The sequence below is a fragment of the uncultured Nostoc sp. genome (genome assembly GCF_964247315.1).
Taxonomy (GTDB): Bacteria; Cyanobacteriota; Cyanobacteriia; order Cyanobacteriales; family Nostocaceae; genus Nostoc.
In genome coordinates, this window is record NZ_CAXTTT010000005.1 from 57,672 (window position 1) to 113,895 (window position 56,224).

General features: G+C 40.4%; 61 protein-coding genes and 4 pseudogenes (2 of these 65 only partly in view). 22 read left to right on the top strand and 43 right to left on the bottom strand.

The genetic code is table 11. The features are described 5' to 3' along the window. The 4 genes from ACFE93_RS02945 to ACFE93_RS02960 form a co-directional block, all read left to right on the top strand. Positions 1 to 156, top strand: partial view of an Rpn family recombination-promoting nuclease/putative transposase gene (locus ACFE93_RS02945; protein WP_375471946.1) — the 3' portion only. The gene continues 636 nt to the left of window position 1, outside the view; the window shows 156 of its 792 coding nt (coding positions 637-792); its start codon lies beyond the left edge, outside the window; the stop codon is at positions 154 to 156. 20 nt (positions 157 to 176) lie between these two features. Continuing rightward, the gene (locus ACFE93_RS02950) at positions 177 to 362 is read left to right on the top strand and encodes a hypothetical protein (protein ID WP_375471947.1); all 186 of its coding nucleotides are present in this window, start codon (positions 177 to 179) and stop codon (positions 360 to 362) included. Positions 363 to 1,117: 755 nt separating this feature from the next. Continuing rightward, positions 1,118 to 2,080 carry a hydrogenase gene (locus ACFE93_RS02955; RefSeq protein ID WP_375471948.1) on the top strand — a complete coding sequence of 321 codons (963 nt, stop codon included), beginning with the start codon at positions 1,118 to 1,120 and terminating at the stop codon, positions 2,078 to 2,080. 108 nt (positions 2,081 to 2,188) lie between these two features. Then, the gene (locus ACFE93_RS02960) at positions 2,189 to 3,784 is read left to right on the top strand and encodes a nickel-dependent hydrogenase large subunit (RefSeq protein WP_375471949.1); all 1,596 of its coding nucleotides are present in this window, start codon (positions 2,189 to 2,191) and stop codon (positions 3,782 to 3,784) included. 92 nt (positions 3,785 to 3,876) lie between these two features. On the opposite strand, the gene ACFE93_RS02965 is transcribed toward ACFE93_RS02960, so the two are convergent. The 4 genes from ACFE93_RS02965 to ACFE93_RS02980 all read right to left on the bottom strand — a co-directional run bounded on the left by ACFE93_RS02965 (position 3,877) and on the right by ACFE93_RS02980 (position 5,538). Next, positions 3,877 to 4,329: a hypothetical protein gene (locus tag ACFE93_RS02965; RefSeq protein WP_375471950.1), complete on the bottom strand. Its 453-nt coding sequence runs from the start codon at positions 4,327 to 4,329 to the stop codon at positions 3,877 to 3,879. A 9-nt stretch (positions 4,330 to 4,338) separates the two neighbouring features. Further along, positions 4,339 to 4,539 carry a type II toxin-antitoxin system HicA family toxin gene (locus tag ACFE93_RS02970; RefSeq protein WP_375471951.1) on the bottom strand — a complete coding sequence of 67 codons (201 nt, stop codon included), beginning with the start codon at positions 4,537 to 4,539 and terminating at the stop codon, positions 4,339 to 4,341. Between the two features lie 18 nt (positions 4,540 to 4,557). Further along, positions 4,558 to 4,752 (bottom strand): type II toxin-antitoxin system HicB family antitoxin, encoded by a 195-nt coding sequence (locus tag ACFE93_RS02975; RefSeq protein ID WP_375471952.1) that lies wholly within the window; start codon positions 4,750 to 4,752, stop codon positions 4,558 to 4,560. A gap of 114 nt (positions 4,753 to 4,866) precedes the next feature. Beyond that, positions 4,867 to 5,538 (bottom strand): DUF1294 domain-containing protein, encoded by a 672-nt coding sequence (locus ACFE93_RS02980; protein ID WP_375471953.1) that lies wholly within the window; start codon positions 5,536 to 5,538, stop codon positions 4,867 to 4,869. Positions 5,539 to 5,822: 284 nt separating this feature from the next. Between ACFE93_RS02980 and ACFE93_RS02985 the strand changes: the two genes are divergently transcribed. From ACFE93_RS02985 to ACFE93_RS03000, 4 genes are all read left to right on the top strand, one after another. Further along, positions 5,823 to 6,245 (top strand): hypothetical protein, encoded by a 423-nt coding sequence (locus ACFE93_RS02985; RefSeq protein WP_375471954.1) that lies wholly within the window; start codon positions 5,823 to 5,825, stop codon positions 6,243 to 6,245. A 75-nt stretch (positions 6,246 to 6,320) separates the two neighbouring features. After that, positions 6,321 to 6,455, top strand: coding sequence for an element excision factor XisH family protein (locus ACFE93_RS02990; RefSeq protein ID WP_375471955.1), 135 nt, complete (start codon positions 6,321 to 6,323; stop codon positions 6,453 to 6,455). Beyond that, entirely contained in the window at positions 6,443 to 6,784 is a 342-nt protein-coding gene (locus ACFE93_RS02995) for a XisI protein (protein WP_375471956.1), read from the top strand. Before ACFE93_RS02990 ends, ACFE93_RS02995 begins: the two co-directional genes overlap by 13 nt. Before the next feature lie 18 nt (positions 6,785 to 6,802). After that, the gene (locus tag ACFE93_RS03000) at positions 6,803 to 7,276 is read left to right on the top strand and encodes a hydrogenase maturation protease (protein WP_375471957.1); all 474 of its coding nucleotides are present in this window, start codon (positions 6,803 to 6,805) and stop codon (positions 7,274 to 7,276) included. Positions 7,277 to 7,302: 26 nt separating this feature from the next. On the opposite strand, the gene ACFE93_RS03005 is transcribed toward ACFE93_RS03000, so the two are convergent. From ACFE93_RS03005 to ACFE93_RS03025, 5 genes are all read right to left on the bottom strand, one after another. After that, a complete protein-coding gene (locus ACFE93_RS03005) occupies positions 7,303 to 7,677 on the bottom strand; it encodes a hypothetical protein (RefSeq protein WP_375471958.1) in 375 nt (124 codons plus the stop codon). Between the two features lie 18 nt (positions 7,678 to 7,695). Beyond that, positions 7,696 to 8,982 carry a nitroreductase family protein gene (locus ACFE93_RS03010; RefSeq protein ID WP_375471959.1) on the bottom strand — a complete coding sequence of 429 codons (1,287 nt, stop codon included), beginning with the start codon at positions 8,980 to 8,982 and terminating at the stop codon, positions 7,696 to 7,698. Beyond that, positions 8,945 to 9,433 carry an ankyrin repeat domain-containing protein gene (locus tag ACFE93_RS03015; RefSeq protein WP_375471960.1) on the bottom strand — a complete coding sequence of 163 codons (489 nt, stop codon included), beginning with the start codon at positions 9,431 to 9,433 and terminating at the stop codon, positions 8,945 to 8,947. Before ACFE93_RS03015 ends, ACFE93_RS03010 begins: the two co-directional genes overlap by 38 nt. 339 nt (positions 9,434 to 9,772) lie before the next feature. Further along, positions 9,773 to 10,912, bottom strand: a complete 1,140-nt coding sequence (locus ACFE93_RS03020) for a homocitrate synthase (protein ID WP_375471961.1) — start codon at positions 10,910 to 10,912, stop codon at positions 9,773 to 9,775. A gap of 36 nt (positions 10,913 to 10,948) precedes the next feature. Continuing rightward, on the bottom strand, positions 10,949 to 11,830 hold the full coding sequence (locus ACFE93_RS03025) for an AAA family ATPase (RefSeq protein ID WP_375471962.1): 882 nt from the start codon (positions 11,828 to 11,830) through the stop codon (positions 10,949 to 10,951). A 316-nt stretch (positions 11,831 to 12,146) separates the two neighbouring features. On the opposite strand from ACFE93_RS03025, the gene ACFE93_RS03030 reads away from it, so the two are divergent. Then, a complete protein-coding gene (locus ACFE93_RS03030) occupies positions 12,147 to 12,356 on the top strand; it encodes a molybdopterin-binding protein (protein ID WP_375471963.1) in 210 nt (69 codons plus the stop codon). 310 nt (positions 12,357 to 12,666) lie between these two features. Here the strand turns inward: ACFE93_RS03030 and ACFE93_RS03035 are convergent, their stop codons facing one another. The 14 genes and pseudogenes from ACFE93_RS03035 to ACFE93_RS03100 all read right to left on the bottom strand — a co-directional run. Next, complete coding sequence (locus ACFE93_RS03035; RefSeq protein WP_375472003.1) at positions 12,667 to 12,810, bottom strand: FeoA domain-containing protein; 144 nt, start codon at positions 12,808 to 12,810, stop codon at positions 12,667 to 12,669. 130 nt (positions 12,811 to 12,940) lie between these two features. Further along, positions 12,941 to 13,240: a 2Fe-2S iron-sulfur cluster-binding protein gene (locus tag ACFE93_RS03040; protein ID WP_292861538.1), complete on the bottom strand. Its 300-nt coding sequence runs from the start codon at positions 13,238 to 13,240 to the stop codon at positions 12,941 to 12,943. Positions 13,241 to 13,471: 231 nt separating this feature from the next. Continuing rightward, positions 13,472 to 13,846 (bottom strand): iron-sulfur cluster assembly accessory protein, encoded by a 375-nt coding sequence (locus tag ACFE93_RS03045; protein WP_375471964.1) that lies wholly within the window; start codon positions 13,844 to 13,846, stop codon positions 13,472 to 13,474. 107 nt (positions 13,847 to 13,953) lie between these two features. Further along, entirely contained in the window at positions 13,954 to 14,760 is an 807-nt protein-coding gene (locus ACFE93_RS03050; RefSeq protein WP_375471965.1) for a ThiF family adenylyltransferase, read from the bottom strand. A gap of 10 nt (positions 14,761 to 14,770) precedes the next feature. After that, positions 14,771 to 15,088 (bottom strand): nitrogenase-stabilizing/protective protein NifW, encoded by a 318-nt coding sequence (gene nifW, locus ACFE93_RS03055; protein WP_334909873.1) that lies wholly within the window; start codon positions 15,086 to 15,088, stop codon positions 14,771 to 14,773. Beyond that, positions 15,085 to 15,300: a CCE_0567 family metalloprotein gene (locus tag ACFE93_RS03060; protein ID WP_375471966.1), complete on the bottom strand. Its 216-nt coding sequence runs from the start codon at positions 15,298 to 15,300 to the stop codon at positions 15,085 to 15,087. The genes nifW and ACFE93_RS03060 overlap by 4 nt, the downstream gene beginning before the upstream one ends. Positions 15,301 to 15,414: 114 nt before the next feature. Beyond that, positions 15,415 to 15,891 carry a NifX-associated nitrogen fixation protein gene (locus ACFE93_RS03065; protein ID WP_375471967.1) on the bottom strand — a complete coding sequence of 159 codons (477 nt, stop codon included), beginning with the start codon at positions 15,889 to 15,891 and terminating at the stop codon, positions 15,415 to 15,417. After that, positions 15,888 to 16,301 (bottom strand): nitrogen fixation protein NifX, encoded by a 414-nt coding sequence (gene nifX, locus ACFE93_RS03070; RefSeq protein WP_375471968.1) that lies wholly within the window; start codon positions 16,299 to 16,301, stop codon positions 15,888 to 15,890. Before nifX ends, ACFE93_RS03065 begins: the two co-directional genes overlap by 4 nt. Before the next feature lie 42 nt (positions 16,302 to 16,343). Beyond that, complete coding sequence (gene nifN, locus ACFE93_RS03075; RefSeq protein WP_375471969.1) at positions 16,344 to 17,681, bottom strand: nitrogenase iron-molybdenum cofactor biosynthesis protein NifN; 1,338 nt, start codon at positions 17,679 to 17,681, stop codon at positions 16,344 to 16,346. Then, a complete protein-coding gene (locus tag ACFE93_RS03080; protein WP_375471970.1) occupies positions 17,681 to 17,839 on the bottom strand; it encodes a hypothetical protein in 159 nt (52 codons plus the stop codon). The genes nifN and ACFE93_RS03080 overlap by 1 nt, the downstream gene beginning before the upstream one ends. Then, positions 17,839 to 19,218: a nitrogenase iron-molybdenum cofactor biosynthesis protein NifE gene (gene nifE, locus ACFE93_RS03085; protein ID WP_375471971.1), complete on the bottom strand. Its 1,380-nt coding sequence runs from the start codon at positions 19,216 to 19,218 to the stop codon at positions 17,839 to 17,841. Before nifE ends, ACFE93_RS03080 begins: the two co-directional genes overlap by 1 nt. 91 nt (positions 19,219 to 19,309) lie before the next feature. Further along, the gene (locus ACFE93_RS03090) at positions 19,310 to 19,657 is read right to left on the bottom strand and encodes a Mo-dependent nitrogenase C-terminal domain-containing protein (protein WP_375471972.1); all 348 of its coding nucleotides are present in this window, start codon (positions 19,655 to 19,657) and stop codon (positions 19,310 to 19,312) included. Between the two features lie 132 nt (positions 19,658 to 19,789). Then, positions 19,790 to 21,325 carry a nitrogenase molybdenum-iron protein subunit beta gene (gene nifK, locus ACFE93_RS03095; RefSeq protein ID WP_375471973.1) on the bottom strand — a complete coding sequence of 512 codons (1,536 nt, stop codon included), beginning with the start codon at positions 21,323 to 21,325 and terminating at the stop codon, positions 19,790 to 19,792. Between the two features lie 226 nt (positions 21,326 to 21,551). Beyond that, positions 21,552 to 21,743: pseudogene (locus ACFE93_RS03100) on the bottom strand (hypothetical protein); the annotation flags it as partial. A gap of 178 nt (positions 21,744 to 21,921) precedes the next feature. Here ACFE93_RS03100 and ACFE93_RS03105 point away from each other — a divergent pair. Together ACFE93_RS03105 and ACFE93_RS03110 are read left to right on the top strand one after the other, a co-directional pair. Continuing rightward, a pseudogene (locus ACFE93_RS03105) lies at positions 21,922 to 23,274 on the top strand (site-specific integrase); the annotation flags it as partial. Positions 23,275 to 23,468: 194 nt separating this feature from the next. After that, complete coding sequence (locus tag ACFE93_RS03110; RefSeq protein WP_375471974.1) at positions 23,469 to 25,250, top strand: ATP-dependent endonuclease; 1,782 nt, start codon at positions 23,469 to 23,471, stop codon at positions 25,248 to 25,250. 33 nt (positions 25,251 to 25,283) lie between these two features. On the opposite strand, the gene ACFE93_RS03115 is transcribed toward ACFE93_RS03110, so the two are convergent. Together ACFE93_RS03115 and ACFE93_RS03120 are read right to left on the bottom strand one after the other, a co-directional pair. After that, positions 25,284 to 25,853, bottom strand: coding sequence for a Uma2 family endonuclease (locus ACFE93_RS03115; RefSeq protein ID WP_375472004.1), 570 nt, complete (start codon positions 25,851 to 25,853; stop codon positions 25,284 to 25,286). Between the two features lie 122 nt (positions 25,854 to 25,975). Further along, positions 25,976 to 26,578, bottom strand: a complete 603-nt coding sequence (locus tag ACFE93_RS03120) for a hypothetical protein (protein ID WP_375471975.1) — start codon at positions 26,576 to 26,578, stop codon at positions 25,976 to 25,978. Between the two features lie 30 nt (positions 26,579 to 26,608). On the opposite strand from ACFE93_RS03120, the gene ACFE93_RS03125 reads away from it, so the two are divergent. Then, on the top strand, positions 26,609 to 26,761 hold the full coding sequence (locus ACFE93_RS03125; protein WP_375471976.1) for a hypothetical protein: 153 nt from the start codon (positions 26,609 to 26,611) through the stop codon (positions 26,759 to 26,761). Here the strand turns inward: ACFE93_RS03125 and ACFE93_RS03130 are convergent, their stop codons facing one another. After that, positions 26,762 to 27,301 (bottom strand): DUF2267 domain-containing protein, encoded by a 540-nt coding sequence (locus tag ACFE93_RS03130; protein ID WP_375471977.1) that lies wholly within the window; start codon positions 27,299 to 27,301, stop codon positions 26,762 to 26,764. Positions 27,302 to 27,576: 275 nt separating this feature from the next. Between ACFE93_RS03130 and ACFE93_RS03135 the strand changes: the two are divergent. Further along, a pseudogene (locus ACFE93_RS03135) lies at positions 27,577 to 27,909 on the top strand (dienelactone hydrolase family protein); the annotation flags it as partial. A gap of 96 nt (positions 27,910 to 28,005) precedes the next feature. Here ACFE93_RS03135 and ACFE93_RS03140 read toward each other — a convergent pair. Further along, positions 28,006 to 29,901, bottom strand: a complete 1,896-nt coding sequence (locus ACFE93_RS03140) for an ATP-binding protein (RefSeq protein ID WP_375471978.1) — start codon at positions 29,899 to 29,901, stop codon at positions 28,006 to 28,008. Positions 29,902 to 29,983: 82 nt separating this feature from the next. Between ACFE93_RS03140 and ACFE93_RS03145 the strand changes: the two genes are divergently transcribed. After that, the gene (locus ACFE93_RS03145; protein ID WP_375471979.1) at positions 29,984 to 30,601 is read left to right on the top strand and encodes a glycoside hydrolase family 75 protein; all 618 of its coding nucleotides are present in this window, start codon (positions 29,984 to 29,986) and stop codon (positions 30,599 to 30,601) included. Positions 30,602 to 30,746: 145 nt separating this feature from the next. Here the strand turns inward: ACFE93_RS03145 and ACFE93_RS03150 are convergent, their stop codons facing one another. After that, the gene (locus ACFE93_RS03150; protein WP_375471980.1) at positions 30,747 to 31,172 is read right to left on the bottom strand and encodes a hypothetical protein; all 426 of its coding nucleotides are present in this window, start codon (positions 31,170 to 31,172) and stop codon (positions 30,747 to 30,749) included. Positions 31,173 to 31,694: 522 nt separating this feature from the next. On the opposite strand from ACFE93_RS03150, the gene ACFE93_RS03155 reads away from it, so the two are divergent. Together ACFE93_RS03155 and ACFE93_RS03160 are read left to right on the top strand one after the other, a co-directional pair. After that, positions 31,695 to 32,054, top strand: coding sequence for a hypothetical protein (locus ACFE93_RS03155; protein WP_375471981.1), 360 nt, complete (start codon positions 31,695 to 31,697; stop codon positions 32,052 to 32,054). A 186-nt stretch (positions 32,055 to 32,240) separates the two neighbouring features. Further along, positions 32,241 to 32,480, top strand: coding sequence for a hypothetical protein (locus ACFE93_RS03160; protein WP_375471982.1), 240 nt, complete (start codon positions 32,241 to 32,243; stop codon positions 32,478 to 32,480). Positions 32,481 to 32,717: 237 nt separating this feature from the next. On the opposite strand, the gene ACFE93_RS03165 is transcribed toward ACFE93_RS03160, so the two are convergent. Then, positions 32,718 to 33,677 (bottom strand): orange carotenoid protein N-terminal domain-containing protein, encoded by a 960-nt coding sequence (locus ACFE93_RS03165; RefSeq protein WP_104908619.1) that lies wholly within the window; start codon positions 33,675 to 33,677, stop codon positions 32,718 to 32,720. A 416-nt stretch (positions 33,678 to 34,093) separates the two neighbouring features. Here ACFE93_RS03165 and ACFE93_RS03170 point away from each other — a divergent pair, with 416 nt between their 5' ends. Beyond that, positions 34,094 to 34,303, top strand: coding sequence for a hypothetical protein (locus ACFE93_RS03170; protein ID WP_375471983.1), 210 nt, complete (start codon positions 34,094 to 34,096; stop codon positions 34,301 to 34,303). Positions 34,304 to 34,388: 85 nt separating this feature from the next. Here ACFE93_RS03170 and ACFE93_RS03175 read toward each other — a convergent pair whose 3' ends face one another. After that, entirely contained in the window at positions 34,389 to 35,030 is a 642-nt protein-coding gene (locus tag ACFE93_RS03175; RefSeq protein ID WP_375471984.1) for a TraX family protein, read from the bottom strand. Between the two features lie 166 nt (positions 35,031 to 35,196). Here ACFE93_RS03175 and ACFE93_RS03180 point away from each other — a divergent pair, with 166 nt between their 5' ends. Beyond that, positions 35,197 to 35,775 carry a hypothetical protein gene (locus ACFE93_RS03180; protein WP_375471985.1) on the top strand — a complete coding sequence of 193 codons (579 nt, stop codon included), beginning with the start codon at positions 35,197 to 35,199 and terminating at the stop codon, positions 35,773 to 35,775. A 78-nt stretch (positions 35,776 to 35,853) separates the two neighbouring features. Here ACFE93_RS03180 and ACFE93_RS03185 read toward each other — a convergent pair whose 3' ends face one another. After that, on the bottom strand, positions 35,854 to 36,018 hold the full coding sequence (locus ACFE93_RS03185) for a hypothetical protein (protein ID WP_375471986.1): 165 nt from the start codon (positions 36,016 to 36,018) through the stop codon (positions 35,854 to 35,856). Between the two features lie 381 nt (positions 36,019 to 36,399). On the opposite strand from ACFE93_RS03185, the gene ppk2 reads away from it, so the two are divergent. Next, on the top strand, positions 36,400 to 37,317 hold the full coding sequence (gene ppk2, locus ACFE93_RS03190) for a polyphosphate kinase 2 (protein WP_375471987.1): 918 nt from the start codon (positions 36,400 to 36,402) through the stop codon (positions 37,315 to 37,317). A 63-nt stretch (positions 37,318 to 37,380) separates the two neighbouring features. On the opposite strand, the gene ACFE93_RS03195 is transcribed toward ppk2, so the two are convergent. The 9 genes from ACFE93_RS03195 to nifB form a co-directional block, all read right to left on the bottom strand. Beyond that, on the bottom strand, positions 37,381 to 38,859 hold the full coding sequence (locus ACFE93_RS03195) for an SAM-dependent methyltransferase (protein WP_375471988.1): 1,479 nt from the start codon (positions 38,857 to 38,859) through the stop codon (positions 37,381 to 37,383). Next, positions 38,856 to 39,518, bottom strand: a complete 663-nt coding sequence (locus ACFE93_RS03200; RefSeq protein WP_375472005.1) for a restriction endonuclease — start codon at positions 39,516 to 39,518, stop codon at positions 38,856 to 38,858. The genes ACFE93_RS03195 and ACFE93_RS03200 overlap by 4 nt, the downstream gene beginning before the upstream one ends. 305 nt (positions 39,519 to 39,823) lie before the next feature. Then, a complete protein-coding gene (gene nifD / locus ACFE93_RS03205; protein ID WP_375471989.1) occupies positions 39,824 to 41,266 on the bottom strand; it encodes a nitrogenase molybdenum-iron protein alpha chain in 1,443 nt (480 codons plus the stop codon). Positions 41,267 to 41,430: 164 nt separating this feature from the next. Continuing rightward, positions 41,431 to 42,324, bottom strand: coding sequence for a nitrogenase iron protein (nifH, locus tag ACFE93_RS03210; RefSeq protein WP_375471990.1), 894 nt, complete (start codon positions 42,322 to 42,324; stop codon positions 41,431 to 41,433). 342 nt (positions 42,325 to 42,666) lie between these two features. Next, entirely contained in the window at positions 42,667 to 43,023 is a 357-nt protein-coding gene (locus ACFE93_RS03215; RefSeq protein ID WP_298921122.1) for a group 1 truncated hemoglobin, read from the bottom strand. Between the two features lie 317 nt (positions 43,024 to 43,340). Then, on the bottom strand, positions 43,341 to 44,240 hold the full coding sequence (gene nifU / locus ACFE93_RS03220; protein WP_375471991.1) for a Fe-S cluster assembly protein NifU: 900 nt from the start codon (positions 44,238 to 44,240) through the stop codon (positions 43,341 to 43,343). 93 nt (positions 44,241 to 44,333) lie between these two features. After that, on the bottom strand, positions 44,334 to 45,542 hold the full coding sequence (gene nifS, locus ACFE93_RS03225; protein ID WP_375471992.1) for a cysteine desulfurase NifS: 1,209 nt from the start codon (positions 45,540 to 45,542) through the stop codon (positions 44,334 to 44,336). A gap of 30 nt (positions 45,543 to 45,572) precedes the next feature. Beyond that, entirely contained in the window at positions 45,573 to 45,929 is a 357-nt protein-coding gene (locus tag ACFE93_RS03230; RefSeq protein WP_375471993.1) for a 4Fe-4S dicluster domain-containing protein, read from the bottom strand. A 112-nt stretch (positions 45,930 to 46,041) separates the two neighbouring features. Beyond that, positions 46,042 to 47,487: a nitrogenase cofactor biosynthesis protein NifB gene (gene nifB, locus ACFE93_RS03235; RefSeq protein ID WP_375471994.1), complete on the bottom strand. Its 1,446-nt coding sequence runs from the start codon at positions 47,485 to 47,487 to the stop codon at positions 46,042 to 46,044. Between the two features lie 1,139 nt (positions 47,488 to 48,626). Between nifB and ACFE93_RS03240 the strand changes: the two genes are divergently transcribed. Continuing rightward, on the top strand, positions 48,627 to 49,205 hold the full coding sequence (locus tag ACFE93_RS03240) for a Uma2 family endonuclease (RefSeq protein WP_375471995.1): 579 nt from the start codon (positions 48,627 to 48,629) through the stop codon (positions 49,203 to 49,205). 22 nt (positions 49,206 to 49,227) lie between these two features. On the opposite strand, the gene ACFE93_RS03245 is transcribed toward ACFE93_RS03240, so the two are convergent. Both ACFE93_RS03245 and ACFE93_RS03250 read right to left on the bottom strand, forming a co-directional pair. Further along, positions 49,228 to 49,569 carry a XisI protein gene (locus ACFE93_RS03245; protein WP_375471996.1) on the bottom strand — a complete coding sequence of 114 codons (342 nt, stop codon included), beginning with the start codon at positions 49,567 to 49,569 and terminating at the stop codon, positions 49,228 to 49,230. Then, a complete protein-coding gene (locus tag ACFE93_RS03250) occupies positions 49,551 to 49,973 on the bottom strand; it encodes an element excision factor XisH family protein (protein ID WP_375471997.1) in 423 nt (140 codons plus the stop codon). The genes ACFE93_RS03245 and ACFE93_RS03250 overlap by 19 nt, the downstream gene beginning before the upstream one ends. A gap of 165 nt (positions 49,974 to 50,138) precedes the next feature. Between ACFE93_RS03250 and ACFE93_RS03255 the strand changes: the two genes are divergently transcribed. Further along, complete coding sequence (locus ACFE93_RS03255; protein WP_375471998.1) at positions 50,139 to 51,104, top strand: NAD(P)-dependent alcohol dehydrogenase; 966 nt, start codon at positions 50,139 to 50,141, stop codon at positions 51,102 to 51,104. 588 nt (positions 51,105 to 51,692) lie between these two features. Here the strand turns inward: ACFE93_RS03255 and ACFE93_RS03260 are convergent. Further along, a complete protein-coding gene (locus tag ACFE93_RS03260; protein ID WP_375471999.1) occupies positions 51,693 to 53,036 on the bottom strand; it encodes a PQQ-dependent sugar dehydrogenase in 1,344 nt (447 codons plus the stop codon). 568 nt (positions 53,037 to 53,604) lie between these two features. Here ACFE93_RS03260 and ACFE93_RS03265 point away from each other — a divergent pair. Further along, positions 53,605 to 56,224 (top strand): annotated as a pseudogene (locus tag ACFE93_RS03265) (NACHT domain-containing protein) (it continues 176 nt past the right edge of the window).

Consider the following 56,224-nt stretch of genomic DNA (forward strand, 5'->3'; position numbering starts at 1 on the left):
GATGTTTTTGCAGAAGGTAGACAAGAAGGTAGACAAGAAGCTAAGTTAGAAGCCATACCCCAGTTATTAGGGTTGGGTTTAAGTATTCAGCAGATAGCTCAAGCGTTAGGTTTGGACGAACAAGTTGTTAGGCAAGCTGCACAACCGAAATCCTAAAACAGGAGGAGATCGGGAAAATGTTTGGATCAAATGAGTTAAAGCAAACTAGATTTTACCAAGATGTTTTTGCAGAAGGTAGACAAGAAGGTAAGTTAGAAACGATACCCCAGTTATTAGCGCTGGGGTTGAGTATTGAGCAGATAGCTCAAGCGTTAGGTTTGGACGAACAAGTTGTTAGGCAAGCTGTACAACCAAAATCCTAAAACAATAGGGTGCGCGAAGGCTTAACAGTGCGTTTAATAGAGACGATATTAATCTACAAGTTGCTGCAATTGAGCCAGAAGGAGATCGGAAAAATGTTTGAATTAAATGACTTGAGGCAAACTAGATTTTTCTAAGATGTTTTTGAAGAAGGTAAAAAAGAAGGTAAGCAAGAAGTTTTTGAAGAAGCTAAACAAGAAGCTAAGTTAGAAACGATACCCCACTTATTAGCGTTTGGTTTCAGTATTGAGCAGATAGCTCAAGCGTTAGGTTTGGACGAACAGCTTGTTAGGCAAGCTGCACAACCAAAATCTTAAAACAACTGATATATAGCTGACGGAGTGCAAAGTCTTGCACCCCAATATTTTGCTGAATTTTACTTGGTTATCACATTAAAATATGACTGCTTAAAATACTCATACTTTCGTAGAAATTAACAACTAGCAGTAATTATTACAGAGTTTTAACAGTAATGAATTCAGTAGACGAGATTATTTAACGTCAGTAACTAAAAAATAATAATTCTGTTTTTACTGTTTTTTATTTGTTAAATCTGTTACAAATATAACAAACATAATAATTTAAAACAATCTCGTAAAAACTTTAGCTATTGTTAATGATTAATTCTTTTTTAATGAAATAGAATTCAATAAAAAAATATCTTAGTATTGAAAAATAAATATTGATAAACAGGTGAGACTTTACAAGCATTATCACCTACATCATGCATGGGAAACAATAGAAAAACACATAGCCGATGACTAACGTACTATGGCTACAAGGTGGTGCTTGTTCGGGCAACACCATGTCATTTCTCAACGCTGAAGAACCGACAGTCTGCGATTTAATTGCCGACTTTGGCATCAAGGTACTTTGGCATCCATCTTTGGGAATGGAACTAGGCGAGAACTTGAAAACACTGCTGCAAGATTGCATTTCTGGCGCAATTCCCCTAGATATCTTGGTATTTGAAGGCAGTGTTGTTAACGCCCCCAATGGCACTGGCGAATGGAATCGGTTTGCCGATCGCGCCATGAAAAACTGGTTAGCAGACCTGGCGAAAGTTGCTCATTTTATCGTCGCTGTGGGAGACTGTGCTACATGGGGGGGAATTCCCGCCATGTCACCCAACCCCAGCGAGTCGGAAGGTTTGCAATTTCTCAAGCGTCAAGAAGGCGGCTTTTTAGGTAAAGACTTTCTATCACAAGCCGGATTACCTGTAATTAATATACCTGGATGTCCCGCCCATCCCGACTGGATTACGCAGATATTAGTTGCGATCGCTACTGGACGCATAGCAGACATTGCTTTCGATGAACTAAATCGTCCCCAAACTTTCTTCAACACCTATACCCAAACAGGTTGTACCCGCAACGTCCACTTTGCCTACAAAGCCTCAACCGCCGAATTTGGTCAGCGCAAAGGCTGCCTATTTTATGACTTGGGTTGTCGCGGCCCCATGACTCATTCCTCCTGTAACCGCATCTTATGGAACCGCGTCTCTTCCAAAACTCGTGCCGGAATGCCTTGTTTAGGTTGCACAGAACCAGAATTTCCCTTCTTTGACCTGAAACCAGGAACTGTATTCAAAACTCAAACAGTAATGGGAGTTCCCAAAGAATTACCGCCAGGGGTGAACAAAAAAGAATACGCCTTACTCACAATGGTCGCCAAAGACGCCGCACCACCTTGGGCAGAAGAAGACTTTTTTACAGTTTAGTCATTAGTCAGTCGTCCTTTGTCATTTGTAAAGAACCAATGACCAATGACCAATGACCAATGACCAAACACCAATGACCAATGACTAATGACTAAGGACAAATGACAAATGACAATTCAATCATTAGATATATCACCCGTCGGTAGAGTTGAAGGTGATTTAGATGTCCGAGTTGACATTGAAAATGGAAGAGTAGTCAACGCCTGGACACACGCCGAATTATTTCGCGGATTTGAAGTTATTCTACGCGGTAAAGACCCCCAAGCCGGATTAATTGTTACACCTCGCATTTGCGGTATTTGCGGCGGTTCTCACCTAACCTGTGCATCTTGGGCATTAGATACAGCTTGGGAAACAGAAGTTCCCCGCAATGCAATTTTGGCGAGAAATTTAGGACAAATTGTCGAGACAATTCAAAGCATCCCCCGCTATTTTTATGGACTGTTTGCTATTGATTTAACCAATAAAAAATACCGCAATAGTCGCTATTATGAGGAAGCTGTTAAACGCTTTGCTGCTTTCACAGGCAAATCTTACGAATTAGGCATAACAATTTCCGCCAAACCTGTAGAAATTTATGCACTATTAGGCGGACAATGGCCTCATTCCAGCTACATGGTTCCCGGTGGCGTGATGTGTGCCCCCACTTTAACAGACATTACCCGCGCTTGGGCGATTCTGGAATATTTCCGCACCAATTGGTTAGAACCAGTGTGGTTAGGTTGTTCATTAGAACGCTACGAACAAATCCAGACTTATGACGATTTCAGAGACTGGTTAGATGAAAACCGAAATCATCGAGATTCCGATTTAGGTTTTTATTGGCGGATGGGTTTAGACATCGGTTTAGATAGATATGGCGCTGGTGTTGGTAAATATGTTACTTGGGGATATTTAGCCCATGAAGATAAATACCAAAAGCCGACTATTGAAGGACGAAATGCGGCGATGATCATGAAAAGTGGAGTGTACGACAGTTTCACACACACTCACACCTTAATGGATCAGTCATTTACCCGCGAAAATACAACTCACTCTTGGTACGATGAAGGGACAGCAGACATTCACCCAAGCGATCGCAGCACTAAACCCACTGCAATTAATACAAAAGACTTCGATAACGCCTACTCTTGGTCGAGTGCAGTCCTGCACAAAGACTTTGGACGTTTAGAAACTGGCCCCTTAGCGCGTCAATTAGTAGCTGGTGGCAAACATGGCGAATCTTGGCAGCACTACGACGGCTTTATCCTCGATGTCTTCAAACGGATGGGTGGTGCTAGTATTCATGTCCGTCAGCTTGCACGACTTCACGAAATTGTCAAGTTATATCGCCAAGCAGAACACTGTTTACGCGAGTTCAAATTAAACGACCCTTGGTATATCAAACCCAAAGAAAAAGATGGCAAGGGTTGGGGTGCAACGGAAGCAGCACGCGGTTCCTTGAGTCACTGGGTAGAAGTAGAGGGCGGTAAAATTAAGAATTACCAGGTAATTGCCCCAGGTACTTGGAATATTGGCCCTCGTGACGGTGAAGGAATCCGCGGCCCCATTGAAGAAGCTTTAATTGGCACACCCATTTACGATTCTAGCGATCCGGTGGAAGTTGGTCATGTGGCGCGATCGTTTGATTCATGTTTGGTGTGTACAGTCCACGCTCACGATGCTAAGACTGGTGAAGAGTTGGCGCGTTTTCGGACTGCTTAAAGAATGTTAATTACTAAGTAAAAAATGGCTAATTGAATCACAATTAGCCATTTTATCTTGTGAATTTTTTGCCTTAAGGTTGAGCCATCGTCTCACAGTCGTATAAAGAAGCTCAACACAAACATAACTCCAAGACCAATTGCAACAATTAAAAATAGTTTGCTACTTAAGTCTAAGAATTGATTAAGAACCTCAACGTGTGGTCGCCCTGGTAGGCTGAGTTGTACACGTATGTAGTTGAGCCAACGAATTAAGTCTTGATTCTGACGGCCACCAAAAGAAAAAATTTGATAGAATCCAAAGCTTAAAATAGCAGGCAGAACAAGAGCATACCTAAGAGAAGAATTATTTTTTATATGATCAAAATAGTAGACAAGAATTGCTCCTGTAATTGCATAAAACCATGTAATTACTTGCCATGTAACATTGACATAAAACTTAAATAAATCGGTGTAAACGTTGTACTGTTTCCATAGTAAGTTGTTATCTTCTAAGTTTTCTGATTTAGTAGCCCAATGTTCTTCTGTATCCGGTGTATTAGTCATAATTCGTACCTAAATCTGTTTCTTAGCCTTCTCAACATTATCTTGACTATGTGGTTCAGATTTACGCTTCATTGATACATATTGTACGATCCCTCGTCCATCTTCGTGTCGAAACTGTTTGTGTGAGCCTTTCTGACGTATCTCCACAAATCCAAGGCTCTCCAATATTCTTACAACTTCTTGGGGTTTTAAAACAGGAACATTACTCATGTTCTACTGAACCACAATCTATTGTGTACCCACAAACTCCGTCTCAAACACCAAATTCTCATCCTCTAGAAGCATTTCAATTACTTCACGTAAATTTTCCTGCAACTCATTTAGGGTTTCGCCTTGAGAATGCGCTCCAGGAAAGCCAGGAACATAGCCGACATAGAACTTAGTATCAATATCTCTTTCAACGATCGCAGTAAAAGTTTTCATATCACAATCATCGATAACGCTCACTTACAGCTTACTAGATTAGTCATTTACCTGAGCGTAGGCGTAGCCCGTCGTAGACATCGCCTTTGTACCACTATGACAATCAAAGTAAACTTACTTACCCCTAGAAGCAATAGTAAAAAACAGATTTATCAACGCTTTACCAAAAAATAGCCAATCCAACCAAAATACAATGTGAAGAATTGCTATTACCCAAAATACAACTTGATAAGAAACTTTACTGCTTTTGTGACGTAGCCTCTGTTGAGCAACAAATGCACCTAACCAACCACCCATAAATTCGCACAGATGCAAAGTATTTTCTTGCCTTCTCCATCGTCCTTGTTGTGCACGAGATTTATCATCGGCATATAGCCTAAAGGTAATGAAACTCATGACAGGATAAAGAATTAACGGAATTGAGTTGCCAGTTGTTAATGCAAGATGGATTGAACCTAACCCAGGTAGCAAAGATAGAAGTAATGTCTTTAATACTAATGATGAAGATTTGTCTACATTTCTGGATATAGACTTCTTTGATGCAGTAGAAGATGAGACTTTTGATATAACTTCTTCGATAGAAGCATTACAAGCGCGTACTTTGCCATCTTTACTAGCTATTAGTTGATAACAAATAAAATCACCAACTTGGGGACGACGGTTAACGTTTTTCAATGCCGTAATGTGTAAAAAGACTTCTTGACTACCATCATGCGGTTGTATGAAACCAAACCCGCGATCGTCCTTCCATTTGATTAGTTGCCCTTTGTGTAAAGCAGGTTTCATAAACAAATTATATATTTATACCTGTCTTCTAGTGTGCCTTTGTCTACACAAATAGACAACACCAAAAATGCGTAGGCGTAGCCCGTCGGAGACATCGCGCCACCAACTATTTTAACCGGGGAGTGGAGAGTGGGTGAAATAAGGGAGAAATAACCTATGCCCAATACTATATTCCCAATGCCTTATATTTAAAACTCGTAGCGTAAAACACTAAAATTTATAGAAACAGTGCGTTAGGCTTGCCTTAATCACTTCAACAAAACAGAAATTTACAAGGTAAGCTTGTGTCTGATTTAGCGCTACATAATTATCTGCCTCGCGTTCCTGATGCAGCATTGCAAGAATATATAGAATGGTGTGTTTTAGAGCAGGCAAAAGCCGCAGAATGTAACTTTACTCCTGATAGAAGTAAGTTAGATAATTTGCCACCAGAAGACTACGTTCCTAAACTTGTCGAGCAGTTCATGAAAGTTAAACCAGACCCAATTAAAGCCGGTTTGGTAGCTGCGATCGCAGGTAAGGAAGCTGACAAACACGCTTTATCTGGTTTAGCGATCGCAGCAGATTTTGTGTCTCTTTATATTAAGTACTTAATTCCTAAAGAGGGAAGTACTAAAGAACAGGCTGAAGAGATATTAACTAAAGTATCACAAGATCAGTATGATAAACTTACTGAAATTGCCAAGAAACATGGTGTAGAGTTCTAGTTTCCTGCTGATAAATTATTTGTCAGAGGCTTTGTCTATATTATTAGTCAGAGCCTCTGTTTCAGTCACGATTGATTGTTAGCAATAAAGCAAAGCACTTATGAAAATTTTTTCCAGCTAAAAGCAATTACATTAGTAGTTCAACAGAATCAACTATTATTAATGGTTGTAGATGTCGAAACTGAGGTTATAGTTCAATGGATAAACTAACTAATTACAGAAACATCATTAAAAATATTCTCATAGAATATGACCGCCTCTGCAATAGCTCACCTGATGAGGATGTAGAGAGCCTTTTAGCACTCGATAATGAACGCGATCAATATCTATGGTTTCAGATTGGCTGGCAAAAAAATCGCCGAATTAAAGGTATTACTGTACATATTCGGATTAAAAATAACAAAATTTGGATCGAAGAAGATTGGACTGAAGAAGGGATTGCCACCGAATTATTAAACGCAGGGGTTCCCCAAAGTGATATTGTGTTAGCTTTTCATCCTCCAAGCGATCGCGCTTTAACTGAATTTGCAACTGCTTAAACAATTAAATCTCATCCTATGCTCACTATTATCGGTTGCGGCAATCTCAATCGCAATGACGATGCAGTAGGTGTAATCATTGCCCAACGCTTACAAAAATATCTAGCTGAAAATCCTCATCCTCATGTGCGAGTATATGACTGTGGCACCGCAGGGATGGAAGTAATGTTTCAAGCTAGAGGTAGTAAACAATTAGTAATTATTGATGCAAGTTCAACTGGTTCTGAACCTGGTGCTGTGTTTAAAGTTCCAGGAAAAGAACTGGAAGCTTTGCCAGAACCTAGTTATAACTTGCACGATTTTCGTTGGGATAATGCTTTAGCCGCTGGACGGAAAATCTTTCAAAATGATTTTCCCGAAGATGTGACAGTTTATTTAATTGAAGCGGCAAATCTTGGTTTGGGACTAGAGTTAAGTCCTGTTGTCAAACATTCTGCTGATTTGGTTTTTGAAGAGGTAGCTGCACTTATCAGCCAGAATATTAACTTTTAATTAACAATCCAAAATCAAAAATCGAATTACGCCCAATCTCGATAAACAGAAAGTTCATCTACCCTCATTTCAAAAGGTACTACTTGACTTTCTGGCGGACAAACACGGATTTTAGCACTGTTAACAATTCCATATAGCAATGTCCCCATTGGCACAATTTGTTGTAAAACACGCCAATTAGTAACTTGATCGGGACATTCAATTACCAATGTCAGAGCATTGGCATGAGTTGTGACATACCACCGACAATTAGATAGAAGATTTTGAATTGTGCGATCGCAAGCTTCATAAAAGTATCTGCTAATAGAATCCTCTAGTTGTTGCCGCAGTATAATATCCGCAGATGTCGGTTGTATAGGATGTGAGTCATCACCATTTAAGTAATACATCTTTCTAGCCATCTCTCTTTAGCTTCCTGCTTATATTCCAATCACCATTCCATAAAGTACATCTTTATTTGTTTCTAATAATTCTTGGGTTTCGTCATCATAATACGCACCAATTCCACTACAATGAATTGCCAAATAATTACTAGTTAAATAAAGTCTTTGTCCAAGAAAACCAGCTATTTGCATAGCAGTTTGATAATTTAAATAATCTGACACAAAAAATAAAGTTACAGCGCCATCTCTAGCAATAGCCTGATTAATACATAAGTAACCTGTCTTTTCACTAAAATTACCAGTTTTAACCAGATGTGTACCTCTATATAACCCAGGTGTCATTCCCTCTACTCGATGCACCACTGAGTAAATTTCTATTTCCTCATAATTTTCTGTCGGTATTGGCTGCTGAAGTTGTTGCACTACATATAAATAATCTTCTTGAGAAATAGCCTCTTTCCGGAAACGTCTAATAGAACGTCTATCCCAAACAGTTTGGTAAAATTTATCCCGATCAAAATCAAACTGAGGATACTCTAATTTTTGCTGGCAACTCTTTTGTAGAGCAGTTGCTTGATAGGCATCTTCAATAAATTGATTGGATTCAAAATAATCAGTACCACAGACAAAAGGAACTTTTAGCCTTAAGTGTCTGATTTTGTTGTCTTGTATTTCTCCTGACACTGCACAACCAGTAATAAACTCCTTATTCTCAAAACCCAAATCTGAATTGAGCGCAAGTTTATCAAAGTCAAAAACTAATTGTATATCTTTTTTGTGGAGATAAGCTGAAGCTGCGATCGCGCCTAAATGGTGTCCGCTATCTAAGAAGCAATATCTTATGCTTCTGTTTTGATATTTCCAGCTAGACCTATAATAAACACAACTAATTAAAAAGATGAATCCGTTGATACTTTTACCTGGTATAATATAACTCTCTAACCCATCATCAATTAATTCATAGATGAGAGTTAGACAATTATTCTCAACTTCTAGATGGTATATACCATCTACTATTCCCTCAATCCCGCGAACCTGTACGTAAACTTCTGTAGGATACAAAGCGCCTGCTGATGGATTCACTCGCAGTTTTAATGGGCCATCTTTATATACTTTTTCCAGTGTTATTGCACTAGTTAATGAGATAAAAGCATGAACAGGATTATTGAGATTTAATTTCACTCTCCGATAAAACTTGGGATAAACTTTAAATGAAGATGGCTGTGTTGAAGCATCTACATAATTTGGGTCAAGTTGTACCGATAAATAAGAATGCTTGGTAGCGTCATAATAGGCTTTCCCCGATATCTGACTTGATGGCATTTTTAATTATCCTTAAGACTTCTACGTTGCTAGCAAAATCTATCGCTTTATAATCGTCTAAGTTTTTTAAATATAAATTAGGCTGATGTTGTAAAAGTAACTTTACGACTTCTGTCTTTCCAGCTGATGCTGCGTACATTAAAACAGTTGCACCATTATCATTTTGGTTATCAATATTAATGTCGGCAGCCAAAAGTAAATTAATTAAATCGTAGTGATTACCAAAACAAGCAAACCATAAAGCATTGTTGCGATCGCTATTTCGAGCATTGATATCCGCACCAGCATCAATTAGTTCTTTAACGACTGTATAAACTCCCTCTCTTGTCGCTTTCATCAAAGCTGTGTCGCCATTTTCACCTGACTGATTTAAATTGCTAGGATTATAGCCTTTTGCTATTAGCCATTGGGTTGTTGCTTCACTCAAATTTTGACTGTTGGTTCGATTCATCAGTATTCCTTAGTTAACTTTATTTCTGCTAATTTACTATTATAAATTTGCTTGGCAAACAGAATGGTGAGCAATACCCACCATTATTTAAAAAATATTATCTAAATTATTTAAACTTACATATATGCTATCAGTTTTATAAGTTTAAATTATTAATCATTTATAAATATCGCCTGATATTTTTCTTAAAAAAGCTTGAAAAACAATAGAAAAGCAGTCATTTTTACAGTTTAGTTTGATAAAATAGATTAATGGCAGATGTGTCATAAAGGTGGATTTAAATCCTCGATTTCTTCAAAAAGTTGGAAATTTAAGCAGTAAGTGTGTAGATTTTTAAATTTACTGGCAATGATAAGAATATAAAATATTGTCTACATCTTCGATAGTAAGTCTTTGTTTATCAGCTAAAGTTTTCAATCTATGGGTAATATCTTTAAGCTGAGATAAATTAAATGAAAGTCCTAATTCATTAGCTCGGTGATTAACCGCCTGTTTTCCAGCCAATTTATGATTGATTAAAATTGAGCGCGTTACACCAAAACTTCGGGGATTAATAGCTTCATAAGTCTCAGAGTTATTGAGCATAGCTTTAGTATGAATCCCAGCTTTATGATTAAAAGCACTTTCCCCAAAAACACAGTGATTAAAAGGAATAGAAATTCCTACTTTTCTGGCAACTAATTCATGCAAATAACCAAGTCGATCTAAATTATATTTAGATTTAACCTGCTCTGGATTTGTAGCATATAATCTAGCGATGAATCCAGCTAGTGAGGTAATACCATTGCGTTCACCAATTCCCAGAACACAAGTGTCAATATGAGTTGCTCCCGCTTCCAGTGCTGTATAACTGTTAGCATTTGCACATTCTGTATCATTATGACCGTGAAACTCAATATCTAAATTGGTGAACTGGCGCAAAGTCTTCACTAATTCAAATACTTGCATCGGCGTAATAATTCCTACTGTATCAGCAATTCCTATGCGTTTGACAAATCCTAATTTATCAATTGCCAAGTAAATTGTAATTAAATCTTCTATGGAAGTGCGTGACGAATCCTCAGCCGAAAATCGTAACTCAATATCGGGAGCTTGCTGATGAATAAAAGTTAAAACTTCAGATGCTAAATCAATAATTTGATTAATATTTTTACCATGACTGAACTGACGCATTAAAGAAGAACTGCCGATAGTTAAATTAATCCCAGCGACGCCTGTCGCTAAGGCAACTTTAGCATCTTCTAAGTGACAGCGAATGTGAGTTAATATTTTGGATGGCAAGCCTAACCGAGCCAATCTTTCGCAGTCTCCTCTAGACTGAGGTGAAGCAATTGGTGATGTTAACTCTATATATTCCACTCCAAATGCAGCAAGAGCTTCAGCAATTTCGACTTTATCATCTGAAGAAAAATTGGCTTTGACAAATTGTTCGCCTTCACGGAGAGTGCTTTCTACAATTGCAAATTTAGATAGCGACATTAACAGTTCCTTTGTGCTAATTGTTACCAATTATGCTTACTTATTAGTTTTAATATCATTATATTTGCATAATTGACAAATAATTGCTTTAGCTGATTCTTGAGGACTGGCTATAGTATCAATTATAAGAGAGCGATCGCTCGTATCCATCGCCTCTAAAATCTGTTTCGTCGGAACCGAATCATAGTTCTGACTTTCTTCGACAAATATTTTTAGTTTGTCCCGCAATTCTACACATGTAACAACTCGTTTTTTTACAAGTTCTAAGATTTCTTGTTGTTCTTCAGGAGTAAAATAAGCAGAAGCCTCTGGTACGCCCAAACTAGCAAAATTAGTCAATACTTCTGGGATAATTTGCATCAGATCGTCTAACTCTTGATTAGCAATCCGATCAAAAGAATCATGACGTTTCAAAAGTCTTTCTAAACGCACTGTATTTGGTGCAGTTAACATTACAAATTTAGCATTTTTTAAAACCTTAGCTGCATAGCGAACTTCATTTTCACCACGCAAACTATCGAAAACTAACATAGAGGTGACTTGTTGCGGATTGATGTGTAGCGAAGCTAAAATATGACCCATTCCACCAGGGAAGTATTCTCGATAAAGGCGAGTATAAGTCAGGCGTTTAATCCGGCAATGGGGTTGCATAAGTTTCTCTTGCATTTTTAACATTGGCGCAATTATTACGCGTTCGGTTAAAATACGACGATTAGGTAAAAGTGTGAAATCCAAGCCTTCTTTAACCAATGCTTTTGTGATTGTGCTTTTTCCCACGCCAGCCATACCTACTATGATTAGTAAAGGAAAACTTGTTATTGGCAACCAGTCTTTAGGAACAGGAAATCCTACGCCTATACCTGGACTTAAGTGTTCAAAAAATAGATTTTGTCTTGTTGTATTAAGTCGATCCTGCACAATATGAACCTCTTTTTAGTCTAGATATTATAAATACATAATTTTTTTGATACCTCAGTGTTTATACATAAATAAATAGCTATATTAAATTGATGATAATATCCATCAATAGTTAGTTTTTTTTAATTTTTATCTTACTTTTTGTAGCAAATGACCACCCCACCCATTTGTGTAATGCTTGTCAAGTAGAGATACTACTGTTAAGTAAATGAGAATTATTTCAAAATTATTAAGATATCTTAAAAAAAGCAAGTTTTGATTTTAAAACTTGCTAACTTACTAAAGTATAAATAGTTCAATTTAGCGAATTAAAAACATGGAAATTAGCGCTCGTAATTCTCTTAAGGGTACTATCAAAAAAGTTATACATGGTTCAGTTAATACTGAGATAACTTTAGAACTAGGGCCAGGAGTAGAGCTAGTGTCAATCATCACAAAATCATCAGCAGAAAAGCTATCACTTGCAGAAGGTAAGCAGGCTTATGCTGTGATTAAATCATCAGATGTAATAGTTGCTGTTGATTAAAAAATAGAGTTGGCTTCTTTTACAAGCCACTCTATTTTTCTTATCAAATTGCATTTATATAATTTAGTGACTAAAAGATTGCAAAAGCGTAGTCAAGCGTAATTACAGTAATCATATTAAATTGTGGATTTTTAATAATTGAAAATTACAGATACCCGACTTATTTAAAAAGTCGGGTATCTGATTTTTGAGAAATAATTAAGTAAGGCTATACATAAAGGTTAATTAATGGAATTATTAATAATGCAAACACAAAAGGCTCGAACAATTTCTAAATTTAGTACAAAATCTATGTTCTCAATATTGATAATTAAAAAAGAAAGTGTTGTTTTAAAGTGATGTGAGTTCCTATTACTATTCCTATTGATAAACATTTTTTCAATATTGTTTTATCCTGAGTTTTACAGGAAGTTACGATTCCTCCTCTGCCGTTCTCAATAATTATAATGAACAGCCATTAACACTAAAGCGGGTAAACATTTTAATTATAAATTAGGAATTGTGAAAGGAAGAAGGAAGTATATTTTCATCCTTCATCCTTCATCTTTTATTTGGTTGCAAAAGGCAACAACCAAAGTAATAATTTAGACTAGATATGCTTCTTGATGTGTTTTAATTGTGCAATTAGAACGAGGATAAGTTACACAAAGTAGAGCGTATCCTTTAGAAACTTGATCGTCATCTAAAAAGTTTTGATCGTCTTGATTAACTTCACCTTCGACAACTTTACCAACACAGCTAGAGCAAGAGCCTGCATGACATGAAAAGGGCAACTCAATACCATTTTCTTCTGCTGCTTCTAAAATGGTGGTCTCTTCGTCAATTTCAATTGTGGTGTCGATGTCTTCTTTTTTGTTGATTAATCTAACTTGGTAGGAAGCCATTTTCTGATTCTCCTCAAACGTTATACAGTTGGTGTAATATCCGAAGTTTTTGAGCAACCTATCCTACTTTTTGCTTCCCTTCTACTTACGGAGATGCTACGCTTAGTCGGCTTCTCTATAGGAGTAAGGGATGCAACGCGAACTAGAAGCCACCTCAAGCATCTATGAAAAACTGTGCGGAGTGCATCTATGGGAAGCCTCTACAATTGACTTGGCGCTAACAGAATGATGTTACTTGCAAGGTACACCAGTAGCCTTACTGTCGCCTGCTTTGAGGGACTTTCCACAACCACCGCATTTATCAGTTGCATTGGGGTTGGTGAACTTAAAACCGCTTTCCATCACTCCCTCAACGAAGTCAACCACAATTCCTTCTAATAACGACGCACTTTTGGCATCAACGTAAACCAGCACTTTGCCTTGCTGGCTTACCAAATCATCTGGTTGGGGCTTGCTGGTAATATCCATTGCATATTCATGGCCACTGCAACCACCATCTTTTACTGAGATGCGAATACCTTTAGTTGCGCCATTAGCGTTGGGTGCGGAACCTCCAAGCAATGCCTGCAGATGAAATTCTGCTTTTTCTGATAAAGTAACGGTCATCAGGTCTCCTGATTTGTAGCGATTAGTTGTTCTGATTTCAGATGTGGATTGTCATTTGTCCTTTGTCTTTTGCTAGTGACCAATGACCAATGACTAATGACTAATGACTAATGACTATTTTGTGCAATCTCTGTGGCTTCTATCGAATTGGATTGAGCGTGTCTCCAAGGCGCACTATTACCGCATACTGGACAAGAGCGATCGCGATAAGAACGGCGTTTAGCAAATTCCATCCGATTTAAGTCGATTGTCAGCAATTGCGACAATAGAGGTTGACTAAACCCGGTGATCAGCTTGATAGCTTCCAAAGCTGTTAGACAAGCTAGTGTCCCAGAAACAGCGCCTAAAACTGAAAAGCCGCGCTGATCCCAATCAGGCTTTTCTGGAAACAGACAAGACAAGCAAGGAGTCACACCAGGAATAATCGTTGTTAGGTAAGCCTCCATCCCATTCATTGCGGCTTCTACCATTGGCTTACGCGATCGCACACAGGCTTCATTTAACAAATTGCGCTCTGTAAAATTGTGGGCGCAATCAAGAGCCATATCGGCAGATTGCACTAACGAATCTACATTTTCCGGGGTGATGTAATCATGAACAGCTTCCACTTGGACATCAGGATTAATCGCATCCAGAGTTTCTTTAGCTTTGAATACCCTTGGCTTACCTACCCAATCATCAGTCATCAGAACCTGACGATTCATATCATCTAGCCGCAAGTCACCACCCCGGACAAGGATTAGCCGCCCAACGCCTGCTACTGCTAAGTAAAGCGCCGCCGTACCGCCTAATCCTCCCACACCTGTAACCAGAACTGTCGCTGACTTTAGGCGCTTTTGTGCTGTTTCGCCAAAATTCGGAAGCATCATTTGGCGACGATAGCGTTCTAATTCGGTAGGCGTCAGGTTAACCAATTTATACCTCCTAATCAGAAGTGATTTCTGTCAGTGTGACTACATTTTTCGGCTTGTCGTTAAACACTTTGAACAGCTTTTGTTCGTGGGGTGTTGATTCGATAAATACCTGATAAGCTTTTTGCAAAGCCAAAGAATATTGATTTAATTTCTCTTCTTGACTCAAGTCAGGAGAATTATCATCAATTTCCTGGATGTATTGAGAAAATTTTTTCAGAATATGTAGACGATTTACATTCACAACTTCTAAATCGTAGGACATGTTAAAGAATTGAAAAAATTCTTCTGCATCTACGAGCTTCTTGAATTCATCAATAGTTCCAGTCATTTAGCATTCTCCAATTGTTTCAGATGTTGCTTAAGTTCATCTAACTGGCGATAGATTTCATAAGTTGCAGCCGCAACATCCATAAGTTGTTTGTAATCTGTTGGTAGACCTTCAGCTAAATCATGCAGATCCATTTTCATTTGACCTGCTTTGCTGTTAAGCCGTCTGATTTGTCCTTGTATTTCCTCAATACTCGTTTCTTCTGCTTGCACAATCAACCACTCCTTATCTCAAAGTTAGGAGTTAGAAGTTATAAGTTATAAATTAATAACTGTAAATTCTGAATTATCAGTTAAGAGTTAACTTAACTCCTCACTCCTAACTCCTTAAATTTTGCCAACTTCAGGAAAGCGCTTTGCCAAATCAATGCCTTTTTTGACGTAGTTTTCTCCCTCTTCGGCTAATTTATCCAGTGAGTCAAAGCCAAAGCGATGAGCATCTCGTAGGGTTTTCACAGTTAACAAAAGACGACCAGAAAAAACTAGCGCCCAGCCAAATCCTTCATGGCTCAAATCAACCACAACCTGAGATATCAAACCTGTTTCTTGTTCAATCCCAGCAGCTACAGCTCGAAAAAATGCCATAATCCGTGCTTGAGTTATCGGATCAACTTCACCCTCAATGGAGATTTCCCGTTTCTTTTGTTTGGTGACAAGAAAAGGTTTGAGAATCAATTCATCCGACCAACTACGATAAACTCCATAACTATCTTGACCACGGATTTGTTTAATTAATACCTTAAGGAAAGGTGAGTTCAAGACTTCAGTTGTAGCAGTTCCGTTAACACTATTATTTGTGGTCATACCGTTGCTTCATTTTCAACTTCATCGGCAAAGTTTGAGGGTTTTTGCTGTAAAGCTTTACGCAACCAAGGTGGAGGATTACCTTTGAGGGTTTTTACTAGCTTGTTTAGTACTTTGCTAATTTCGTCCTCTTCCGATCGCGCCTTCACTGGGGTGACACCTTTCTTAATTAACCGAGCAGCCGCGCTCCCACCAATTGCCAAAACATAAATAATTGTGCAGTCACCTAATGCTTCAATTTTTGGTGCGAGTTTACTCTCATTATTCTCTTCTTTGATTTCATAATTAAATTTGATAGCTTCTACAAATTGATATCCTTCATCGGAAATTTCATAAACATCAATTTGTTCTGAGCCTCCAAAGTGAGTATTAATATGAACTCCGTCACTTGTCGTAAAGGCAATCTTCATCGTAATTCTCCTCTCTAAAATTTTGAATTTTGAAGCGTTAATTCAAAACTCAGCGCCTACAATTCCTAACTCTTGGAACTGCTTAACTCTCGCTTCTTCTGCCTCTAAAAACAGGTTGCCGATGCCAAACACAAGTTCCATTGTGCCGCGATAGCCAACTTTGGTAAATTGACCATTACCTAAGCGGTCATAAATGGGCAATCCGAGACGATAAAGAGGAATTGACAGTCGTTTAGCGATCGCACCAACATTCGAGTTACCAATTAGCAAATCAGAGCCATCTGCTAAACTCTCAAAGTCTTCCAAATCGCCGATGGTGACGCTTTTAACCGAGAGTTTTTCTAGTAGTGGCGATCGCGTAGTTGTCACCGCCGCATGAATTTGCGCTCCCATCGATTGCAGGAAATGCACTGTTGACCACAGCAAATCTGGTTCCAGCGCCAGGGAAACTCGTTTTGCACCGAAGTAAAAGTGGGTGTCCAGCATCGCATCTTGCAACTGACGACGTTGGCGGCGGTATTTTTCGGGTACGCTATTACCGCTCAGAATCGCCAATGCTTGGATAAATTCATCTACTGGTTCTAATCCTGTCAGTTCGCTAAACACCTCATAAGGTGTGTCAAAGCGTTCTTCGAGAATCTTGGCAGCCTCCCGCATACTTTCACCTAATGCGATGGTGAAAGCAGAACTACCTACTTCTCGTAGCTGTTTTAAGGTAGTGCCACTGACTGTAACCGCACTATAACCATCCTCTAAATGACCATCTAGGGAAGCGCCAAGGTCAGGTACAAAGATCGGCACTAATCCAAAGGATGTAATTATCTCTTTGATTTCCTGTACATCCCCAGGTGTGAAAGCAGAACCCGCCAAAATCGTCACTTGTTCAGTTCTGATTTCACCTGCGCGAGGAATTTCCTGAACGATGCTTTCGACAGCAGCAGTAAAGCCGTCTTGCAACGCACCTTTAAAATCTGGGGTAGGTGCAAAAACGATCGTCAAATCATTCAATTCGGGGTGGCGAGCACGGATTTCTTTTAGAAAACCCTCGATGTCATCACCTCTAGTTTCAGTCAACCCAGTACTACATAAACCAATAATTTCTGGGTTAGCTTTTTCCACCAGAGTCAGAATTGCTTGCTCCACATTCTCTTCACCACCCAAGATTGTAGTAACTTCCGTCATCGCTGTGGTAGCTAGGGGAATCGCTTCCCGGAAATGCCGCACCAGCACAACTTTGGCGAAAGCAGTACAACCTTGAGAACCGTGAAATAAGGGCATTATCCCTTTCAATCCCAAAAAGGCTAAGGTTGCACCCAAAGCTTGACTTTGCTTGAGGGGATTAACTGTCAGTGCTTTGTTAGAAGTGGTAACGATCGCCATTAAACTATCTCCTGATCCCACAGCGCGGATTTTCTCGTTCCCTGGCTCCGCCGGGGAGTTCTGACAGTGAGGCTCTGCCTCATTTGCTCTAAAAAGAAGGTAGAGCCTTCAGGAATGCGTTCCCAGCCTGAGTCTGGGAACGAGGATACAGCCGCCATTAAACTTCCTCCTCGTCCCAAGGAGCGGGTTTGCGTATTTGTTCCCAAATCGGGCTATACAGAGCTTCGTACAATTCCCGCGCCATTTCAATCATCCCCACATAACCTGCATAAGGATGATGGCGTTCTTGGTTGATATCAAGGAAAGGAATCCGAGCTTTCAAAGCGGTGTATTGGTTACGTCCACCAGCAATCAGCATATCTGCTTTGGTGTCTTTAACCACTTGTAGCAATTCCTTAGCGTTGCCCTTCTCCAACATAATGCCATCGTTGCCGAGCAAGTTCTTGATTTTGGCTTTATCTTCTTCAGTACTTTTACGAGTACTGGTAGCAACAACTTCAATGCCCAAGTCCCTAGCCGCTGAAATAATCGACCAACTCTTGACACCGCCTGTATATAAAACAACCCGCTTACCTTTGAGTCGAGCGCGATAGGGAGCTAGTGCCAAATCTAAAGCAGCCGTTTCTTCTGCAATTAGCTTTTCTGTCCGCTCCTGTAAATCGGGATTGCCTAATTTAGCAGCAATGTTTCGCAGACAGCGATTCATATCATCGATGCCGTAGAAAGACTCTTCAATGTATGGGATGTTGTAACGCTCCTCCATCTTTCTCGCCATATTGAGCAACGCTCGTGAGCAGATCATGACGTTAAGCTTGGCGCGGTGGGCGTAGCGAATTTCATCGTAGCGAGCATCACCCGTAATTTTAGACAAAATACGGATGCCTAATTTTTCTAACAGTGGTGTTACTCCCCACATTTCCCCGGCGATATTGTATTCACCGATTAAGTTAATATCATAGGGCGTTGTATGTTCCGGTTCTGCTGTACCGACAACATATTCTAATAAAGATTCACCACCAAAACGATTGCCGAGATTTTTACTGCCAATGAATCCTGGGGCAATGACGGGAACAACAGGAATACCGATTTTCTCAGCCGCAGCTTTGCAGACAGCATCCATGTCATCGCCAATTAAGGCTGTAACGCAAGTAGCATAGACAAATACTGCTGCTGGTTGGTAACGCTCTTTGAGTTCCAGAATTGCTTTGTAGAGTTTCTTTTCGCCACCGAAGATGACATCATTTTCACCCAAGTCAGTGGTAAAGCCCATTTTGTAGAGTTGCGGGCCAGACGACAGACTACCACGACTGCCCCAGGAATTACCAGCACAGGCGATCGGCCCGTGGACTAAATGAGCAGCATCTGCGATCGGCACTAGGGAAATCATTGCACCATCAAAAGCGCAGCCCCCTTGAGCCGCGCCAGGTTGTGCCTGTTGAGCGCAAGATTTATTTTTCTTTTCTGTTTGTTTGTGCTGATTATGTTCGCATCCTGTCTCAGTCAGCAGTTCGTTGATTTTGCCTTGGGTGCTTTTCATCTCTCTTATTGTACTTAATTGTTAATTGTCATTAGTCATTTGTCCTTTGTCATTCGTGAGTTACCAATGACTAATAACCAATGCCCAATAATTAGCAAATGTATTTTGTGACATCCTCTCCACATACATCAGTGAGGTAAGATAGAGCGCGAAAACGCAATCCGACAAATTCGTCATATAAAGGATTGAGTTTACATAGTGGTGGGATATCAATAGACTTCCCAAATAATTTAATTTGTCGCTCAAAGGGACAACAACAAGGAATTGTTTGGCAAATTAGATGAGCGATGCGATTATTTTTAACCTGAATTCCATCCACTAAACGGCGCAACGGATTGAGAAGATTGTTGAACTTCCCTGGTTTTTTATGGTTAGGTGGATGGTAATTAGGATGAGGATGAGTGTGAGTATGTTCGTGAGTGTGATTGATGGTTTCCATTGATAAATCCCTTGGGTAAATGCTAGAAAGAAAAAGGGGAAAATAATTCATAATTACGAATTACGAATTACGAATTACGAATTACGAATTATTTTCCGCCCTTAATTAACGCGTTGTGTTTCTACGCAATTTCTAACGAATCAAGTCGTAGGAAATATCTGTCTTAGAAGGAATGTTGGTGTTGCGATCGATTTCTTCAAACAGAGTATTTACAACCCAGTTAAGCAAGTTGATCACACCTTGATAACCAATGGTGGAGTAGCGGTGTAGGTGGTGGCGATCCATGATGGGGTAGCCGATTCTCACCAGGGGAGTCTTGGTATCGCGCCATAGGTACTTACCGTAGGTGTTGCCAACCAGGAAGTCTACTGGTTCGGTGAACATTAGAGAACGCATGTGCCACAAGTCTTTACCAGGCCAAACAGTTGCATTCCTACCGAAGGGGCTAGAAGCAAGCAGTTCTTTCATTTCTGCTTCAAATACGTCGTTGCTGTTGTGAACCAAGATATGCACAGGTTCAGCACCCATTTCTAGCATAAAGCCAACTACGCTGTATACTAAATCTGGTTCGCCGTAGATAGCGAAGCGCTTGCCGTGAATCCATGAGTGGGAGTCAGTCATGGCATCAACTGCCTGACCGCGTTCAATTTCCAATTGTTCGGGAATGGGGATACCACTCAGTTCGCTGAGTTTCATCAAGAACTCGTCAGTACCCTTAATACCCCAAGGACGGCAAACTGCGGTTGGTTGCTTCCACTCTTTTTCGATGTACTCGCGGGTTTTGAGCGTAGAGTGTGCTTGCAGAGCGATCGTAGCTTTAGCATTAATTGAATCTTCTGCATCTTCTAGCTTTGTACCACCTGGGTACATATTGAACTCACCTGTGTTGGGTGAATCCAGGTAGTCGCTGTTGTCAGCTAGAATGGTGTAGTCAAAGCCGAACAAGGAAGCAATCCGTTTGATTTCCCGGTTGTTGCCTACGTAGGTGTCAAAACCTGGGATGAAGTTGATCTTACCATTGCTGGTTTCTTTCTTATGACCTGCTGTCAGGTTAGAAAGAATTCCCTTCATCATGTTGTCGTAACCAGTGATGTGGGAACCAACAAAGCTAGGCGTGTGAGCGTAAGGTACTGGGAAATCTTGAGGAACTGAACCAACTTCCTTGGCGTTGTTGATGAAAGACTGTAAGTCATCACCGATTACTTCTGCCATACAGGTGGTGCAGACAGCGATCATCTTGGGCTTGTAAAGTTGGTAAGAGTTAGCCAACCCGTCAATCATGTTTTGCAGACCACCAAACACGGCTGCATCTTCAGTCATTGAAGAAGATACACCAGAAAATGGTTCTTTGTAGTGACGGGTTAAGTGGGTGCGGAAATAAGCAACGCAACCTTGAGAACCTTGAACAAAAGGTAGAGTACCTTCAAAACCAACAGCAGCAAAGATTGCTCCCAATGGTTGGCAGCCTTTAGCAGGGTTAACAGTTAAAGCTTCACGAGCGAAGTTCTTTTCACGATAATCCCAACCCTTCGTCCACTCTGCAACCCGTTGTACTTCTTCGGTTTCGTGAGCATTTTCAAACTGCTTTTTGTTTTCAAATAGCTGTTTGTACTCTGGTTGGTGGAATAACTCTACGTGGTCTTGAATTTTTTCGGGATTCTGAGGCATTTTTGGATCTCCAAGCTTACTGAATTCTTTACTGATGGAGGAATAAGGATTTGAGGCGGTAGAGACGCGATTAATCGCGTCTGTACTAGGGAGTGGGAATATGATTCAAAATTCAAAATGCAAAAATCAAAAGAAATTTTAATTTTTCAGTTTTGAATTTTGGATTCCCAACTCCCCTCTGGGGTTTTAGCCCCAGGTTATCCTTACTTATCTAGCTCCCATTTCCCTAGACGGCAGCTTTAGCTTCAACTTTAGCTTCAGCTTCAGCTTTAGCTACAGCTTTCTTAGCGTTAGCTTTTTCATTCCAAGGAGCGCCAATTAATCCCCAGGTTGGGCTGTTAAGTGCCAAGTCCATGTCACGTGCGAAGATGGCGAAGCCATCGTAACCGTGATAAGGGCCGGAGTAATCCTTTTTGTGGTTTAATTCTTTTCAACAGTCTAATGTTTGCAGTAAACAGTGTCAGCGATAAACATTGTTCGCTGATAACACATTTATTTTTAGGCTAAATATAGGCTAAAAACACAGCATAATTAGGTTCAGGACTAACGCATCATCTAAATGTTGTCCTGAGCCAAGGTGATTAAAAAATCGCCCGTTTTTTTGCTCATCTCTGCAAGCACAGCAGCAAAAAGAACACATGAGAACGAAAGTACTACTAGAATTAGAGCAAGTTAATCTGCGTTTGAAGTCTGCAAAGGCAAAGGTGACAATTAGAGAATCGAATGGAAGTCTGCAATTACGGGCAACGTTACCAATTAAGCCGGGAGACAAAGATAGTAATGGTACTGGGAGAAAACAATACAATCTCAGTTTGAATATTCCCTCTAACTTGGATGGACTCAAGACGGCTGAGGAAGAAGCCTATGAATTAGGGAAGTTAATCGCTCGTAAAACGTTTGAATGGAATGATAAATATTTAGGTAATGAAGCAATTAGAAAAGATTTTCAAACCATAGGAGAATTACTCGAAAATTTTGAAGAAGAGTATTTTAAAACTCACAAACGTACAACTAAAAGCAAACATACTTTTTTTTATTACTTTTCCAGAACCAAGAGATTTACGAATCCCAAAGACTTGGCAACTGCTGAAAATCTGATAAGTTCAATTGAACAAGTCGATAAGGAATGGGCTAAGTATAATGCAGCTAGAGCGATCGCTGCATTTTGTGTGACATTCAACATCAAAATTGATTTATCTAAATATTCCAAAATGCCAGAGAATAATTCCCGCAATATCCCTACAGATGTGGAAATAGCTGAGGGAATTATTAAATTTGAAGATTATCTGAATAACAGAGGTAATCAAGTTAATCAAAATGTTCAAAATAGTTGGCAACTTTGGCGCTGGACGTATGGAATGTTAGCAGTTTTTGGTTTACGTCCACGAGAACTTTTTATAAATCCTGATATTGATTGGTGGTTGAGTCAAGAAAATGTAGATTTAACATGGAAAGTTCATAAAGATTGTAAGACTGGTGAAAGACAAGCATTACCATTATATAGGCAATGGATTGATGACTTTGATTTGAAAAATCCGAAATATTTAGAGATGTTGAAAAGTGCGATCGCTAAAAAAGATAACACTAATCATGCGGATATAACGGCGTTAACACAGCGAGTTAGCTGGTGGTTTCGTAAAATAGGATTGGATTTTAAACCCTATGATTTACGTCACGCTTGGGCAATTCGGGCGCATATTTTGGGGATACCAATTAAAGCGGCGGCGGATAATTTGGGGCATAGTGTGCAAGTTCATACGCAAACTTATCAGCGTTGGTTCTCATTAGATATGCGGAAGTTGGCGATTAATCAGGCGTTGAGTAAGAGGAATGAAGTTGACTTGATTAGGGAGGAGAATGCTAAGTTGAGGATAGAGAATGATAAATTGAGATTGGAGATTGAGAAGTTGAAGATGGAGCTAGTTTATAAGCGGAGTGAAATTTGTTAATAAAAATGATGTGGTGCGTTACGCTGCACGATAACGCACGCTACTAACTTACTCTTTAAATTTCCGTATAATAAATAGTTATATTTCTGACTGTTATCTGTAAAGACAGTAGTCTAATGTTACCTGTAAAGTCATCAAAGCTATGTAGCTGTTAGACTATTCAGAGTATTCGCTCTGCAAGCAAAATATTGTTAATGTATATTTACAAACTGACCCGGATCGTATTCAACAATGGAGAAGAGGTTGAACCAGGAAACCTTACCGTTATTATTGGCCCGAATAATGCTGGAAAAAGCCGTACTTTAAAAGACATTGCTCAAAAAACCACAAAAAGTACACCTCTACCTGCTGTTGTTGTTAGCGATGTTGAGTGGACAACCCCACAGAATCTACAAGAGCTATGCGAAGCCTACAGTTTGAAACGCTACCAAGACGAATATACCAGCTGGATGTTTCGTATACTAGCTCCTGAACTGTCCCAGGAACACCAAGTCAGTGCAAACTTTTGGTCTGAAGAAGATGAGGTAATTTCCCATATTTTATCTAATAAATCCATGTTTGCCGAGTATTTTGGTATTGCTATGGTTGCATTTATCACCACAGAACACCGTCTTCAACTGGTAAAAGAAGCTGCTAGTGCAGCCCATGAAAGACAAGAAGCAAATCTGCTGCAAACTTTCTATAATGCAGAAAGTTCTCTAGAGAATGATATACAAAAATTAGTCAAGCGTGCTTTTGGCAAAGAAATTAAGTTAGATTTCACTGTACCGCAGCGATTACTTCTTCGAGTTGGAAATGATTTTAGTTTAATTCCTTCAGATCCAAGAGATGCTAGACAGCCAATGCAGGGATATGACAAGTTGGATGATCAAGGGGATGGAATCAGAAGTTTTGTAGGAATTACCACTGCATTGTTGGCGATTAAACGAAACGTATTTCTAATCGATGAACCAGAGGCTTTTCTTGCTCCGCCCCAAGCTTTCCGGATAGGTGAGTTTATTGCAGAACAAGCAAACAGTAAACGCCAAATAATTTTAGCTACACACAGCGCCGACTTACTGCGTGGTCTTTTAAGCAAGACAACCGATCTCACTATTATTCGGATTGACCGTAGAGATGAAACCAACTATTTCAATACACTTGACCCAAATCGCTTACGGGAATTAGTGAACGATCCTCTATTGAGTTCATCTCGTGTTCTGGACGGACTTTTTTACTCCGGTGTAGTTGTGGTAGAAGCAGATAGTGATGGGCGGTTTTACCAAACTGCCTCTAACAAGCGGAAAAATAATATTGATTTATATTTCGTTAATGCAGATAACAAGCAAACTGTTCCACGGATTACCACACTGTATCGGGATATGGGAGTGCGCTGCGTAGGAATTGTTGATTTTGATGTGTTAAATAACCCGGCAGAATTTAAAAAGCAGCTAGAGGCTCTAAAATTCAGTGAAGAAGGCATTACTCGAATGCTGACTATTCGTGAAGAAATTGCAAAAGCAGCTAAAGAACTTCCTTGTGATGAGAGGTTAAAGAAGGTCAAAGAGCAAATGACAACACTATTAGCCTCTCTCAACGAGGTACAAGGTAAAGCTTTTGCTTCTGATGGCGAAGCTAAATCTGAAAAAGAAAAATTATTGAGCCAAATTGAACGTCGAGCTAGAGAAATTGCAGACTCGACCAAGAACTGGAAGGATTTCAAGGAGAAAGGGCGAGCAGCCTTGCCACCAGAATTACAATCTAGCTTTGACGATTTATGGAAAACCTGTTCAGAAAGAGGGCTATTCATCAATCCATGTGGTGAGTTAGAGTCAATGCTCACACATCGAGGTATTCCTTATACAACAGATGATAAACGGGGATGGATTACAAAAGCCTTGTTAATGCTTCCCGGACTCGAAGTTAATGACAATGAATATCCCTGGAAATTTATCAAGGAGATTCAGGAGTATCTTATAGGTTTGGAAGATCAATAGTGCGATCACATCTCTCCTGTAGCGTCTATTGATTTACTCAAAAACAATGCCGCGATAAATTTCCGCCATCGGCAAATCAATACTAACTGAATCCAAAGCAAGAGATAGCTCTAAGCCGCTAAAATCACTGAGCAACCAACCTTTGTCTTGTTTACTGTAGCGTTCCACAAAAGGTTCATCCTGCTCGACTAATAAATATTTGCTAAAACTCGCAATTGAGCGATACATCCGAAATTTACTGAGTCGGTCGTAATCTGCGGTGGAAGGAGATAGAACTTCAACAATCAAAATGGGATTTAAGACTTCATCTAAACGTTCACCATTTAGTTGCGGTTCGCCGTCAAAAATCATTACATCTGGATATACCCCACGTCGATATTCAGGAATCCACAGCCGTAAATCGCTGTTAATTGGCTCGAATTGAGTATCGCGCATCATAGTACTAAAATAGGTCAGAATGTTCCGACCGATACGGCTGTGTTTGAGGGTTCCTCCGGGCATGGGTACAATTTCTCCATCTCGATATTCGCTGCGTCCTTCAGCTTTTTCTTCGATCGCACGATATTCATCCAAGCTGTAGCGGCGCGAGATGGTAGAAATCATAGGTTGTAAGCGATCGCATTGGCTATAAGACAACAATATTATTTTGTCACAGATTTGCTTGTGAGGTAATATCATACTCCAATGCGATGCCTGCGGCAGGCTACGTCAATGGCAACCATCTATCAACTGTTTTGCACCATCCAAACAAAAAATCCAAGAATTTGTTCCACTGGTGGGAGAGGATAATCGATCAAGTCGATAGTGACAAGATTATCCTCCAGCTTCAGGAATCGCCATTGCGTACCACTGCTAATAGAACCATAGATTACGGCAACTGGACGATTTTTGGCGGCGTTGAATTTTTGTGCTGCAACCATTTCTGCAATACATTGTCCAAACCTAGTTCTTAAATCTGCTTTTTTTGCTTCTACAATGACAATTGCAGGCGCTTCAATTTCTAGTACTTCCGGCGAACGACTCAAAAGAAAATCACACATTCCATTCAGTCCAACTGCCTCATCGACTGTAAAATCTTCTCCAGAAAATAAGCTAATTTGGCGATTTAATATCCGTCTAACTTCTAATAATACAGGGTAAATTATTCCTTCGGAACGAGCTTTTTCACTTGCTGAAGAAGCAAGTGGTAGACTTTCTTCAAGATATGCCGTCAGTGTAGCAGATGATTCAATAGGTTCGGTGGCAGGAATGAATCGCCCACCCTCCTGTGTTTTTAACCCAAAAGCCTCTTTAACTTTACTGATAGTTGTAAACTGACTATAAGGCATAAGTGATGAGTACGGGATGACTGGTGGAACATGCAAGTCAGATTATCGCCGCAAACCACGCCCAGTAGTGAACCAAATAGTGAAGCTTGTGAAGTGATTGGCAGTGAATCAGTAAACCTATTATATAGAAAACCTGTTTGCGATCGCTACTCACAAACAGGCTTGACTTTTTTGACCTTCTAATTAAGCCTGCTCCCAAAGCTGACGTACATAGTCAGGTAGCCAGCTAGCAATTTCCTGAATTCGCTCTTCGGAAAGCTCGTCTTTGGTGGCAGAAAATACTGCTTTAACCGCTTGTTCTCGATCGACCGATCGCGGCATTCCACTTTCATTAGCAACTCGGAACAGGAAGCGATCGGAATCGATATTGAAGATACCTGGGCCTTTAAAGGGTGGACGAATCCGGCTTAAAAATCCCACAATTGGATTGGTGTCTTTCCAGAGATCGGACACTTCAAACTGAAGTGCTTTCTCATCAGTAGGCACAGCCTCTGTATGCAGTTCTGCCTCGACGCGATCGCTGGCTTCTGTGGTCATTACGTCGCGCATCACGCGAAACACAACTTCGGTAAAGTCTCTTGCATCATAGGGATCTGCAAATCCAGCTTTGACCTGGACTTTTTCTAGAAATGAACGATGTTCGTCAGGGATTACAGTTCGAGAATCTTCAATCTCCGTTGGGTCAATTTCTGGAACATTTGTTCTAAATGATTCATCAGGCATTGTTTTTTCTTGTGCTTTTTAATATTGAGTCTTTATGCTTACCTTATGTAAAATCGCACAAATCAAAAACCCTTAGCATCATCCAGAAGTTTGAAATACCACCTATTCAAAAGTCAGAAATTTAGCTGATCAACTGAGATATTTGGCATTAACACGCGCAAGTCAGTTGTGTAGCGATTGCGATCGCTGATGTTTATGCCCGTAGTAGACATCGCCCATTGGTGTTGAAAAATAGTCAAAATAGATGAATTGGTATAAATTTTGTCAAAACGAAGATGCTAGAAACAACAAACATTGGAATCAACACTTGCTATGTCAAAATACCTAATAATGACTTAGAAATCGATGCTTACTTAGCTCAACCAGCACAAAAGGGAACCTTTGGGGCGGTTATAGTTTTTCCAGAAATTTTTGGAATCAACAGTAATATTCGAGATATTACTGAACTAATCGCTAAACAAGGTTATGTAGCAATTGCTCCGGCGATGTATCAACGTATTGCTCCCGGTTTTGAGGCTGATTTTAGCCCTGAAGATGTTGGGTATAGCCCAGAAGCCTATCGGCTGGGCTTGGAATACTATCAACAAGTAAAGTATCAAGATATCTACTGATTTTTACTATTTATATGTATATTAAAATCCTACATAACGATTGACTACCGTAATAATAGCTAGATGATATAGTAATTCCAAATTAGCATTAAGTTAAACCACTCCATGAACCTTTAGCTGCAGAGGAATTTGAATGATAAACTCGGTTCCTTTTCCAGGAGTTGAAAAGCACTCCAGTTTACCACCATGTTTTTCTGTGACAATTTGGTAGCTGATGGACATACCCATTCCGGTTCCTTTGCCAATGGGTTTGGTGGTGAAAAAGGGATCGAATATTCGTTGCTGAAATTCTTTGGAAATACCAACTCCGTTATCAGCGATCGCCACTTGCAGCCACGTTGAATTAACTACGGATGTGCGAATCTTAATTTGACTGCGATTGTTCTCAATCTCCTGATAGGTACGCTTGGTATTATTTTCTTCTAACGCATCAATAGCATTTACTAAAATATTCATAAATACCTGATTAAGTTGTCCAGCATAGCATTCGACTGGGGGTACAGTTCCATAGTCTTTAATCACCTCAATTTCAGGTTGTTCTGGTTTACCTTTGAGGCGGTGCTGCAAAATCATCAAAGTACTGTCGATGCCCTCATGAATATCGACCCTTTTAAATTCCGCTTCATCAATGCGAGAGAAATTCCGCAGTGACAGTACAATTTGGCGAATGCGATCGGTGCCCACTTTCATAGAAGACAATAATTTTGGTAAGTCTGACTGCAAAAACTCCAGATCGATTTCTTCAGCAACAGTTTGAATTTCAGCAACAGGGTAGGGATGATATTGCTGATACAACTGCATAAGTGCTAATAAATCCTGCGTATATTCCTGCACATGGGCGAGGTTGCCATGAATAAAGTTAACTGGATTATTAATTTCGTGTGCAACTCCAGCAACTAGTTGTCCCAAACTAGACATTTTTTCACTTTGAATAACTTGAGATTGACTGCGCTGCAATTCCTCTAATGTATTTTTAAGTTCAGTGGTACGTTCTTCTACGCGTTCTTCTAGTTCTTCCTTGCTTTTTTCTAAAGCCGTAAACGATTCATGCAGTTGTCCTGCCATGTGGTTGAAAGAGTTAGACAGAGTATTAAGTTCTCGAATGCCGCTAGTTTCTACTGTCTGATTTAGATTGCCAGATGCCATTGCCTCACTTGCCCAATTCAAGCGCAGAATTGGGCGTACAATCCAATGAGAGGTAAACACGCCCATCGCTGAGGCAACAACTAATGCGCCCAAACAAAGGGCGATCGTGGTGTGCGTGTTGGCGTTAATTTGCGCCATGAATGCGTTTTTTGGCACACTCACCACCAGCAGCCAATCCAAGCCATACTTGTCACGCCAAGGTATAACATGGACAAAGTGCTGTTCTCTCTGCACCTCAAGCTGAAAATCTGTGTCTTGGGTGATGGATGCAAACCCGTTGAAGGTTTGGAGGTGTCTGGCAATGTTCTGTATCATTGGGTTGGAGCTATCGATCGCTCGCAATCTCTGAACTTTTTGATTAACGAGGGTAAAGGGCTTCTCTGTGCCAGAACTGGCGACTAACATGCCATCCCGCTCTAAAAGGAATACCTGCCCAGACTGACTAACATCTAAACTGCGTAAAAAATCGCTGAGTTTCAGCAAGTGAATGTCCGTTGCAATCATTCCCAGTAAGCGATTTTGTGCATCATAGATCGGACGGCTAGCAGAGGCGGCGATGTAGGGGCCAGTGGGATAATAATTTCCAGTTACAATCTTTGCCCAAATGGGTTTACCAGCGGCGATAGGTTCGGTGTACCAAGATTCACTGAAGTTGTCCCAACTCCACCGAGCATTAACCTGAGTTTGATTGCCTTGCTCATTAGTAGCGTAGGTGTAGACATTGTTTGGAGGTTTAGCAGTCCAATCATCAATGGTGATCGTTTTGCCATCATAATTAGCGGCTCCAATTCCTTCACCCGTCGTTAATCCGATACCAATATAAGTCAAGTCATAGGTCTGCATCTGATCCCAGAAATACTTGGCAAGAGTTTTGCGATGCCTAAGGCGGGCTGCATCTACGCGTACATCTAATATTCCCCTGCGGATGGCATCTGCATTTTTCTATAAAGCAGGTATGAGCATTAATGCTGATGGTGCGCCTAATGCTTATCACCCCGCAGATAAAGGGATTGATTTTTTGGCAAATGCTGGGTATTCAGATAACTGGTGGGCACTAGCTGTAGATAAAAACGGCAATCCATTTATTCAAGGCAGTACCGATCCATATCCTGGATACTATATTTCTACAACTGCATTATTCGACTCTGGATTTGTTAAACAAGATCCACGTCGCTATGTTGATTCAACAAAAATTCCGTATATTGTTCTTCCGGGAAATGGTGATTTTAGAAAGACTACAGGCGTTAAATTAGGAGATTTTGCAGTTGTTTACAATACTAATAATGAAAAACTCGCTTTTGCAATTTATGCTGATGTTGGGACGAAAAACCAGATTGGAGAGGGTTCAATAGCTCTATCTCAGGCTGTTGGAAACGAGCCATTAGTACAATCAAGAGTCAGGCGAGGAATTCCCAAAGACATCGTTTATATTGTTTTTCCAGGTTCTGGAAATGGACAGTCAAGAACAATTTCAGAGATAGAAGTTGAAACTAAACGGTTCTTTGAAATATGGGGTGGCGTAGAACGGATAAAGTCTCTATAAAAGTGTACCTGATGCAAATTTAGTTGCAGTAGAGACGTAGCAGTGCTACGTCTCTTGTTCGGAGAGCGATGTCTACGATACGCTTTGTGAATGCGTCTATGCAATCATTTTTGCTTGAAAAATTTTTGAGTAGAAATAGCACATATTAAGTTGTCGCTACTGGTTTCTTTCCATTCTTGCTCTCCACACTGGCAACGAATGACGGTTGCTCATCATTGAGAGTTGGCGACTCCCCTCGCAGTCTCTTACGACGCTGATTTTTAGGAACTCCTCCCGCCATACCGTACTCGACACTGCTTTTGCCATATCGAGTTCCCACTGCCATTAGCATGTGTTCTGTCATATCTCCCAACTCGCCTTCTGTTTCCAGCATTTCACGATACAATTTATCCAAACTGGAAAGGGCACTGTTATATGCATTTTCTCTAGTTCGCATCGTTTCGATTAGGGTAGAAAAGGCAGGTAAAGTAAGTCCATTGCCTAAATCTAAACTTGGATCGATTGAATTAATGCTAGCTGCACGACGCACTGCTTTTTCTAGCACTAAAGAAGTTCTTTTTCTCCGAGCCACGATCTACACCTTCTAATAGAGTACGGTTAATATTCTTTACCTTAAAAGGCTTACGTATGGTTCAGCCTGAGAGAATTCTGGCAAATTTGCAATGGTTTTTGCTACAAGCGCGATATTTGTCATGAATGCGCGAAATACTGAAATGAGAAAGCAAACTGGGGTTTGAGAAAGTAAAAGCTGCTTTTGCTTGCGGAAAACACCAAAATGAGTAAGTAAAAGCTTATTTTACTTGCGGAAAACACCAAAATGAGAAAGCAAAAGCTGCTTTTGAGTAAGTAAAAGCTCATTTTACTTGCGGAAAACACCAAAATGAGTAAGTAAAAGCTCATTTTGAGTAAGTCAAATGCCATTTTGCTAACTAAATTTAACAATTTCTGTATTTTGTCTAAATGTATAATGTCCAAATCATAGATATTAAGTGGAAAAATTCCGAATAACTATTCAAAATCGGGTAATTAGGCGGAAGTTTTCCGTCTAATAAATAGTCAGGCCGCTTGAATTACCAACTGTAAAGGCAAGATTATGAAGACAAAATTCAAACAATTGCTCGTTGTTATCGTCCTTGCAAGCGCTTCTCTTGGTTTTACCTCAAGAGTCAATGCAGAATTTTCTGAGATAAACATACCCCAAGTAGCCATACCTGATACTACTGGATTAAGAAACGGGGGTCTTGCACTTGAGTTATGTAAGCGATATGTAAATCAGGCAAGCATTAGCCCTAACAGTTTAGAGCTACAGCAGATAGCACTCGACTGTCAAGGTGTACAAACTGAATACACGCAATGTATTATTTTAAATCCTCCAGAAAATTCGTTGCTCTGTACAGCAGCGGCATCTAAGTATCTCGAAAACCTTCTTCGTTATACTTCATATCTCCAGTAGGTTACCCTCAGTGCATTAGACGTAGGTTGGGTTACGCTCCGCTCCACCCAACCTACAATTTTTTTGCAACATTAAAGCCATGACAGTCCATTACAAGACTACCGAGATTTTTTCAAAAATCAAATATGATTCCTATATAGAACTACTTAATAATTCTCAAATTAGTTTACTAAAAAGCAATAAGCTATGCCATCAATTATCCAAATTGACAGTGCTGCAACACCCAGAGCTACCCAAATCGCTCAGATAATTCAAAAGCGCCGTCCATTAGATCAAAAAATTGAAATCGTAGAGATTAACCTCAAAACTCTCTCAGCGGCCTTACGCCTTTTTGGATCAGCAACACTGGAGAACGCGATTGACGTTGATTTGAGTCAACAGCCAATTTACCTAGCTTGCCTACATTTGACTAAAGCTCGGTTCTAAGTGAACCGAGCATTGATTGAGGTTTTATTTGATGATCTTTATGAGGCTTAGAGAATGTTTTAAAAGTCCCGAAAGTGATAATTTTGCAGTTCTGCACTGGCTTAATTACAACACCAAATTAAGGTTTTGGCTATGTACTAAGATGCAATGCTTTGCTAACTATAAGAGCAAAAAAACCTTTTAAAACATCATCTAAGACAAGCGCAATTGCTTTTGTCTTAACAGAGCAAAGAAATTTTACTTGCGAGTTAGGTTAAGCAGTTCTTTGGGAGAAGCAAGTAAGTCAATACCCACAAAGTAAATTTGACCTTGAGGATCGAGTAAAAATCGCCAAGCAATGTTCATCCCAACATTACCTCCAAACCAAGGAGTTTCGACCGTACCAGTAATTTTATGCTGTGTATAACCATCTTCTATAGTTTCCGAAACGCCTTTGGTTGGCTTCATTACTAACCCTTGTCCCTCATCTCGTAGGTAGGAAGTGATCGCTTCTCGACCAACAATTGGTTTTTGGAAGGGTGGTTGCAGCGCACCATTATTAGCAAATAAAGCAACAGCAGCTTCAAAGTTATCTGCATTCATGGCTTCAATGTATTTCACCACTGTCGGTTCTGTAACTCCTTCAATAGTAAATTGGGGAGTTAGGGATGTACGTGGGAACTTAAAGTTTATGACTTCTGCCTGTTTGTTATCAGCTAGGGATGGATCGAAGCCCATATTTACTACAGTATTGCGTAGTACAGTAATTTGCTGACTCTGATCGATTCTCTGAACAGCTTGTAGCAATGCTTTAACTTGAGTTGACATTTGATAGCCAACTGGCATAGGAGCGACAATACCCTCTTTCATCCACTCTCCTAATTGCCACCAGAATCCTAGCTTGGCGTTGACACCAAAATATGCATAAGAACGGCTAATAGGAGTATCAGCATTACTCGCTAAATCTGTCATTAATTGCGTTTGTTCTTCATGAGACATCTGCTTAATTTGGTTGAATATACCTTCCATTAATTGGAGATTTGCTTTTCCGGGAGCAGCTGGAGTAATTGTACGACCTATTTCAGCGTAGGCATACCAGAGAAATGCCAGTTGATCCTCAATGTTCAGTTCTGCAAACATTGCTGTAGTAGCTGGAACAGCATCTGCCACTTGAGTGCTAGAGAAAATATTGCGTGCGGAATCGATAGTATAACTCATGCTTATTACCTTAAAGATTTAGCTATTCAGTAGTTGGTTTTGGCTACAATTTTGCAGCTTCGGGGATAAATCTAGGGGCTTTTTCCTGGATGACACAATTATCCCTAGATATTTAAATCCGAATTATTATCATTCACTACTCTGGCATCATAACTGGTAAAGGTTAACAAAAGACTAAGATTTATAAGATTTATCTGATTAATATCATTGAATGAAATGTATATTCACTATTTGTTTTTCAAGTTTATAGTTTGATAAAAGTGTTTTTTGAAAAATATATCTTCCTAAAGAAAGAGATATATCTATATAGTATCTATCTATATAGATATATCTGCATTTTAGACTTTTTTAGCAATAAAAATACAATTGGTTAATTACTCAACTTTGTTTAAAACTGGCCGATAGTATTTCGGATAGTGAGGCACGTCGAAGGATGCAGGATTTCTGGCAGATTTCTATTCCACCTGGGTCTATTGCTTGAGCGATCGCAAATGCGATCGAACAACCTGACGACGTGGATGTTAGCAAAATTATTGTGCGCCTTACCGCCAGTCTTTATTGATTTTCAAGGATTGGCTACTAGGTTCTTTGAAGAAAAACTTATTTCATTTGCGATCGCTGTTTAGTTAGGGGATTACTTCGCCTCAATCCGTGAAGCCAATTGTTTTAAGGTTATCTGTAGGGCAATACAGATAGTCAATCCTACTTAGACTATTTAAAGTAATAGATTATACCTAAAATAATTAAATGAGTCGGGTAAAACACATAAAACCATCTAGCTCGTGAACCTTGTTTACCATTGAATTGAAAAACAATAAATCCTGCAATAATTGCCCAATATTGCAATATATCAGTGATAAATAGAGTTACTAAAATAAAGTGAAAGAAGCACCAGTAGAGCAACCATACTTTAGGCTTTAGTTTGTCTGCTAGGGACATCAAGAAAATTACTCCAATCCCATATACTCCATATTCAACGCCCAAGCCCTCGGCAACTACTGCACACAAGCCGATAATTATTAATTGCTGCCATAATTGTGAGTAACACTTTACTAAGCGCAACATCACCAGTCCAAGAAGAAGCGTGAAGAGAATATTCAGTGCTAAACTCTGGAAAACAACACTATAGATTGGTTGAGATATAATTGCTGTAATTAATAGTCTGCTACCATAGCGGTATACATTTCGGGTATGTTTTTCGCCTTCAGCCAGAAGCCATGCAAACAGAGGAAAACTCAATCGCCCCAATAAGTGCAAGACTACCAACTCTGGCATTAGTAAATAGCACACATGATCCATAACCATGAACACTGCGGCTAAGATTTTAATGCTGAAAGCTGAAATTTTAATCACAACGTTGCAGTTACCTTGGATTCCTTGATATAAAATGCCTAAAATCTGATTAACTTAATATAATAGTTATTCCAAATCCTAACAATTTGATAACATTAACAAAAAGGGCAATGTCTACGATGGGCTATTCCGCGTCGCCCTCTTCAGCAGAAAATGCAGAAACACTATGGCAAAGCGTAAAAAAAGTAATCTTCAGTGGATAAAAGAAACGCTTGAATTAAAACCTGACCATCGTTGGGAATCTCCATCAGGCTACAAAATATTTGTAGCAGATCGAGGCGCTGTTCGCTTGAATGTTCCCCAAAGTTGGGTTTTTGAGCCACAAGAAAAATCTTTCAAGTTCCTCGATAAAAAACCACCTAACGATGATTGCTGTCTAGAAGTATCTTTTAATCGCTTGCCACCCAACGACTGGAGCCAGTTTCCGCTAAAATCAACCTTGAAGAAAGTCTTGGAAGACGACAGCCGCAACGTCATTGAGAGGGGAGAAATAGTTACCGTCAAGCGTCAAACCGCCAGAATTGTTTGGACAGAGATGAAGTTTATTGACACTCAAGAAGAACCACGGGAAGCTTTTTCGCGGACTTGCATTGGTTTGGGGTCGAATGTTCAATGCTTAATTACATTCGATTATTGGGTAGATCAAGCCGAACAATTAATACCCGTTTGGGATGAAGCGATGCGTAGCCTCACATTAGGGTTGTATATTCGTGACCCCATGACTGGTCTAGCTTTCCCAGACTAAACCTCAAGAATAATTGCTCCAACTTCCTTGACAAATCTCAATGAAAACACTATTCAGGGTAACTGAAAGTTTGGCGGTTTATTCCTCTGGTACATAATTTTCATTTTCGGAAAGCTTAACTCGTAGCTCTACCAGTTCTTTTTCAATTTCTGCTTTTTGTTTTTCAAGGAATTTTATCTTATCCCTGAGCGATGCTACATACACTTGGTGCTTCTCTAGCTTGCTTCCGGTTTCGTATCTCATCTGGGGATTCATCTTAATTGGCCCGAAAGGAGCAGGTAAAACTCATTGGATAGTATTTTGACAGATTTGATTCGGATGAATCCGCAGTGATTTGGTCATTAAAGATTAAAAGTTAGCTTAGGTTGCATATTGATGAATTTAATTGTGACAAAATGTTTGCGATCGCGCCTAACCCAATCTGCATAGGAAAGTAAGTTTGCAAAAAGTTGATGTACAAAGGTTTTTTGCTGCCACTGACCTTAATCGTTAGCTTGTTGGTTTTATCTCTTTGGTGTCGCCATACCTGCAAAGGTGTATATTTACACTCAGTTTGCATTAAAATATATACTTTATAGATAAACTCTAATTATTCTGCCGATTCAATGGCATGGAGTCACTGCGATGTCAATTGATGAAATTAAAAACGAACAAAATAATGATTTAGTTCAACCCGCTTTAATAGAAAGCCTAGTAAAGGCAAAAGATAAGAAAAAATCTAAAAAATCCAAACGGATTTTTGATGGTAGTACTGAAGCTTTTGCCAAGAAAATTCCCAAAAAAACTTTTGAAACTGAACTAGAGCAACTCCAGATTGAGCTAGTCAAAATGCAATACTGGATTAAGCACGTTGGCTATCGGGTTGTCGTTATATTTGAAGGGCGTGATGCTGCCGGCAAAGGAGGAGTAATTAAACGCATTGCCGATCCACTCAATCCTCGTGGTTGTCGTGTAGTGGCTTTGGGAACTCCCTCCGATCGCGAGAAAACTCAGTGGTATTTTCAGCGCTACGTGCAATATCTTCCGACAGCAGGCGAAATTGTCCTCTTTGATCGCAGTTGGTACAACCGAGCTGGAGTTGAACGAGTGATGGATTTTTGTACCGAAGCAGAATATCAAGAATTCATGCAATCTTGCCCGGAATTTGAACGAATGCTGGTGCGATCGGGCATTGTTTTAATCAAGTACTGGTTCTCCGTCAGCGATGAAGAACAAGAGGAACGCTTTCTTTCTCGCAGTCACGATCCAGCAAGGCGCTGGAAACTCAGCCCAATGGATTTGGAATCACGCGATCGCTGGGTAGAATACTCCAAAGCAAAAGATACCATGTTTGCTTACACGAATATTCCAGAAGCCCCCTGGTTTACGATTGAAGCAGATAATAAAAGACGTGCGCGGCTCAACTGCATTCATCATTTGTTGAGCAAAGTTCCTTACGAAGATATGACACCTCCTCCCTTAGAGCTTCCGTCTAGACCGATGGCTGAGGATTATGTTCGCGCTCCCCGCAATGAGCAGTTTTTTGTACCTCAAGTTTATTGAGAAATATTCTTGAGTTAGAGGCGATCGCTACAATGGGTTAATTTTTTATGACATAATCCCATTTCACATACAATCCCTAGAGCTTATAGCATGATGCTGTGTTAATGTTAGCTCTGTTAAAGCTGTCAAATTTAAATTATTTAGGATACTAGACTTAATTGGGCGCTTTTCGTCCCAAAAAATTAGAGATGAATAAAAGTCTTTTGCTATTGAAGAAGTCAAAAGTTCAAAAGTTTTATATACAAGTTTTTCATCATCAAAGCTGAGAAAATAAACAGTATCATCGAAAACAACAGGTTTTCTTTCTATCTTACCTATCAATCTAAAAGATAACTTTTTGTAAAGTCCAGAAATTGCAATCTTCCAAGGAGAAAAAGTATATGCTCCAACACCAAAAATAGAATAATTAGGATTATTTTTATAAATTTTACTTTTTCTTTTGTTTAGATATTGTGCATGTTTCTCTAAATATTTCCAAGTTTTAGGAGCCAAATCTTTTATATGCTCGGTAGGTTCACCAACAAATCTCTGAGTTACCAAAACATATCTATCAGTAGCCTTTGTTTTATTCTGAGCAATATAAGAACTTTTAAGCAAGGGGAAAAGATATGTTTCTTCAATATCAACGGCTTCTCCCAATCCATTAACAAGAGTATTATTGATTTTACGAAACTCCATGACCCTCGCACAATCATGCTTAATGCCAGAGCGCCATTTTATTTTTGATTGCTTATCATATAGCTTTTGTAGTTTTTCAAATGTGACTACATCTCGGACAAGTACGTTATTCCAATAACCTATGCGATAAGAATCAGAACTTTCAAGGCTGCTGAATATATCACAAAAATAGTTTTGTGAATTTGATTCAAAGTTACAAAACAATAAACAAGCTTCAACAGTAGCATCAAAATATTGTTTGGCATTTATTTTGTAATTTGCACAGTAAGCAAGATTTAATTTTTGAGAACTGATATAATTTAATATTTTCCTAGCAACAGAACTTTTGCATAGAATTGCCAGATAACCTTCATGTTTTTGCAACCATTGCACCACCTGAATTAACATCCATTCTGATATATCAAAATTACTACTACCAGTGATTGCATCTAAACCAGAATAGTTTTGAAAATTGCTCTTTTTTGGTAAGTTATCACCATCAATACTACCTTGGTGAGAGTTTGTTACCCAAGGTAAATTCCCAACTACTAATATTTTATTATTTGATTCATCTATAAGTGACGACCAATTAAACTGAAAAAAATCTCCATATCTAATTTCAATTCTTTTGTCGTGTATGAATTTTTGTTTTACTTTTAATTCTTCTAAATAATCATGATTTATTTCAATTCCAAAAATTTTGTTTGCTGATTTAAACGAATTTAAAGCCGCTTCAATAAAATTACCCACGCCGCAAGTTGGCTCAATTATAACATCGGGCATTACACCAAGTTCAACTAACTTTTGACATACTCTCTTAGCTAGTTCTACTGGTGTCTGGAAATCTCCATACTCTATCTTTGCTTTATGTGTACTATGAGTCATGGATTAATTTTGTAAACAGCAATTACGCCATCTTCTTGACCAGCACGTTCTATTACTCTTCCATACTGGAGTCGCCATTGCAAAGCATTAGAAATAGTTAGAAATCCCTGTACAGGTGGATTTATCAGTATTTCATCAGCAATATTGCTTGCTTCAATTTCATCGACGGGTAGATTGCGCTCAAACATAAAAGCAATTAAATCATCTTTATTTCCTTCGTTTGCTAAAAGGTTGCGAATTCCACGAGTCATTTGGAAATCTGCGGTTCTTTCAGCACTTACATAAATCGTATGCAAAATATTTAAGGTTGCTGTGCGGTTGGTACTATAGTCTGTTTTATCGTAAACGAAAATCAGCAGCGAATACCCAAGCCCAAATATTTTTTGGCGTGCAGATTTGAAAGGGCATGATGATTGTGGTTGTCTAATGCTTGTTACCTTCACATCTACAAGCAATCCCGGAAAGTCTATACCACTAGCAGAATTACCCTCTACAAACTCATATCGTCCTTTGAGATAAAGCCTAAACTTTTGTTCTAGATATGTTCCAACAGCTTTCCCATCAGTTACACCGTACAGCAAGGGTTCTGGGTGAATCGACTCCGCAGATGAAAATATAGCAGCTTCTAAAGAGAGGCTTTGTACTGTCAAAATTGTCATGGACAAAGGGAAAAATAATGTCAAAAATTATACCCTAATTTGAATATATTGGTGTACGGTCAAAGCAGAAGTACCATAAACTATAATAAATATGTTAAATACATAACAGCCTATCTTATTCTTTAGTTCTTTAGCAACGCTTGATCGCACCATTTAATCTAAACAATCGTCATTATAAATAGTCTTTCTTTTTACAGTTTTTCTTTGAGTAAAATGCTAGCAAATCCTAAAAGCCAGACAGAATAAGAGTTATATTGTTTAAAGCATACAAACAGATTATTCTTAGATAACCCTAAAACTCGCATTTAGGCTAGAAATAGGCTCTTTTTTCTCTTGCCGCTAAAAAACCTTGCATTATATGATGTTGAGGAGCGATCGCTAGGTTCGGAGTAATCCCAAGAGTGCATTTGACGGAAAGGTAGACCCATCTTTTGGAAGACGTACTTCTCTTTCACACCAGAGGCTACAAGGTCAGGCTTGAGCGCTTTGATAAATTCCTCGAATTCGTAAGCGGTAACGTCGTCATAAACGATGGTGCCGTTTTCGATCATCGTAGTAGTGCGTTTGTAGTCATCGTTATGAGCAAACTCATAACCTGTACCAATCATCTTCATGCCCAAATCTTGGAAAGCTGGGACAACGTGGCGAGGACGTAAACCACCAACCATGATGGCGACAGTCTTACCTTCCAAACGTGGACGATACTTCTCAAGAATCACATCCATTGTGGGCTGATACTTGGCGATAATCTTCTCAGCGTTTGCTTGGATTGTCTCGTCAAACTTAGAAGCGATTTCCCGTAAAGATTCAGCAATCTTGGTGGGGCCGAAGAAATTATACTCAAGCCAGGGTATACCATAAGCTTCTTCCATGTGACGGCTGATGTAGTTCATCGACCGATAACAGTGGATGAGGTTCATCTTCACATTGGGGGTCATCAACATTTCGTTGATGGTGCCATCACCTGACCACTGAGCGACTACGCGCAAGCCGAGTTCTTCTAACAGGATGCGACTAGCCCAAGCATCACCACCGATGTTATAGTCACCGATAATGGCTACGTCATAAGGGGTACCTTCAAACTGAAGTGTACCGTCTTTCTTGGCTTGATCTGATCTGGTGAACACCCAGTCACGAACCATGTCGTTAGCAATGTGGTGTCCCAAAGATTGGGAAACACCCCGGAAGCCTTCGCAACGCACAGGTACAACTGGCTTACCAATTGTTTTCGATGTCTTGCGAGCAACAGCTTCGATGTCATCCCCAATTAGACCGATGGGACATTCAGATTGAATGGAAACACCACGGTTGAGGGGGAAAAGTACATCAAGTTCTTCGATCAGCTTGACAAGTTTCTTGTCACCACCGAAGACGATATCTCGTTCTTGGAAGTCGGAGGTGAAGTGCATGGTACCAAAGGTATCAATACCTGTGGTGCCGATGTAGTAGTTACGACGACCAGACCAAGACCAGTAACCGCAACCTACAGGCCCGTGGCTGATGTGAATCATGTCCTTAATAGGACCCCAAACCACACCTTTAGAACCGGCGTAAGCACAACCACGAGCGGTCATGACGCCAGGAAGGGATTTGATGTTAGACTTAACGCCGCAATCGGACTTACCTTCTTCGTATACGTTTAAGTGTTTTTCCCGCTTCTTAGCGGCTTTTTCAGGATAAGCACTGAGAACTTCTTTAATTAGTTCTTTTCTTTCTTCGATGATGTTTTGGTTTTCTGGAGGTGTCATACTTTGTCTCTGTGACTCTTAAGGATGGGGGGCATAGGGGGACTAGGAGTCCCCTCTAAAGTTAGGGGGGAGATCAGAGGGAAAGGTAAAAGGTCAAAGGTAAAATATGAGATTCTTCCTTTTTCCTTTTTCCTTGTGCTAAAGCGTTATTTCTTAGCAGCGAATTATACTACAGGAGCTTCAGCAGCAGTCTTACCAACCAACATTGCAGCATTTTCCTCGCTTTCGAGAATACCGAATTCAATCAACAAGTCTTCTAATTCTTCCATTTCGATAGGTGTAGGAATAGCTAGATTTTTGTTGTCGATGATTTTGGTAGCCAATGTCCGATATTCGTTAGCTTGGTTGCTATCGGGTGCGTACTCGTTAACAGTCATGCGGCGTAATTCTGCGTGTTGAACAATGTTGTCACGGGGTACGAAGTGAATCATTTGGGTGTTCAACCGTTTTGCCAAGGTTTCGATCAATTCGTGTTCCCGGTCAGTTTTACGGCTGTTACAAATCAGACCACCCAAACGCACGCCACCTGTGTGAGCATACTTAAGAACACCACGAGCAATGTTGTTAGCAGCATACATCGCCATCATTTCACCTGATGTCACGATGTAGATTTCTTGCGCTTTACCTTCACGGATAGGCATAGCGAAACCACCGCACACAACGTCACCTAATACGTCATAAGATACGAAGTCTAAGTCTTGGTAAGCACCGTTTTCTTCTAAGAAGTTAATGGCGGTGATGATACCACGACCTGCACAACCTACACCGGGTTCTGGACCACCAGATTCTACGCAACGAACGTCACGGAAACCGGTGAGCATCACTTCTTCGAGTTCTATATCTTCTACTGCGCCACGTTCAGCAGCAAGGTGAAGAACGGTTGTTTGAGCCTTGCTGTGCAGCATCAAACGAGTGGAGTCAGCTTTAGGGTCGCAACCGACGATGAGGATGCGTTGACCCATTTCTGCCATAGCTGCCAAGGTGTTTTGGGAGGTGGTAGATTTACCGATACCGCCCTTACCGTAGAAAGCTATCTGTCTAATGTTTTCTTCTGTCATGGTTCGTATTTTCCTGCAATTGGTTGGTTGGTGGGTCTTTGCGTTGGTCTGTTGCGTTCACCCCTGTTGAGCGACAGTAGTGAGCACGTGTAGAGCATCGTTGGTAGCTTTGGCATAAATGCCTGCTGGGGGCGATCGCTCCACAGCTAAAATGATCGAAAGCAAGTACATATATTTCTTGGTTAAATTTCTTTTCTTTTTGTCTTTTGTCCTTAGTCATTAGTCAAATAACTAATGACTAAGAGCTTACGCAATTTACAAATACGTCATAATGTGCTTTAGCTGGAAAGACCAAATAGGACTTGATGTTGTTATTTGTCAACAATCAATGCATCAGTCCTATTACTTGTTCAAAATAGCGCCCTTGAAATTTGAGACACGCTCTAGTGCAGCTTGGGTATCTTCTGGCGACTCTCCACGCACAGCCATTGATTCACTCAAAAGCTTGGCGATCTCATCGAAGTGTTGTTGCTGTAAATTCATTCCGGCGTGTGTTTTGTCCATTGGACGACCTGCGTATTGCTTTGGCCCCTCAAAAATCTGAGATAAGAATGCAACTAGATGATTACGTTGCTTGACCATATCTGTACCAGCAAAAATGGGATTGAGGAGGCTATCTGTGGCAATGCGTTTGTGGAGTTCATCTACTATTTGTTCAATAGCTGGTTGTCCGCCAAGCTTGTCGTACAATGTACTCATATTCTGTTCCTTTGAAGCGAGTTAGATGATGAAATTCGCAAGTAGGCGCTTAATCTATGAAGCCTATATGCTGTTAGCCGTAATAGTGATAGGACTGATACCAATTCGTAATTCGTAATACCTTGGGGGGAGCAATCCTTCAGGTGTCTACGTAATTTGTAATTAAGAAAGTTTCATTTCAATCTGTATCTTTCTTTTAGCGAATTGGTATGAAGCATTGAGTGGAGACAATGATTCGATTCAAATCCTACTTTTTGTTCCTGGCTGAATGCATATTAGGGCGTATTTGTAGAGTACGTTAAGTCCTACAGCAATTCCTAAACTGCTTCGACTACAAGGCTCTTGCTGACACGATCTTGTAATCTGGCTTCGATCGCAATTTTTAGGGTTGCTGTACTACTAGAACAGGAACCGCAAGCACCTTGCAATACAACTTTAACGCGATCGCCTTCGACATCATAGAGTTCTACATCTCCCCCGTCAGCGATGAGTACGGGTCTAACTTCTTCATCGAGAACCTTTTGAATTAGAGCAATCTTTTGGACGTTGGTTAGCGATCGCTCTTTGGACGTAACAATTTCTGTGGCAACTTGTACGCCGTAATTGTTGAGAGCAGGTGAGGCGTATTCCTGTTGAACTGATTTAATTATATCATCGATGTTCGCCAAACAGGAACCGCATCCACCACCAGCTTTCACATAATTTGTTACCTCTTCGGCACCAGTGAGATTATTTTCTAGAACGACGCGGCGAATTCTGGACTCGCTGATCCCAAAGCAACTACAAACTAACGCGCCTTCATCATCATCATCGTGGGTAGCTAGAGGTATGCCACGATAATTATAGATAGCGGCTTCTAGCGCTTCTTGCCCCATGACAGAGCAATGCATCTTTGCTTCTGGTAAACCACCCAAGTAATCTGCAATGTCTTTATTGGACACTTTCAGGGCTTCATCTAAAGTTAAACCTTTGACCATTTCGGTTAATGCACTAGAAGATGCGATCGCACTAGTACAGCCAAAGGTTTGAAAGCGAGCATCTAGAATCTTATCAGATTCTACTTCTACTTTCAGGTGCAATCTCAGAGCATCGCCGCAAGCAATGCTACCGATTTCTCCCGTTGCAACTTTAACTCCAGCTTCGCTCGTTTCTTCAATTTCTCCCTGATTTTTGGGATCGTAAAACAGTTCTAATACTTTATCAGTGTAGTCCCACATAACGAATTTTAGATTTTAGATTTTGGATTTTAGATTGGGGGATTGGGTACTGGGTATTGGGAAAATTCTTCCCTAATCCCCAGTCTCCAGTCCTTAGCGATGCGCCAGTGCTTGTTCTTGTCCTTGCAGCCAACCTGCATTATCATTTTTGAAGGGTGAGAGGGCGCGTAAACGTTCTACAATACTGGGCATTACCTCTATGACTCGATCGATTTCAGCTTCTGTGGTGTAGCGACAAAGACTGAAGCGGATGGAACCATGCAAAGTTGTGTAGGGTAAGCCCATTGCCCGCAGGACGTGGGAAGGTTCCAGAGAACCGGAGGTGCAAGCAGAACCGGATGATGCACAGATACCGTATTTGTTCAATAACAGTAGAATTGCTTCACCTTCAATGTACTTGAAGCCGATATTGGTCGTGTTTGGCAATCTCTGCGTAACGTCACCGTTAACTACACAATCGGGAATCGTAGCAAGTAAAGTTTGTTCGAGGCGATCGCGCAGCCTTCTTTCTTTTGTGGTCGCTTCTTCTAAGTGTAACAGTTCTAGTTCCGCAGCTTTGCCCAAGGCGATAATTGCTGGAACATTCTCTGTTCCAGCTCTACGTCCGCGTTCTTGGTGTCCCCCAAGAATAAAGGGACGGAACCGAACCCCACGCCGGATATATAAAGCACCAATTCCTTTAGGGCCGTGCAACTTGTGACCAGACAGGGTTAACATATCCACGGTGCTAGTTTTCATATTTAAGGGGATTTTTCCCACTGCTTGCACCGCATCTACATGGAAGATAGCGCCATATTCTTTTACGCGCAACCCAATTTGCTCAATTGGGAAAACCGTGCCGGTTTCATTATTAGCATACATAATTGTCACCAGGGCGGTGTTACCCGTCAAGGAAGCTTCTAGTTCATCTAGATCCAGCTGCCCTTGATGGTTTACTGATAGATAGGTAACACTGTAACCTTGGGTTTCTAATTGTTTGCAGACATTGAGTACTGCTGGATGTTCAACTTGGGTGGTGATAATATGTCGCTTTTCTGGTTGCGCCAACAGTGCGGCTCGAATCGCCGCGTTATCTCCCTCTGTTCCACAACTTGTGTAGACAATTTCTGACTCATCGGCTCCCAGGATGGCTGCAAGTTGTTCTCTTGCTGTTCTCACTGCTTTACCGACTTGCCCACCAAAGGTATGCATACTGGAGGGATTGCCGTAATAATCTGTCAGGTAAGGTAGCATTACCTCTATAACTTCTGAGTCTACCTTAGTGGTGGCATTATTATCGAGATAGATGCAGTTATTTTGCATTGTTGTCTTCAATTAAGAATTACGAATTATTTAAGCTTCAGATCCCACTGATTGGGATTGACGCTTTTGCAACTGTTCGGAGTATTTCTGAGAATAGCTGTTAAACCAACGCTCCCAGTAATCTTGTTTATTTGTTAATTTAGCAACTACACGGTTGTAATTGGTAAACCAGCCTTCCCAATAATCGCTAGGCTGCTTAACGCAACCGTCGCAGGTGGGACAACCAGCTTTACACTGAGGCGTGGTATGAATGCTACCAATACAATTTGTACAAAGTTCAGGGTCAATCCAGTGCTGTCCGTCAACCACTTTAACTGCATTTGTGGGACATACAGATAGACAGAGATTGCAGGAAATACACTGGCTAGTAAGAATTTTATAAGCCATGATTTATTCTCCTTTTTTGGGCTAGGGGAATGGGGAGTGGTGAGTGGTAAGTGGTAAGTGGTAAGTGGGGAGCGGTGAATATTGAAATTTCCTACTCCCTACTCCCTATTCCCTAATTCCCTAATTCCTTAACGTATTGCTCGTAAAACTCCAAAGCAACCTTCTCAATCACGTCGTAAGCTTCAACACTCTGTATTCCAGCTTTTTGCAATTTTTCTTGAGGACTGTTACCAATCTTGGAGGTTAAAACTGCTTTGCAATCTGCGATCGCTTTCATTATATGCTCAAAAGAAGCTTCCTCGCCGTATCCACCTTGGCAGTATTGGTCAATTTTGCGATGACCGACAAAGCGAACTTCATTACCATCCACTTCGTAAATTTGGAATTCTTTGGCATGACCAAAGTGCTGGTTAACCAATCCGCCGCCTTTGGTTGCTACTGCAACTAGGACTTTGGGATTGTTGGCAAATTTCTTGCCGACTAGCGCCTTGTCTTTGGCTACTTTCAGTTCTTCTTTAAACTTCTCAATACCGTCGTGAACTTCTTGGCGTTTCTCCATGTCGTATTCTGGAGTCATTTCCAAGAATTTCTCTTTGGAAAATTCCTGGCTGCGGTCTTCTCCCAATAATCCGACTGCATCGGCACGGCACTGGCGACAGTGACGCATCATTTTCATGTTACCAGAGCAGTTGTCTTGAACTTCTTTGAGTTCTTTGGGTGTGGGGCCGCGTTGACCGGTTAAACCGAAGTGTGTGCCATGTTCTGGTGCAGAAATCAATGGCATGATGTTGTGCAAGAATGCACCTTTTTCACGAATGACTCGATTCACTTCAACTAAGTGCTGGTCATTAATTCCGGGAATCATCACGGAGTTAACTTTGCACAAGATGTCAGCATCTTTGAGGGCTTGCAATCCTTCCATCTGTCTTTCGTGGAGAATTTTTGCACCTTCAAGACCTCTGTAACGCTTGCGCTTGTAGTGAACCCAAGGATAAATCTGAGCACCAATCTCTGGATCTACCATGTTAATGGTGATCGTCACGTGATCTATATTTAATTCTTTAATGCGATCGATGTAATCCGGCAGCATTAAACCATTGGTTGATAAGCACAGCTTGATGTCTGGTGCTTGCTCTGCAATCAACTCAAATGTGCGGAAAGTCTTATCTGGGTTAGCCAGTGGGTCGCCAGGGCCGGCAATTCCCACAACTGTCATTTGGGGAATCTTACCACCAATGACCAAAGCTTTGTGTGCTGCTTGCTCTGGTGTTAGCAACTCGCTAACTACTCCAGGACGGCTTTCGTTAGCGCAATCATATTTGCGGTTGCAATAGTTGCATTGGATGTTGCAAGCTGGAGCAACTGCAACGTGCATCCGCGCGTAGTGGTGATGAGCGTCTTCGCTGTAGCAGGGATGTTTAGCAATGCGTTCTTGGAGCATTTCATCCCTTTCCACGGTGGCGCTACTGGTGCTGTCGCAGCCGCAACCACCTGATTTTGCTTGGGTTGTCGATTCCGTGGCGGTAGAGTTGAGGAGTCGTTCAGACGATGATGTCATTGAGTTTTGCAAAAGGTCGGTGGACTTGGCTGCCACTGTGGGAGATGCTATTGCTACTCTCTCATGCCCAAGAATTGAAGTCGCGTCTTCCACACTGCCTGCAAACCCTTGGGTTCGGGCGACTTGTTTTCAAGTAGGGCAGGCGATAGATATTTGATGTTCGGCTGGTGTGTGTCAATGTTCGGTTCTTGGGTAGAATTTGTGCTTACAGCCGCGACTTCTATTCACTTCAGGCATGGTGCTATGTCATCCCTCCACTCACTCGTCGCTTTGTTTTGTTTCAGAGCGTTAAGTGATTGGCGATATAAGATTTATAGCAGCCATCTCCCAGCCAGATGTTGCGTCTCTCTAGGATAGAATTTATTGGATTTATTACATTTGTACTCAAATACTAAAAACCCTAATTCTTCAAGCATTACAAGAATTAAAAAAGTTTTTTTCAGGTAGGGGTTCTAGTATTTTTTGGTTGGGGTTCTAGTGTTTATAGATGGGGGTTCAGGATTTCTTTGTACTCAGCTAAAACCCAATCCCAGCAATAACTTTAACTAAATTAAAACCAGGTTTGGGTTATTTAAATGTGTACTCAAATTGTCCTCAATTTCCGTCAAAAGCAATAAATGCCAAGGGTTTGAGGGTGAAAAACTGGAGTAGTCTAGATCGTTCTACTCCAGAAACGTGCGAAATTCAATTCTGTATCTAACATATCATTTTTTTGAGGGTAAAAATGCAATTCATATTTTTTTAATTTTTGCTTTAACAATGATATTCACTTGTGGTTCTAAGTCTTGTCTGGTAAGCCATATAAGCTGTTCCAAATAGGTGTGTTGCTGCACATATTTTTCAAAAAACTTAACTTTGAACTCCTTTTTTTTCATTCCCACAATGAGGAGATGGGTAGGAAACTCTCAGATTTTGTGTTTGAGAGAAGCAACAAACTATAATCTAACATGATTGAGCGATCGCAATGAATTTTCTGAATTGCTCACTACAAACCTTAGCAAAAACCTAACCATCTTTCCGCCTTAGAAGGGGAAAACTTTAAAGTCTTTCTTCTTTTAAGAGAGAGGTTTTCCAGATACTGCTCTTTGTTGCTGATACTATTTAGCTACAATCAAACCAAGCGTCAAAAAATCTTCGTTATGATCGCTATTTCCCAACAGCCGCCAAAAATGACCGTTGAGGAATATCTTGAATGGGAACCTCAGCAAGACCTTCGCTACGAATATGCCAATGGCGAAGTGTTTGCCATGACAGGCGGTACAATTCCCCATAACGACATTGCACTAAATCTCTACAGACCTTTGTACCCTCATTTGCGTTCCAGGGGTTGTAGAGTGAATGTGTTAGATGTGAAAATGCAACTCACTGCCCAGAGCCGCTACTATTATCCTGATGTTATTGTCAGTTGCGACCCTGAAGACGTCAATGCTCGCAACTTTATTCAACATCCCAAGCTAATTGCCGAAGTTCTTTCCCCAGGTACAAGCGCGAAAGATCGGGGTGAAAAATTTACTTATTATCTGACAATCCCCAGTTTGCAAGAGTATATCTTGATTGACTCGGAAAAAATCTCTGTTGAGCGTTTCTGTCGGGGTGAAGGTAGGATGTGGCTTTACTATCCCTACACGGCTGGAGATATCGTCACTCTATCGAGCATTGAATTTGAGTGTCCAATTGAATTGCTGTATGAAGGTGTTGTATTTACCACTGAAGAATAAAGAGAATGTTCCGTGTTAACTTTTAAGCAACTGCATAGCCAGTATAAGGTCTTAACTCCGGTGGACGAAAGCCAAGGACGATATGTTCTTTAGGAATTCCAGCCCGTTCTAAATCGGCGGCAATGCCTTCTTCAGTGCCATCCCGTTGAATCCAGATTTTGCCATCAATTAGGTCAATATGAACCAGACAGCCGTGAATGCGGCGATCGTCATCCCAACCTAGATCCATCCACAAATAGCGATCGCGGCTTCGATCAAACACCACTTCTGATTGAATATTGGCATAAGAATAGGGTAGTGAAGCATATTCACTGAGGATAGTTTCAATCACCTGGCGATAGTCGTCTAATTTGGTATAATCCATTGCTTAATAACCTCCTGTTTTGGATCGAATGTAATTAGCTTGAAACGATGATTTTTCAGTAACAGTTTTCCAATAGGTTCTTCAAATAAATCATCAAAAATACTGTTAGATATTGCAAGATATAGTACTCGTTCTGGTTCCAATTCAAGCAATATATCTTGATATAAAATATATTGACCCAATGCTTTTTCTAAATCATCAACATCTGATCTCCCGGTAAAACTTTTAATCTCAACTGCAATTTTAAATTCTGCTTTTTGTGCTGCCAACAGTTGTCTAGCACCTAAATCAACATACAAATCTTTTTTACCAAACTTCAGAGTCAGTGGGTCATGAGTAATTGTCCATTTTTCTTTAATCAAAGCATTTTTTACATTGCTGTGATAGAGGTCTCTAGCTGGCATATAGGTGTAGTTTTAGACTGATATTTCTATTTTAGGGAATCTCTAACTGCGCCTAGCATCTTTGTTAAATGCCATGCGTATGCATAGACATCGCTACACTAGATTCATAACGAAAAACAGGCTGTCTGAGTTGTGTAAGTCAAACAGGGTAGCAGGAGGAATGCGATGAAAGCACAGGTTATACGTCGGTATGGCGCAGCTGAGGTGTTGCAGTATGAAGACGTGGAGCAGCCGAAAATTGAGCCAACGCAGTTACTTGTGAAAGTTCGTGCTAGTAGCGTTAATCCCATTGATTGGAAAATTCGCAAAGGGATGTTGAGCTTAATTACTGGCAGCAAATTCCCAAAGATTCTGGGGTTTGATGTGGCGGGAGATGTCGCAGCAGTTGGTTCTGCTGTCACCCGTTTTAAACCAGGAGATGCTATTTATGGCAGTACTAGCTTCCCTGGAGGAGGGTATGCCGAATTTGCAGCTGTTCCAGAAAATTTGGTGGCGCTCAAACCAACGAACTTGTCTTATGAAGAAGCTGCGGCTGTGCCCTTAGCAGCGCTCACAGCTTTGCAAGCATTGCGAGATCAAGGAAATATTCAAACAGGACAAAATGTCTTGATTAATGGTGCTGCGGGAGGTGTAGGCAGTTTTGCAGTGCAAATTGCTAAGGCTTTAGGGGCAGAGGTGACGGGAGTTAGCAGTACCAAAAACTTGGATTTGGTGAAATCTTTGGGAGTAGACCGCGTGATTGATTATACGCAACAAGATTTCGCCCAAGATACAGCGCAGTATGACATTATCTTTGATGCAGTGGGTAAGCGATCGCTCTCTCAAACAAAAAGAGTCCTCAAACCCAATGGAATTTATATCACCACACTACCCAGCCCCGAAGTCTTTTTAGAGAGCGTCTTAACGGCGTTCCTTCCAGTTCAAAAAGCTAAATTTATCCTACAAAAACCCAACACACAAGATTTGATTTATCTGAAAGAATTGATTGAAGTGGGTAAAATTCGTGTGGTGATCGATCGCACATATCCCTTACAAGAACTAGCGGCGGCTCATGGTTATAGCGAAACTGGGCGTGCAGTGGGAAAAATTGCGTTGACGCAGCCCGTCGTAGACATCGCAGTTTCTAGTTGACTTTCCAAACATAGTCTCATATCGTGTCCGGCTAAAGACTTATCATTTAGACCGTAGTTCTTGCTGGGGGAAAGAGACGTTTCCGATTTTTGCACAGATGCGGTAATCATAAGTGATTAACCGGACTTGATATCAGACCTTTTTAATTTTTGGACTTCGGCGTAAGCGTTCAGTAGAACATTGTTACAGTTATTTTCAGGTCAATAGACCACGCGGTAGGGGCACAGCATTCCTGTGCCCTAACGACAGATGTGGTTCAAATACATGAAAATTGCTGTAAAGGATTAAATCCAAAATCCAAAATTTAAAATTCGTTGAGTGGTGCTACTTGACCTTTATAAACGAGATGATATTATCAAAGCCATTTCCAAGGGATTTGTAATCACCACTAGTATAGTCACGGCATAAACCACCAGTTTCATGTTGGCACACACATACCCCTGTACCTGATGGTACACTTAATGAACTAATAGTGTCATTACCAACAATATTTAAGTCACCTCGGTTAGCTTTGTATATTGCTGGAGTTGTAGGAAAAGACTGGGAAATTCCACCAAAGTTAGGGTCTCTGTAGACCCTAACCAGTTGTCACCGCGTATAGGAGAGCTTATAGATAGTGCCACTGTAGTCATCCGAAATTAACAAATTACCTTGCCCATCTACTACCATATCCACGGGTCGCCCCCAGGTTTCTTGCGTTGCTGGAACTACCCAACCGGTGACTAAATCTATCTCTTGCTCTGGGGTCTTTGTCGTACTGTTCCAGGGAAAGTAAGCTATTTTGTAGCCCGTTTTATTCTGCCGATTCCATGAACCATGCAGCCCTATCACTACCCCATTTGAATATAGGCTGGGAAAGTTGGTATTTTGTAAGAATGTTAGTCCCAAAGGAGCTGAATGGGCCTGGATACCCTTGCTAATCTTGTCCATTATTGCATTACAATTAACCTTTCCATCACCATTGAACTGATAGTCCCAGTTAAATGGCATATTGTTGAGGCCGTTTGACGTGTCAGGATTGGGATTGCAGAATGGCCAACCGTAGTTACCGCCATCTCGGACTTTCGTGAACTCCTCTGGTGGATGGTTGTCTACGTAGGAGGGAACAATCTTACCGTAATTGCCACTGCTATCGTTGAAGGGATAAGCGATGTTATCTCGATTATTAACGACTACCCAAAGGTCATTTGTGCCAGGTAAGAATGCTAACCCTTCAGCATTACGTAAACCTTGAGCAAAAAGCCGTTGATTGGTTCCATTAGCGTTGTACTGGTAAATTGCACCACGCTTTGGGGTACTGACAGTATCTTCCTTACAGGCATTGCACAAAGAGGCGATCGACACGTACAGTTTGTGGTTGTAATCAAGTGCGATATTTTTCAGTTCGTGACCATAAACGCCTTTGAGTTCCGGTGTGCTGCTGTCTGGTAAGCCAGTTACAACGATTTGACGATTTTTCGCGATTAAGTCTCCAGAGTTGTAGATGAAGCGGTTAATTTGATGACTCTCAGAGATATAAATGTATGTGGTGTTGTCAATCTTATGAAACACAATGTCGTGTGGTTTGCGTAGACCTGTGACGAAGTCAGAAATAATTGGGTCTTTGCTGCCATTTGACCGGACAATTAACACTTTACCGGAACTGGGCTGTGATACTAGAATATCTCCATTGGGAGCAACTGCCATAAAGCGAGCTCTATCAATGCGAGCATAAACAGAGACGGAGAAATTGGGCGGCACTTTCAAGTAACGGTTAGTATCAAAAGGCCAAAAGTTCATTGTACTAGGCACTTTCAGTTTGGTTTCAACAGATGCAGCGGGTGGTTGGGCAATCGCTGCGGTGGTGAGAACCTCTAAGGACATCAAACTAATTAGCGATGCGGATAATATGCGTCCAAGTATCTGTGTTGGTTTTAGAGTAAATGCAACCATTTTGAAACTTCCCTCTAGCTTAGTAGCGATCTATGTTACATATAATTCTCGGCTAGCCGACTTTACCGAGAGTCTGAACAAGGCTAACTCAAAGGTATTATTCTTTTTAAACACTTAAAATATCTTTATCTACTGCTATTTTTTCTAACTTATCAAAAAATGGGTGAACTGAGAGTTATAAAAAACAAAGACAGAGCGATCGCACTTTCCAACTAAAATAGTCCTCAAGCTAGCTAGCCTCGAAACCATTATCCAGAGGGTCTTAACAGCGTTCTTTACCAGTCAAAAAGCCAAGTTTTTGTTTGAAAAACCCAAGGCTGAGGACTTGCTTTTTCTCAAATAGTGGTGATTGATTGCACGTATCCCTTGGTATAACTGGCTGTGGTTCATGGTTGTAGCAAGAGTGAGCGTGCTGTGGGGAAAATTCAAAGTCTCTCCTAAAAGGAGAGAGATTTAGAGAGAGGTTTTCCAGATACCTGTGAAGTTTCTGCAATAACTCTGAAATCTGGAAACATTACTCAAGCTAGTGGATATACTCGTAATCAAACTCTGAACAGAAGCGAGTATTATGCTGGACTGGTTAGCTATTTGGGGTGTAACTCAGGCCGCCGGGTTGATTTTTAAACCCATTTTGGAAGACTTAGCCAAGGATGCTGCTAAAGATTGGGCTAAAGATTTATTAAAAGGTATCCCTGGCAAGATTGTCCAGAAACTTAAGAAGGAAGACATAGAAATTGCTGCTGGGAAAGCGTTAAAGGAATTTTTGCAACTCATGCAGCAGCAGTTAAAGGTTCGTTGCAAACTTACTGAAACTGAGATTAAAGACTACACCATAGACATCCAGAAATTTATCAGCGATAAGTCGGTTACAGAAATTCTTGGTAAGGCTTTTGATATTAATTGTGAATCTCTAGACGCTAAAACCCTAGAAGATAGTTGGAATAGGCTGCAATTAAAACCTCTGCCAGCTAAGTTTAACTGGCAATCACTTACAGAACAGTATTTTACACAAGTCCAAGAACTTCTTTTAGATTCAAAAGATTTACACCATATCCTAGAATTACAAAAGTTATCTGATATTGAAATCAATACCAAAGAAATTGCTGGTGTTATTGTAGATTTTAATTTAACTAAATATCAAGAAGGAATCCGTGAGTGCTATGGCAATCTCAAGTTAGATAGCTTAGATACTAGCGGCTATGCCTATAACGAACTTAAATTATGGCGGATTTTTACTGCTCAAAATGTCCGGGAAGCTCATCAAGTATTACCACAAGTTCACGAACTGCCTAAAGAACATCTCAGACGGCTGCGAGAAAGTGACCAAGTAGAAGCAGAAGTGGAATTAGCAGAATTAGAACGCCACAAACGGGTTTATTTTGAACAGCCGATCCGTTCAGTCTTAGATGTTGTCAATAAAAAGCAAGATTATAAAAATCTTGTGATTTTGGGCGATCCTGGTTCAGGGAAGTCTACATTGTTGCAATTTCTGGCTTTGAATTGGACAGAGTCTCCACTGGATAATGTTATCTCATTACCAATTCCGTTGCTAATTGAGTTACGCACTTATATGCGGCGACGGGAAGATAAGGAGTGCAATAATTTTCTCGAATTTTTTCATCAATGTAGTGGTGCTGTTCATCATCTCAATCAGCTTGAACTAGATAAAAAATTAAAAGCTGGTAATGCCTTAGTGATGTTTGATGGTTTGGATGAGGTATTTGACCCTGGTAAACGAGAGGATGTAATTACTGATATTCATCGCTTTACTAATGACTATCCTGATGTGCAGGTAATTGTCACTTCTCGGATTATTGGCTATAAACTGCAACGATTGCTTAATGCTGAGTTTCGCCACTTTATATTACAAGATTTAGACTCAGAACAAATTCAGGATTTTATCTACCGTTGGCATGAGTTAACTTTTACCGATGCAGTTGATAAAGTGAGAAAACGGGAACGGCTAACAAGAGGAATTGAAGCATCCAAATCTATTACAGAATTGGCGGGAAATCCTCTGCTGTTGACGATGATGGCAATTCTTAATCGGAATCAAGAGCTACCAAGAGATAGAGCCGAGCTTTATAATCAAGCATCGCGGGTACTGCTGCATCAATGGGATGTGGAACGGGTTTTGATAGAAGATAAGAGGTTAGATCCGAAGACGATTGATTATAAAGATAAGCAAGCGATGCTGCGTCAGGTTGCTTATCTTATGCAAACTGGTGAGAAAGGTTTGGCAGGTAATTTGATTAATGAAAATGATTTAGTCAAAGTTCTGACTGATTATCTCAAAACCATAGAGTTTGATAAACCTAGAGAAGCTGCGCGGGTGATGATTAATCAACTGCGGACTCGCAACTTTATGTTATGTTTCCTGGGTGCAGATTATTATGCTTTTGTGCATCGGACATTTTTAGAATATTTCTGTGCTTGGGAGTTTGTCTGGCAGTTTAAAGAAACGCAAACGCTGACTATTGAGGAACTTAAGAATGAAGTTTTTGGCAAACACTGGCAAGATGAAAGTTGGCATGAAGTCTTGCTGCTAATTGCGGGAATGATTGAGCCAACATTTGTTGGGGAAATTCTTGAGTATTTAATGGCGCAAGATGGCTAAGAGGAAAAGTTTGTTAATCTTTTTTTAGCGGCTAAGTGTCTTGTAGAGGTGAGAAATCGCTTGCTAATCGCACCAATAGCTAATAAATTATACAATTCTCTGAAAGATTTATTTGGATATGGATATAGCAATAATTATCAGGCTTCAGGTAAGCAATTTGATCTAATTCAAAAGATTCGTACTCAAGCTGTTGCAGTAATTACAACTACTTGGAAAGATGACCCTAAAACTTTACCGTGGCTCAAAAATATTGCTTATTCCTATAGAAGTTGGCATATACAAAATACAGCAGTGCAAGAGTTAGCTAGGGAGTGGAAAGATGACCCTGAAACTTTATCATGGCTCAAAACCTGCTCTCTGTCTCTTAATCCTGCTGTACGATTTGGAGTAGTACAAGCATTAGCTAGAGGTTGGAAAAGTGATCCCGAAACCTTACCTTTTATCAAAAACTGCGCTCAATTTGATTATGATTGGTCTGTGCGACGGGTAGCATTAAAGCAATTGGCTTGGGGATGGAAAGATGAGGCTTGGATGTTTGAATTTTTGTTGAGTCGCTCTATTAATGACCCTT

Bases quoted from the DNA above. Each gene is read 5' to 3' on its own strand.
- ACFE93_RS02950 (WP_375471947.1), top strand. From the start codon at position 177: ATGTTTGGATCAAATGAGTTAAAGCAAACTAGATTTTACCAAGATGTT.
- ACFE93_RS02955 (WP_375471948.1), top strand. From the start codon at position 1,118: ATGACTAACGTACTATGGCTACAAGGTGGTGCTTGTTCGGGCAACACC.
- ACFE93_RS02960 (WP_375471949.1), top strand. From the start codon at position 2,189: ATGACAATTCAATCATTAGATATATCACCCGTCGGTAGAGTTGAAGGT.
- ACFE93_RS02965 (WP_375471950.1), bottom strand. From the start codon at position 4,329: ATGACTAATACACCGGATACAGAAGAACATTGGGCTACTAAATCAGAA.
- ACFE93_RS02970 (WP_375471951.1), bottom strand. From the start codon at position 4,539: ATGAGTAATGTTCCTGTTTTAAAACCCCAAGAAGTTGTAAGAATATTG.
- ACFE93_RS02975 (WP_375471952.1), bottom strand. From the start codon at position 4,752: ATGAAAACTTTTACTGCGATCGTTGAAAGAGATATTGATACTAAGTTC.
- ACFE93_RS02980 (WP_375471953.1), bottom strand. From the start codon at position 5,538: ATGAAACCTGCTTTACACAAAGGGCAACTAATCAAATGGAAGGACGAT.
- ACFE93_RS02995 (WP_375471956.1), top strand. From the start codon at position 6,443: ATGGATAAACTAACTAATTACAGAAACATCATTAAAAATATTCTCATA.
- ACFE93_RS03000 (WP_375471957.1), top strand. From the start codon at position 6,803: ATGCTCACTATTATCGGTTGCGGCAATCTCAATCGCAATGACGATGCA.
- ACFE93_RS03005 (WP_375471958.1), bottom strand. From the start codon at position 7,677: ATGGCTAGAAAGATGTATTACTTAAATGGTGATGACTCACATCCTATA.
- ACFE93_RS03010 (WP_375471959.1), bottom strand. From the start codon at position 8,982: ATGCCATCAAGTCAGATATCGGGGAAAGCCTATTATGACGCTACCAAG.
- ACFE93_RS03015 (WP_375471960.1), bottom strand. From the start codon at position 9,433: ATGAATCGAACCAACAGTCAAAATTTGAGTGAAGCAACAACCCAATGG.
- ACFE93_RS03020 (WP_375471961.1), bottom strand. From the start codon at position 10,912: ATGTCGCTATCTAAATTTGCAATTGTAGAAAGCACTCTCCGTGAAGGC.
- ACFE93_RS03030 (WP_375471963.1), top strand. From the start codon at position 12,147: ATGGAAATTAGCGCTCGTAATTCTCTTAAGGGTACTATCAAAAAAGTT.
- ACFE93_RS03040 (WP_292861538.1), bottom strand. From the start codon at position 13,240: ATGGCTTCCTACCAAGTTAGATTAATCAACAAAAAAGAAGACATCGAC.
- ACFE93_RS03045 (WP_375471964.1), bottom strand. From the start codon at position 13,846: ATGACCGTTACTTTATCAGAAAAAGCAGAATTTCATCTGCAGGCATTG.
- nifW (WP_334909873.1), bottom strand. From the start codon at position 15,088: ATGACTGGAACTATTGATGAATTCAAGAAGCTCGTAGATGCAGAAGAA.
- ACFE93_RS03065 (WP_375471967.1), bottom strand. From the start codon at position 15,891: ATGACCACAAATAATAGTGTTAACGGAACTGCTACAACTGAAGTCTTG.
- nifX (WP_375471968.1), bottom strand. From the start codon at position 16,301: ATGAAGATTGCCTTTACGACAAGTGACGGAGTTCATATTAATACTCAC.
- nifN (WP_375471969.1), bottom strand. From the start codon at position 17,681: ATGGCGATCGTTACCACTTCTAACAAAGCACTGACAGTTAATCCCCTC.
- ACFE93_RS03080 (WP_375471970.1), bottom strand. From the start codon at position 17,839: ATGGCGGCTGTATCCTCGTTCCCAGACTCAGGCTGGGAACGCATTCCT.
- nifE (WP_375471971.1), bottom strand. From the start codon at position 19,218: ATGAAAAGCACCCAAGGCAAAATCAACGAACTGCTGACTGAGACAGGA.
- ACFE93_RS03090 (WP_375471972.1), bottom strand. From the start codon at position 19,657: ATGGAAACCATCAATCACACTCACGAACATACTCACACTCATCCTCAT.
- nifK (WP_375471973.1), bottom strand. From the start codon at position 21,325: ATGCCTCAGAATCCCGAAAAAATTCAAGACCACGTAGAGTTATTCCAC.
- ACFE93_RS03110 (WP_375471974.1), top strand. From the start codon at position 23,469: ATGTATATTTACAAACTGACCCGGATCGTATTCAACAATGGAGAAGAG.
- ACFE93_RS03115 (WP_375472004.1), bottom strand. From the start codon at position 25,853: ATGATTTCTACCATCTCGCGCCGCTACAGCTTGGATGAATATCGTGCG.
- ACFE93_RS03120 (WP_375471975.1), bottom strand. From the start codon at position 26,578: ATGCCTTATAGTCAGTTTACAACTATCAGTAAAGTTAAAGAGGCTTTT.
- ACFE93_RS03125 (WP_375471976.1), top strand. From the start codon at position 26,609: ATGCAAGTCAGATTATCGCCGCAAACCACGCCCAGTAGTGAACCAAAT.
- ACFE93_RS03130 (WP_375471977.1), bottom strand. From the start codon at position 27,301: ATGCCTGATGAATCATTTAGAACAAATGTTCCAGAAATTGACCCAACG.
- ACFE93_RS03140 (WP_375471978.1), bottom strand. From the start codon at position 29,901: ATGCAGACCTATGACTTGACTTATATTGGTATCGGATTAACGACGGGT.
- ACFE93_RS03145 (WP_375471979.1), top strand. From the start codon at position 29,984: ATGGCATCTGCATTTTTCTATAAAGCAGGTATGAGCATTAATGCTGAT.
- ACFE93_RS03155 (WP_375471981.1), top strand. From the start codon at position 31,695: ATGAAGACAAAATTCAAACAATTGCTCGTTGTTATCGTCCTTGCAAGC.
- ACFE93_RS03160 (WP_375471982.1), top strand. From the start codon at position 32,241: ATGCCATCAATTATCCAAATTGACAGTGCTGCAACACCCAGAGCTACC.
- ACFE93_RS03165 (WP_104908619.1), bottom strand. From the start codon at position 33,677: ATGAGTTATACTATCGATTCCGCACGCAATATTTTCTCTAGCACTCAA.
- ACFE93_RS03180 (WP_375471985.1), top strand. From the start codon at position 35,197: ATGGCAAAGCGTAAAAAAAGTAATCTTCAGTGGATAAAAGAAACGCTT.
- ACFE93_RS03185 (WP_375471986.1), bottom strand. From the start codon at position 36,018: ATGAGATACGAAACCGGAAGCAAGCTAGAGAAGCACCAAGTGTATGTA.
- ppk2 (WP_375471987.1), top strand. From the start codon at position 36,400: ATGTCAATTGATGAAATTAAAAACGAACAAAATAATGATTTAGTTCAA.
- ACFE93_RS03195 (WP_375471988.1), bottom strand. From the start codon at position 38,859: ATGACTCATAGTACACATAAAGCAAAGATAGAGTATGGAGATTTCCAG.
- ACFE93_RS03200 (WP_375472005.1), bottom strand. From the start codon at position 39,518: ATGACAATTTTGACAGTACAAAGCCTCTCTTTAGAAGCTGCTATATTT.
- nifD (WP_375471989.1), bottom strand. From the start codon at position 41,266: ATGACACCTCCAGAAAACCAAAACATCATCGAAGAAAGAAAAGAACTA.
- nifH (WP_375471990.1), bottom strand. From the start codon at position 42,324: ATGACAGAAGAAAACATTAGACAGATAGCTTTCTACGGTAAGGGCGGT.
- ACFE93_RS03215 (WP_298921122.1), bottom strand. From the start codon at position 43,023: ATGAGTACATTGTACGACAAGCTTGGCGGACAACCAGCTATTGAACAA.
- nifU (WP_375471991.1), bottom strand. From the start codon at position 44,240: ATGTGGGACTACACTGATAAAGTATTAGAACTGTTTTACGATCCCAAA.
- nifS (WP_375471992.1), bottom strand. From the start codon at position 45,542: ATGCAAAATAACTGCATCTATCTCGATAATAATGCCACCACTAAGGTA.
- ACFE93_RS03230 (WP_375471993.1), bottom strand. From the start codon at position 45,929: ATGGCTTATAAAATTCTTACTAGCCAGTGTATTTCCTGCAATCTCTGT.
- nifB (WP_375471994.1), bottom strand. From the start codon at position 47,487: ATGACATCATCGTCTGAACGACTCCTCAACTCTACCGCCACGGAATCG.
- ACFE93_RS03240 (WP_375471995.1), top strand. From the start codon at position 48,627: ATGATCGCTATTTCCCAACAGCCGCCAAAAATGACCGTTGAGGAATAT.
- ACFE93_RS03245 (WP_375471996.1), bottom strand. From the start codon at position 49,569: ATGGATTATACCAAATTAGACGACTATCGCCAGGTGATTGAAACTATC.
- ACFE93_RS03250 (WP_375471997.1), bottom strand. From the start codon at position 49,973: ATGCCAGCTAGAGACCTCTATCACAGCAATGTAAAAAATGCTTTGATT.
- ACFE93_RS03255 (WP_375471998.1), top strand. From the start codon at position 50,139: ATGAAAGCACAGGTTATACGTCGGTATGGCGCAGCTGAGGTGTTGCAG.
- ACFE93_RS03260 (WP_375471999.1), bottom strand. From the start codon at position 53,036: ATGGTTGCATTTACTCTAAAACCAACACAGATACTTGGACGCATATTA.